Raw genomic sequence first — 56,490 nt, 5'->3', positions numbered from 1 at the left:
GTTGAATGTCGGGCTCAGAACCGGAGCGCGGCTTTCTGGCCCGGCCAGTCCATCGGCAGCTCGGCGGAAAGCAGAGTGCGCGCAGTCAAATCGCGCGGCTGGCGTCCCGCCAAAATCGCATCGACAATTTCCGGTGCAAGCCAGGACAGGCGGACCAGTCGCGTCATGCGCTTGCTGCACCGACCTGTGGCGGAGGCGAGTTGGCATATGCCGCGGGAATGTTCGGCAAGCATCTCATTTCTTGCTGCCATGGCCTCCCGCAGCAACGAGACCAGAGTATCATCGGCCTCGGTCGTCGCTCCCTCGGTGAGGATGAGCTTGATCTCGTTGCCTCGGCGCACCCGGGCAACCTGGACGGTGAGGCGAGGAAGTCGTTCTGCATCAATCGGTGTCCCGAGAAGGACGGCAAAGCCATCGGAAGACAAGCTGATCCCGATGTCGTCATCACCCAGGTCAACCCGCGCGACGAGCGCGGGCACTTTGGTGCGGCGATGGAACGTGCTGGTGCGGATCTGCTCTGCTGCGCGCTGACAGCGCGTGATGGCTGTCGCCAACTGGCTGGCATCGGAACTGCCGACCAGCTTGCGGACGGCCTGCTGGTCCTCGAGATAATCCGCCAGCGCCCCAATGACCCGCTTCTCGATGTCGAACGCCGACCGGCGCCATTGAGGCATGTCGTCGATGACTTTGTCGGGATGGGTCACGTAGTAGCGATATCGCTTGGCCTTCCTCACCGTGTGGCTGGGGCACATCTTCCGACCGTGACCATCGAAGATGATCCCCGACAGCAAGCTCGCCTCTCTGGCCTTGCGGCGCAGCTTCCGATCAACCGTGTTCTCGACGATGCGCTGCTGGACGCTCTCCCACAGGCCCGCGTCGATGATCGCCTCGTGTTCCCCGGGATACGCCGTGTCCTTGTGGACGATCTCGCCACGATAGACGCGGTTCTTCAGCAGGTGGAACAGCGAGCCTCGCGTAAACGGGATGCCGCCGCGTACCAATCCGTCCTTCCGGATGTGCCGCTTGGTGCGAATACCGCACAAACGCAGTTCGTCGAGCAAGTCACCACCTGAGCCCAGTGCAGCATAACGACTGAAGATGTGGCGGACCGTCGCCGCTTCCTCCTCATCGATCACCAACTTGCGTTCCTGCACCTGGTAGCCGAGCGGCACGGCACCGCCCATCCACATGCCCTTGGCCTTCGACGCTGCGATCTTGTCTCGAATGCGCTCGCCGGTAACCTCGCGCTCGAACTGAGCGAACGAGAGCAGCACGTTGAGCATCAACCGGCCCATGGATGTGGTAGTGTTGAACGACTGGGTAACTGAGACAAAGCTGGCCCCGGCCTTATCGAGCACGTCGACGATCCGCGAGAAGTCCGCAAGGCTGCGGGTGAGACGATCGATCTTGTAGAGAACAATTACCTGCACCTTGCCAGCTGCGACATCGGCCAGCAGGCGCTTGAGACCGGGACGCTCCAGGTTCCCGCCAGAGAACCCGCCGTCATCGTAGCGATCCTTCACCAGCTCCCAGCCCTCATGACGCTGGCTCATCACGTAGGCGGCACAGGCTTCTTGCCGCCAGACGCCCCGCCCCGATCACTTGCCACGGGCACCCTCCCCTCGAAGGCCGAAGAAGCGGGGACCGGACCAGTTGGTGCCGGTTACCTCGCGGGCGATGGCCGACAGCGATTGGTAGTAACGGTCCTCGAACACGAACCCGTCAGTCTGTGCTTCGACCGATACGGTCCTGCCATTCCAGCTGCGCACGAACCGGGTATCCGCGCGATCCAGATCCTGCTCCCGTCGCGATAGCCACCGCGTCGTCGGCTGCGTCGCGGCTCTCGGGGTCCGCCTCCCCGGCTTCGTCGATGACGAAATCCACTTCAGCAAGGCTGAACCCGGTCAGCTCGACATCGAACTCGAAATCCACCAGCGCCTGCAACTCTATCGCCAGGATTTCCTTGTCCCAACCGGCATTGAGAGCGAGCTTGTTGTCGGCCAACACGTACGCTCGCCGCTCGATTTCCGACAAGTGCGACAGGGCAATCGTTGGAACCGTTTTCCACCTCAGGAGCCTGGCCGCCTCGACCCGACCATGGCCGGCGATGATCTCACCGTCGTCCGACACCAGCACGGGGTTGGTGAACCCGAACCGCTCGATCGACGCGGCGATCTGTTTGACCTGCTTCCTGGAGTGAGTGCGTGCGTTTCGCGCATAGGGACGCAGCGAGGTGATCGCCCGTTGGATGATCTGTGTAGTGCCCATGACCTCTCCGAATCTTTCTTGACCGAAGTTGTATAAATGGATTGAACGCTTGCCAATGTCAATCCCGCGCGTATGATGGCGGCATTCTCGATTGAACGGAAATCCAATGAGCTTCGCCAGCAAGCTGCATGACCTGCGCGTCGCCAAGCGACTGTCGCTCCAGGATGTCGCCAACGCCGTAGGCATCTCCAAGGCTCACGTGTTCAACCTGGAGAAGGGGATTACGGCCAATCCCTCGATGGACCTCGTGGTAAAGCTGGCCGAACTCTTTCGCGTGCGCGTGGCCGATCTCGTCGGTGAAAATCCCGACGCTGAAGACCAGCCGGCCGAAGTGGTCGCCATGTTTCGGGATCTCAAAAGCCTGCGCGACGAGGACCGCGAGACCATCAGGATGATGATGGAGACACTCAAAAAGCGGCAGGAACAAGCCGGTTGACGCTTAGCCGGATTGAGCTTGATGGGATTGGCTCACCCTCTGCGCTTGCCGCGCGCATCCATGATCTCGACCCCGGACTACCTCTCGACTTCTCGATCGAGGCGCTTTGCCATCGGCTTGATATTCACGAAATCGCTGACCAGCCCGTTTCATCATTCGCAGCGATGCTCCTGATGCACCCCGACAAGGCCTGGGGCTCAATTATCGTTGCCGAGGGGACTTCGCTCCGACGCAGGCGGTTCTCGATCGGGCACGAGCTCGGCCACTTCCTGATGCCCAGTCATCGCCCTTGCCGGGGGGCCGCGTTCAATTGCTCGCAGACTGACTTGCGGCTCGACAACACACGCGAAGCCGACCGCGGAAGAAAGATGGAAGCCGAAGCCAACCGCTTTGCTGCCCAGCTCCTGATGCCGCCGAAGCGGATCCGCGCAAGTCTGCGGAGCCGCCAGCCCGACCTTGCCGAGATCGTCCGGCTGGCCGGGGAGTTCGATGTCAGCAAGGCGGCGATGGCGCGCAGCTACGTCGACGCGCATCGCGAAACCCTCGCGCTCATCATCGCTCACGAAGGCCGGATCAAGCAGGCGCATCGGCCCGATGATTTTCCCTGGATCGACCATCGGATTGGAGAGGTCCTGCCGCAAGATTCTATTACGGCCAGCCACACATTGCTGCCGGGCCAGATCACGCCGATGGAGGAATGCGACCCCGAGACCTGGCTTGGTTCAGGCGGGGCACGTAAGGTCGAAGTTCTGAGCGAGCAGCTGCTTGTACAGAAAGACGGCTGGGCCATGATTCTGCTTCACGCCGAACCAGTCGACCGGGACTAATAAGCAGCATTCCCTGCAGCTATGCCAGCCGCTGCAACGGGTCCCTGATCCATCATCGCCAATTCGCTGTTACCCGCATTTTGCTTCCCTGTTCCGGGGAATCAAATTCCCTGTTCCGCGCGCAGGGAAATTGGTTCGCGAAATGGCTGAACTCTGCGGTTCTGGAAGCAATCGTTGCCACGGGATCCCATCATTAAATTGCCAATTCCCTGTATTTTCCCTGTTGAACAGGGAATTCGGGGGAGAGAGCGTTCCGCACAGGACTGGCCTGCGCACCACTCACTTCCAAAATCACCTGTTCTCCGGGTAACGCGAAGGCCGATGTCGCTAACGCAGTTCATGGCGGTCAGCAATCGAGCGGCTTCGAGACTTGCGCTGCCAGTATCCGCGGGACACCGCCTTGTGCCAGAACCTGCACTTCTTCGGATGTATGCAGTTCGGCAATGCCCTTAACGCTGTGCCGCGCGGTTGATCTGATGACGATCTCCAGGCCGGAGCGTACATCAAGCCGGTCGAGGCCAATGATGTCCAACCTGTCATCCGCTCCGGGAGCGATGCTGCATGCCCGCGGAACGGTGATCGGCAGGACTCCCATCGCCACCAGGTTGCTGCGGTGGATGCGCTCGAAACTGTGGGCAATCACCACCCGAATTCCCAGCAGGGCGGTACCCTTGGCCGCCCAATCCCTGGCAGAGCCGCAGCCATAGGCTTCGCCCGCCCACACGATTACCGGCGTGCCCGCCGCAATGAAGGACATGGCGGCATCGAAGATGCTGCATTCCTTCCCGCTGGCATCGAGCGTCCGGCTGCCCTCCCCCGCGACCAGTGCGTTATCCAGCCGGGCGTTGTCGAATGTGCCCCGCAACATGACCTCATGGTTGCCGCGAAAGTCGCCATAACTGCCGAAGCCGGGCTGGCTCCAACCCTGTTCGCGGAGCCACCTGGCCGCCGGGCAATCGCGTGCCAGCCGGCCGATGGGAGAGATATGGTCGGTGGTCACGTTATCGCCCAGCACCAGCAAAGGTGCCGCATCGGCGATGACACCGAACCGGCAAGCATCGGCTTCGCTGAAGAAGGGCGGCGGACGCAGGATCAACGACTGCCGGTCCCACGGGTAGCGACTGCCGCCAGGCGCTGGGAGGTCCCGCCATTGGGGAGCTTCAAACAGGGCAGGAGCCTGAGGGGGGGCTTCCTCCAGCCGCGCCAGCAGTGCCTCGGCAGCGCCGTGTTGCGGCCACAGGTCCGCCAGCAGGGCGGGTTTGCCCGCCATGTCCGTGCCGATGGCTTGGGTTGCCAGATCCAGGGCCAGGCTGCCTGCCAGGGCCGCTGCCACCACCAACGGCGGCGAAGCCAGATAGTTGGCGCGCAGATCCGGATGGATGCGATTGGGAAAGTTGCGATTGCCCGACAGGACGGCAGCACCGACCATGCCGGGATTGGCCTCCAGCATGGTCCTGGCTGCGGGCAGCAGGTCGCCCGAATTGCCCACGCAGGTGGTGCAGCCAAATCCCACCAGCGCAAAGCCCAGCGCTGCCAGATCGTCGAGCAGCCCTGCCCGCTGTAGCAGGTCGGCCATGGCCCGCGATCCGGGAGCCAGGCTGGCCTTGACCCATGGCGGCAGGGACAGACCCAGTTCACGCGCGCGGCGGGCCACCAGCCCGGCCTGCACCATCAGCACCGGATTAGCAGTGTTGGTACAACTAGTGATCGCTGCGATGAAGACTGCGCCGTCGGCAGGGGCGCCCGATTGTGGCAGGCTGGCGGGGATCTGGCGCAAAGGCAGCACATCCTGCGGCCGCGCTGGCCCCGCCATCACCGGCTGCACCGCGCCCAGGTCGAACGACAGGACCTGATCATAGTGCCGCTGCGGCCCGCCCGCCCACAGCCCGGACTGACGGGCATAGGCTTCGTAGAGGGCGAGGTCCGCTTCGCTGCGACCGGCCGCGCGCAGGTAACGCAGCGTTTCGCCGTCCACCGCGAAAAGGCACGCCGTGGCACCGTATTCCGGGCTCATGTTGGCCATCGCCGCCCGGTCGGGGAGCGAGAGGCTGGCGGCCCCATCGCCGGTCATTTCGAGGATGTGCGCAACCACCCCCGCATTCCGCAGAAACGCGGTCAGGGCCAGCGCGGCATCGGTGGCGGTCACGCCGGGTGCCAGGCGGCCGTTCAAACGCACTTCGGTCACCTGCGGCAGGGACAACTGCGCCACCTGGCCCAGCGCGGCCATCTCAGCATCAAGGCCGCCCACGCCCCAGCCAAGGATGCCCAGCGCGTTGATCATCGTGGTGTGGCTGTCGGTACCAATCACGATTTCCGGCACCACCATCGGGTCCGGGCCATCCTGCCGCAGGGCGATGGACGCGAGCCGTTCAAGGTTGACCTGATGACAGATACCGTTGCCCGGTGGCACCACCCGGAACCGCTCGAACGCCTGCTCTGCCCACTTGAAGAAGGCGTACCGCTCCGTATTTCGGCGGAATTCGAGGTCCAGATTTCGATCGGCGGCATCGGCCGTTCCGCTGAAATCCACCTTCAGCGAGTGGTCGATCACCAGGTCTATCGGCACCAGCGCATCGACCGGGTGCGTGGCCCGGTCGCGCAGCGCTGCCAGATCCACCAGCGCCGCCACCCCGGCCGTATCCTGCATCAGGATGCGGGTGGGAAGGAAGGGCACCTCAAGCGCATCCCTGCGACCATCGAGCCAGGCGGCAAACTGCCCCGCGACAGAAGGCGGGGCACCATGGGCCAGCGCATTTTCCAGCAGCAAGCGCAGCGATCGCGGGAGCGAGGAAAGGCGCGCGGTAACGTCCGCATCAAGCTTGTCCCAGGCGGTTGGCAGCCGGTCCATCGCTGGTGGATCAGCGCCCCAAGCGGCGGCGCATCGCCGCAAGGCTCCCGCCCTGCTTGACCTTGCCGGGCAGTGGATGGCCCAGGATATCTTCGGCCAGTCGCGCGCATTCGATCAGCCGTTCCAGATCGACGCCGGTCTCGATGCCCATCTCATCGCACATCAGGACGAAGTCTTCGGTGCAGATATTGCCCGCCGCGCCCTGATGGGCAGCAAAGGGGCAGCCGCCCAGCCCCGCCACCGCCGCGTCAAAATGGCGCACGCCCATCTGCAGGCCGGCATAGGCGTTGGCCAGGCCCAGGCCGCGCGTATCGTGCAGGTGCAGCGACAGTTCGATGTCCGGATAGGCATCCTGCACCATGCCGACCACGCGCTGGATTCGGTCCGGCGTGGCCCAGGCCATGGTATCGCCCAGCCCCACCAGTTCCAGCTTCTCGCCCTCGGCCTCGGCAATCGCCAGCAGCTGCCCCACGATAGCCACCACCTTTTCCGCCGCCACATCGCCTTCGAAATTGCAGCCGAAGGCCGCCGTCACGAAGCCGGTACGCACCGGGATGGCATGATCGCGATACATGCGGATCAGGTCAGGCTGCGCGGCCAGTTGCTGGTCCGGGGTGCGGTTCTGGTTCTTCTTCAGGAACGCATCGGAGGCATAGAGCGTCAGCTTGCCCTGCAGGTCCAGCCGCTGGCTGGCGATGGCGCGCTGCAGGCCTTGCTGGTTCAGCCACAGGCCGGCGTAGGCGACACCCGGGGCGGGCGTGAACCCGGCCACAACATCCTCGGCATCGGCCATGCCGGGCACCAGCCGCGGGTTGACGAAGGACACTATCTGGATGTGCTGCAATCCGGTCTGCGACAAGGCGTCGATCAGCTCGATCTTGCGGGCCGTGGGCACGCCGGCGCCTTCGATCTGAAAGCCTTCGCGCGGGCCTTCTTCCTTGATAAAGACGCGTTGGGGAATCTGGCTCATCTTAGAGTCTTTCCTCGCTTGGCCCATTGACAGCAGACCATATCGTTCCGCTATGAAGAACATCGATCCGCAAGGCGGAAGGGATAATCAAGTGACGGGTTCCAAGGGCGGGGTCGCTGCGGTCGATCGCGCATTCGCCATCATCAGCGCATTTACCCATCGCAAGCCGGTGCTCTCGCTTGCCGAGATTTCGCGCAACACCGGGCTTTACAAGAGCACGATCCTGCGTTTGCTGGGGTCGCTGGAAAAGAGCCTGTTCGTGGTCCAGCGGGCCGACGGGCACTATCAGCTGGGTCCGGCCGTGCTGGACCTGTCCAGCATCTACCAGGATTCGTTCGACCTGCGCCAGTTCGTCCAGCCCACGCTGGAGCGGCTGGTGGAAACGACCGGCGAAGGGGCCAGCTTCTTCATTCGCGCCGGCGACGAGCAGATGTGCCTGTTCCGCGTGGACGGCAACCAGACGATCCGCGACTACACCATCCGGCTGGGCGACCGCCGCCCGATCGACAAGGGGGCATCCTCGCAGGCCTTCCGCCGGTTCGAAACCGTGCAGGGGCCTTATACGGTGGACGACCTGGTGTTCAGTTCGTTCGGCACGGTGACGCCGGAAATGGCGGCGCTGGCTGTGCCGGTGTTCGGCCAAGGGAATGACCTGGTCGGGGTGCTGACCCTGTCCGGCCCCACATCGCGCATGAACGAGGAGCGCGCCAAGACGCTGGGCCCGCAACTGGCGGACCAGGCGGTCACCCTGTCGCGGATGCTGGGGGCACAGTCGGGCCTGTTCCGCGATATCTGACGGAAGCCGGGCCCGCCGGGGCACTCCTGCCAGTAGTCGCACCATCAGATGGCACCTGCTTCGTGCAGGCGTGCAAGCTCCTGTTCGGCCACCCCCAGGTCGCCGAAGATTTCGGCATTGTGCTCGCCCAGCCGGGGCGGGGCGCAGGCAGCGTCGGGCTGGGTATCGGCAAAACGAAAGCCGCTGCGCGCGATGCGGATACCGCCCACCTCCTGCACCAGCGCGCGCTGGGCAACCTGCGGATGGTTGAGCGCCTGCGGCACGGTGAGGATCTGCCCGGCCGGCACGTTGGCGCGGTTGAGGTCATCTTCCCACTCCGCCGCCGTGCGGGTGCGGAAAACGGCGTTGAGGATGCCGTTCAGCTCGTCGCGGTGGCGCTTGCGCGCCTCGCGCTCGGCAAAGCGGGGATCGTCCAGCAGTTCTGCCAGGCCCATCACCCGGCACAGGGCGACGAACTGCTCCTGCTTGTTGGCCGCCACGTTGATCTGCCCGTCTGACGCGGTAAAGGCGCCGGAGGGGGCGGCCGTCATATTCTGGTTGCCGATCGGCCGCGCCTCGACGCCGGCGATAAGATAGTTCGACACGGCCCAGCCCATGGCAGAGATGGTTGCGTCCAGCATGGACACGTCGATGAATTCGCCGTGGCCGCTCTTCTCGCGCGCATAGAGGGCGCTGCTGATGGCGAAGGATGCCAGCAGGCCGCCCAGCGTATCGCACAGCGGGTAGCCCACCCGCAGCGGTGCAGAATCCGCATCACCGGTAACGCTCATCACGCCGGAATAGCCCTGGATGATCTGGTCATAGGCCGGATTGCCGCTGAGCGGCCCTTCCTGGCCAAAGCCCGAAACAGCGCAATAGACCAGCCGAGGATTATCCGCCTTCAGCGCCGCATAGCCCAGCCCGAGGCGATCCATCACGCCGGGCCGGAAATTCTCGATCAGCACGTCGGCACTGGCCACCAGCTTCAGGAACAGCGCCCGGCCCTCGGCATTCTTGAGGTCGATCGTCACCGACTTCTTGCCCGCGTTCTGGGCCAGGAACGATGTCCCCATCAACTGCTCGTTCAGGGCCGGATCGGCCCCCAGCCGCCGCGCAAGGTCACCCCCGTCGGGGCGTTCCACCTTGATCACCTCGGCACCCAGCAGCGCCATCTGGAAGGCCGCATAGGGGCCGGAGAGGATATTCGTCAGGTCCAGCACCCGCACACCCTGCAGGTGCCGCGCGGGCGGGAGCGATCCGCTCATACCGGTACGGTCTCCACGTTGTAGCGATAGAGCCAGTCATAGCGTTCGCGGATCGGGTCGCGGCTCCATTCGCTTTCCATGTAGGTTACGGCACCTTCCTCGGTGGCCAGGGCGGATTCGTGGAAGCGGGCGGTGTTTTCCTTGGCCCCGCGCACCATCTTGCTGGTCCGTTCGACGCGGGCCTCCTCGTACTTCTTGAGCGCGACGACCGGATCGGCATATTTGTCCAGGCAGCGGCCCAGCACCACGCCGTCCTCGATCGACATCACCGCACCCTGCGCCAGGAACGGCAACGTCGCGTGGCTGGCATCGCCCAGCAGGCTGGCGCGACCCTTGCTCCAGATCTGGCGGGGCTTGCGCTCCATGAACGCCCACTTCAGCACCTTGGGCGCGGCGCGGATCAGCGTCTGCACATCCTCGTGCCAGCCGGCAAAGTCCCGCAAGCATTCTTCGATCGAGCCTTCGGCATACCAGGATTCCACCTTCCAGTCGTCGCGCTCGATGGTGCCGATCATGTTCATCAGCTGGCCGCCGCGCAGCGGATAGTTGACCAGGTGCCCGCCGGGTCCGATCCAGGTCCAGCCGACCATCTCCCGGAACCGCTCGGGCAGGCGCTCCATCGGGATCACCGCCCGCCAGGCGATCATGCCGGTAAACTCGGTATGGTCGTCACCGAACAGTGCCTTGCGCACGATGGACTTGACCCCGTCGGCGCCGATCAGGATATCGCTTTCGATCCGTTCGCCATCCTTCAGGACCAACACGGCGCGCTCGTCATCGGCTTCGGCGCTCACCACTTCGCAGCCCAGCCGGATGGCATCGGGGTCCAGCGCCCTGACCGCGTCTACCAGCGTGGACAGCAGGTCCGGGCGATATACGGTAAGGTAGGGATAGCCGTACTTTTCGATGGCTTCCTTGCCCAGGTCGAACATTGGCCAAGAGCGGCCGGTGTTCCACAACCGGAACTCCTTGCGCTTGGGCTGGCACGACAGGGCCCGCAAAGTCTCATATACGCCCAGCGAATCCAGCGCCCGCGATCCATTGGGGCTGATCTGGACGCCCGCCCCCACCTCGCCCAGTTCGGGTGCCTGCTCGTAAATCCTGACCGGGAAGCCGCGTTGCAGCAGCGTCAGGGCTGCCGCCATGCCGCCGATACCCCCGCCTGCGATCGTGACCCGAGGCTTGTCGCCCATCGTATTTCTCCAAAGCAACGCCGGACACCCGTCGCGGCGACAGTGATTATTCGGCCAGGTCCGCGGAAGTGCGGTACCAGCCCAGTTTTTCGAGAAGTGCCCGGTCGGATACCTTCAGCAGCAGCGCACCACCGGCACCGGCCTGCAGCGCGAATTCACGCCAGGCAGGCATGGCAATCGTATCGCCGAAGGACCACGCCGTGCGGTCGTCCTCCACGATCAGCGCGCCATCGCCGCGCATCACGGCATAAACCGCGTTGGCGGTCTCTCTCGGCGGCGCGAACATGGCGCTGGCGGGCAGTTGCACCACGTCCAGCGCCAGGGTGGCCAGAGTGGCCGGGCCAAGCGTCACCTGCCGCACGCCCGCCGCATCCGGCGTGGCCGCAGCGAGGCGAGTGGCGATGTCATCTGCCCGGAAAGCAATCGGCGCTTCGGCCAGCGGCACCACATCGCTTTCGCGCCCATCGGGGTGCGGCTGGTAGAACATCGGTTCCAGCAGATGCACCAGCGGCACATCGAGGAAGTCCATCCAGTAGCAGTCATCACAGCCCTTGTTCTCGTGCGAATGCCACGCCCAGTTGGGCGTCAGCAGCACGTCGCCCGGGCGCATTTCCACTTCCTTGCCATCAACCACGGTAAAGGTGCCGGTGCCTTCAAGGATAAGTCGCAGCGCGTTGGGCGTGTGGCGATGGGCGCGGGCGAATTCGCCGGGACGAACCATCTGGTAGGCGGCCACGATCGTGCGGACCGTGGCATAGACGTTGCCTTCCACCGGGTTGAACATGGTCAGGTTGCGGCGCTCTGCCAGCGCGGTGTCGATCAGTTCGCCGGCCCGCGCCAGGATCGGCTTGACCGCCGCATAGTGCCAGATGTGCGGCAGGAAATTCTTGCGCGGTTCGCTCCACAGGGCAGGGAACCGGCGATGCCAGCCACCCTCCATGTTGAGCGACGCGAAGGACGCGTACAGTTCGTCCAGCGGGGCGGACTGGCTGCTCATCGGTCGGTCAGCTCCTGCTTCACGATCGGCGGGACATAAGCGTCGGCGAACACTTCCGTGGCGCCCCTGCTGCCCTGGATCACCCGCAGGTTCATTTCGCCCACCTGGTCGATCACGATGCGCACCAGGTCCCCGTCGACCACCGGGCCCACGCCTTCGGGCGTGCCGGTGGCGATGATATCGCCGGGGTAGAGGGTCATGACGGCAGAGGCCGTGGCCACCATGCCCGGGATATCCAGCACCAGATCGCGGGTATTGGCCGCCTGGCGCAGTTCGCCGTTGACCCACAGCTTCATCGAGAGCTGGTCCGGGCGGTCGATTTCATCCGCGGTCACGATCCATGGACCCACCGGGCAGAAGGTATCATAGGCCTTGCGGAAGACCCGCTCCTCGCGGCCACGGACCACCATGTCCATGAGGCAGGCATAGCCGAACACCGCCTCTCGCCAGTTCTCAGGGGCCAGGTCGCGGCATTGTTTGCCGATGATGATGCCCAGTTCGGCTTCGTGGTGGACTTCGCGGCCGGGCACCAGGGGCAGTTCGATGGCGTCTGCCGGACCGCTGACCGAAGACGGCGGCTTGAGGAAGAAGCCCTGGTTCTTCGCCCGGTAGCCGGCCCCCATTTCCTTGCCGTGAGCGTGGTAGTTGACCGGATAGGCGATGACCTTGCTGGGCCATGGCACCGGCGTTTCCAGGCGCACGCTGTCCAGTGGAACAGCCTGGCGGGTCTGTGCTGCCAGTTCCAGTTGCGGGCGCAATGCGGCAAAGTCGCGGATCAGCCGCAAGGATGCGGTATCGGGCCACTCGCCCGTGCCCGCCCCGGCAATGTCGCTGATGTCGATCAGACCGGCATCGACCACCAGGCCGATCCTGCCATTGTCGAAACGAGCAACCTTCATAGCGTCACCATATGTTCTTTCTAACAGACTAATGTTCTATTTTTAGAAAGTTCGGGAAAAGAATGGCCTGCCCGGCAATGCGGGCAGGCCAGTCGGGAAAGTCAGAAATCGTAGCGGAGACGGACGCCGTAGGTACGCGGCGGCGCAATATCCAGGCCATTGAAGTTGTTGATGAACGGTGCCTGCTGCGTGCCGGTGTAGACGGCGGCATTGGTGATGTTGCGCATGAACAGTTGCACCGAATATTCGTCGTCCGGCGAACGATAGGTCAGGTTCGCATTAAGCAGCAGGTAGCTGTCGGCCCGCGCGTTCTCGACGAATTCGGCTGACAGCCAGCGCGAGCTGGCGAAGGTCATATTGGGTGAGAATTCCAGCTCGCCGCCGTTGCCCAGGCTGAAGACGTGGCTGTAGCTGGCCGACCCGGACCAGTTCGGCGTACGGGGCAGCTGGAAGCCGTTGCAGTTGATCTGCCAGAACCCGATCTGGGCCGTGCCACCAGCAATCGGCGATACGGCGCAAGCCGTGCGCGCATCCGGGTTGGCGGCGCGATAGGACCGGTAGGTGAAATCCTTGTATTCGCTGTGGGCATATTCGGCAGCGAAGTTGAACGTATCGGAATCAGTCAGCTCGAACGCCAGTTCCACGCTGGCACCTGCCGTCTCGGCCTTACCGGCATTGAACAGCGAGGACACCTGCGCACCGCCGCGATCGAGCGAGGAGAAGCTCTCCTGGCGGTCGGTGAACCGATAGTAGAAGCCTTCGAGGTTCACCCGGATGGTGCCACCGGCGAAGTCGTTCTTCGATCCTACGGTGTAGGCGGTCACGTCTTCCGGGCGGTAGGGATCAAGGTCGGCGTTGGACTGGCCGCCCGATTTGAAGCCGGTGGCCACGGTTGCGTAAAGCAGGCTGTCCGGGCCCAGGTCATATTCCAGGCCCACCTTGTAGTTAAGCCGGTCCGCCGAATAGGTGCCCTCGATGTTGTTGCCCGACGCGGTCAGCAGCTCGCAGCTGCCGCCCGGACCGGTGCCGGCCGTCCGGCAGGCAAGCGAACCCAGGCGGGCATAACGGTAGGCGTCCACCGTCTTGGTTTCGTCGGTATAGCGCAGGCCCAGGGTAGCGCGCAGCGCATCGGTGACCGAATAGGTCATTTCACCAAAGGCGGCATAGGCCCGCGTGCCCAGTTCGCCGATGAAGGTGGTATCGCTGGCCAGGCCCAGCGACACTTCGTTGCGGCTGTTCTGGCTTTCGTTGAAATAGTAGCCGCCCAGCACCCACACCAGCGGGCCCGAGGAGTTGCCAAGGCGCACCTCCAGGGTCTTGCCGTCCGAAGTGGATGGCTTGCCGCTGTAGGGATCGATTGTCTTAAAGCTGAGCACAGGGAACGACTGCGAGGCATTGACCACCCGCTGGTAGGCCGGGATCACGGTCAGCGTGGCACCGCCCAGATCCCAGTCGAAATGGCCGGAAACGCCCCAGGCTTCCACGTCCTGGTGCAACAGGTCGATGTTGATCGGGTAGACCCCCGGCGGCGCGGTGAGGCGGGCAGCAAGGGTGTTGAACGACGGCGCGATCGAGGTCCACCGGTCGTCCGGGATGATCGGTGCCGGGGTCAGGCCGGGGCCGTTCGGCGCGATCGGCGCATAGATCACCTGGCTGTGGCCGCGGCCACCCAGATGCTGGTAATTGCCGGTGATGCGGGCGGTGAATTCCGGCGTCGGCTCCAGCAGCAGCTGTGCGCGGACAGACTGGTGCCGGTCGTCGTCGCCACCATCGCTGACATAGCCATCGCGCCACGAACCCTGGTAGGCAACGCGCATGGCGGCGATGCTGCCGATCGGCACATTGACCGCGCCTTCCAGCAGGTAGCCGTCATAGTTCTGGACCTGGGCCGTGGCATAGCCGGACGTTTCACCGATGCGCGGCTTTACCGGGATCAGGTTCATCACGCCGCCGGTGGCATTGCGGCCATAGAGGGTGCCCTGCGGCCCCTTGAGAACTTCCACGCGTTGCAGGTCGAAGAACGTGCCGCCCATCCACTGGGTGCGTGCAGCAAACACACCGTCAAAGCTCTGCGCCACCGCCGCATCGTTGTACGACGTGGTCGAGAAATCGCCGGCGCCGCGGATGAATACCTGCAGGGCAGTACCGCCCTGGCTTACCTGCACGCCCGGCAGAACGCGGTTGAGGTCGGTCATCTGCGTAACGCCCGCCTCGTTCAGGGTGTCGGCGGAAATCACGTCCAGCGAGATGGCCGTATCCTGGGCACTGGCTTCGCGGAACTGCGCGGTCACCAGGATGACGTCCGATTCGGCCTCCTCGCCGGCCGGCGAATCCTGCGCCAGGGCCGGTTGGACGAGCAGCGCCGCCAAACCGGCGGACAGCAGCAGACTGGTACGCAAAGCACTCATTTTATTCATCCTTCTCCCGGGGACGGCCGCCTAAGGCGCTATGACAGTCGTTCTGTTTAGCAGAATGCTATTCTTCTTTTCTTATTGCTGCGGATTTGCGGTTTGTCAATGACACTCAAATTCCCTACTTTTTCTACTATCTTACAGACAGTTAGGTATGGATGAGTGACCCTTCTGGACAATCGTCATGAATTTTTATAGAATGGCGGTCTGTCAGAAAGAACACAGGAGAGGAAAGTGACGCATTTCCCCGATGTCCCGGCCTTTACCGGCTTCAACAAGCCCTCACGGGTGGAGGCCGACGTGCAGGATCTGGACGTGCGCGGCACGATTCCGCCGGAGATCAACGGCACCTTCTACCGCGTGCAGCCCGAGCACCAGTTTCCGCCCAAGCTGGGTAATGACATAGCCTTCAACGGCGACGGCATGATTTCGATGTTCCGCTTCCATGACGGCAAGGTCGATTACCGCCAGCGCTGGGCCAAGACCGACAAGTGGAAGCTGGAGAACGCAGCCGGGCGCGCGCTGTTCGGGGCCTATCGCAACCCCCTGACCGATGACGAGGAAGTGAAGGGCAGGATTCGCGGCACGGCCAACACCAATGCCTATATCCACGGCGGCCGCCTCTATGCCCTGAAGGAGGATTCGCCCGCGCTGGTGATGGACCCCCATTCGCTGGAAACCCATGGCTATACCGACTTCGACGGCCGGATGACCGGCGAGACCTTCAGCGCCCACCCCAAGACGGACCCGGAAACGGGTAACCTGTGCAGCTTCGGCTATGCCTCCAGGGGCATACTGACGACCGACATGACCTATTACGAGATCAGCCCGGAAGGCGAACTGCTGTTCGAGATCTGGTGGCAGAACCCCTACTACGCGATGATGCACGATTTCGCGATTACCCGCGACTACGCGCTGTTCCCGGTGATGCCGATGACCAGCAACTGGGAGCGGCTGCAGGCGGTGAAGCCCCACTTCGGGTTCGACACATCGCTGCCCAGCTATCTGGCCGTGGTCCCCCGCAAGCCCGGCACGACTGCTGCCGACATCCGCTGGTTCAAGGGCCCCAGCTGCTTCGCCGGCCACGTGATGAACGCGTGGAACGAAGGCGCGAAGATCATCCTGGACCTGCCGGTAGCGGCCAACAACATGATGCCCTTCTTCCCCGACATCAACGACAAGCCGTTCGATCCGGTGGCCGGCAGCACTTTCCTTACACGCTGGACGGTCGACCTGAGCCAGAACGAGGAGGAATACCATTCCGAGCGCCTGAGCGACATGATCGGCGAGTTCCCCAAGTATGATGACCGCTTCACCGGCAAGAAATACCGCTACGGCTGGATGGTCGTCATCGATCCGGCGCAGCCAGTCGAGATGAAGGGCGGCAGCGCCGGAGGCTGGGTGATGAACACGCTGGGCTTCGTCGATGTGCAGACGGGAGAGGAACAGAAGTACTGGGTTGGCCCGGTATCCAGCATCCAGGAACCCTGCTTCGTCCCGCGGTCGCCCGATGCGCTCGAGGGAGACGGCTGGGTCGTGATGGTGGTCAACCGGCTGGAGGAGCGTGCCAGCGAACTGCTGCTGTTCGATGCGCTGGAGATCGCCAAGGGGCCGATCGCCACGATTTCCATTCCGGTGCGGCTGCGGTTCGGCCTGCACGGCAACTGGGCGGACGCGTCTGTCCTGCCGGCCTTGGAGGCCGCGGCCTAGCCTCTTGCGGCAAAAGTGCCTTCTTCCGGCCTCACCCGGGAGAAGGCACTCGATCTTGCAGGGCGTCAGTAACCGATCATCACGGCTTTGGGCTCGGTAAAGGCCAGCACGCCGGCCCGGCCGTTCTCGCGCCCCAGGCCGGACTGGCCGAAACCGCCGAACGGCAAGGCGAATTCCATGCCCGAGCCGTTGATCTTCACCGATCCCGCGCGCAGGTGCCGCGCCATGACCTGCGCCCGTTCAAGGCTCGTGGTCCAGCCATAGGCGGACAGGCCGTATTCGGTGTCGTTGGCACGCTGCATCAGCGCTTCCAGCGTTTCGTCACCGTAAAAGCGCATCACGCACAGCACCGGGCCAAAGATCTCCTCGCGCACGGCCCGCATCGCGGGATCGACCTGGTCGAGGATGGTCAGCGGGTGGAAGAACCCCGGCCCGGCGGGCACATCACCCCGGAAGGCGACGCGCGCACCTTCGGCCACCGCGCCAGCCACATAGGCGGACACCTTGTCGCGTTGAGGGGCAGAAATCAGCGGGCCGATCATCGCGCCCTGCTGTGAGCCCGGTCCCACCTTCAGGCCGGCGGCAAAGGCGCAGAGCTGTTCCATGAACCGGCCGTAGATCGCATCGTGCAGGAACAGCCGCGAGCCGGCGGCGCACACCTGGCCGCTGTTGGCGAAGATGCCCATGCCCACGCCCGGCACCGCGCGCGCCAGGTTTGCATCATCGAACACCACCACCGGTGACTTCCCGCCCAGTTCCAGCGAGATGCGGGTGATCCGCTGGGCTGCCTGGCGCATGATCCCCTGCCCGGTGGCGGTGGAGCCGGTGAACGAGATCTTGTCCACGCCCGGATGTGCAGCCAGTTCCGCCCCGGCGGCGATGCCCGTGCCGTCGACCAGGTTGATCGCGCCGGCAGGAAAGCCCGCCTCGTGCGCCAGTTCGACCAGCCGGATGCAGCTCATCGGCGCAAGCTCCGCCGGTTTGAGCACGGCAGTGCAGCCCGCCGCCAGCGCGGCGGACACCTTGTTGCAGGCAATCGCCAGCGGCGCATTCCACGGCACGATCAGTGCGGCCACGCCCACCGGCTCGTTGACGGTATAGGCGTGCCAGCGGCCCGGGACCGATGGGGTAACCTCCTCGCCGCCCAGCCGCCGCGCCCAGCCGGCGTTATAACGGATGGCGGAGGGGCCACCCTTGCCCGCCATGGCCAGCGCCATCGGATAGGGCACGCCGTTGTCCAGCGTCTCGATTGCGGCCAGCACGGGGGCCTCACGCTCGACCAGATCCGCCAGACGCAGCAGCAGCCCCTCGCGCGCGGCGGGGGCCATGTCGCGCCAGGCGGGCGAGCGGAAGCAGTCGCGCGCAGCCTGCACGGCCGCGCCCACATCATCCGCATCGCCTGCCGCGATCGCGCCGATCTGCTCCTCGCTGGCGGGGTCGATCACGGGTATACCCACCCCACGACCCGGGACACGCTCGCCGCCGATGATGTGGTCCCCGGCCTGCGCGATCCATGCGCGCGCCCGGCGAAAAGCCTCTGTGCTGTCGATGTCCATGCGCGCTCCCGTCAGACCTTCGCATCCTGGCGGATCATGTCCGCCCCCTTCTCGCCGATCATCACGGCGGCAGCATTGGTGTTGGCCCCCACCAGCCGCGGCATGATCGAGGCATCGATCACGCGCAGGCCGCCGACGCCGCGCACGCGCAGACGTGCATCGACCACCGCGTCATCGTCCGTGCCCATGGCGCAGGTGCCCACCGGGTGGTGGACCACACCGACCAGCTCTGCCCGCATGGCGTCCAACCCGGCATCGCTCGCCCTGGCAGGCCCGGGCACGCTTTCTTCCAGCACGTGGGCGGCGAGTGGCGCTTGCGCAAACAGGCGGCGCGACAGGGCCAGGCCATCCTTCAGCCGTTGCCAGTCATCCGCATCGGAAAGCATGTTGAGGTGGATTCTGGGCGCGGAAGCGGGGTTCGCGTCGCGCAGCCGCACGTGGCCCCGGCTGGCAGGCCGCAGCAGGCAGATCGAGGCGAAGAAACAATCTTCCACCGCCTTGCGCACGCCGGGGAACCAGATGTTGGCGTCTACGCGTGTGGGGCTGACCATGATCTGGATATCGGGCCGGTCCAGCCCGTCGCGGCTGCGCAGCAACAGGCAGCCCGAGGCGATCTGGTTGGCAAACGGTCCCTTACCGCGCAGCGCCCAGTTGAGGAATGACACGGCCGCCCGGTCAAACCGCAGTTCGCGGGCGAAGCTGTGATCCAGCCGCGCGCGGTACTGGTTGGCCACGCGCGGGTGTTCCTGCAGGTTGCGGCCAACGCCGGGCAGATGATGCGCCACGTTGATCCCGTGGGCAGCCAGTTCCGCCCCGTCGCCGATGCCCGACAGCAGCAGCAGGTGCGGCGAGCCATAGGTGCCGGCGCACAGGATCACCTCGCGTCGGGCGCGTACCGTTTGCGCCTGCCCGCCGCGCTGGAAGGCAACGCCCACTGCGCGACCACCCTCGACCAGCACCCGGCTGGCTTGCGCGCCGGTCCAGATGGCCAGGTTGGCGCGGGAATGGCGCACCGGATCCAGATAGGCCCGCGCACCACCGCAACGGCTGCCGTCGCGGAGGGCCACGTGGACATCGGCCAGCCCTTCGTTGTGCTCGCCATCATAGTCACCGACATAATCGACGCCCATCGCGGCGGCAGCTTCGCGCAATTCGCGGCCCATGAGGCGGGAGGAGTCCACCGGTCGCACCGCAATTGGCCCGCCGGCACCCCGCCGCTCGCTGGCACCCGCCCAGAAATTCTCCGACCGCTTGAAGTAGGGCAGTACGGAAGCGTAATCCCACCCGGTACAGCCCAGCGACGCCCATTCGTCGAAATCCAGCGGATGGCCGCGGAAGTGGACCGTACCGTTGATCGAGGACGATCCGCCCAGGACCCGACCCCGCGGGAGCGGAAAGACCCGCCCGCCCACATGTGGTTCCGGCTCGGACACAAAGGGCCAGGTGAGGCGCGGGTTGCGCAACGCCTGGAGGAAGCCCAGCGGCATGCGGAGATAGGGATGGTTGGCTTCCCCTCCGGCTTCCAGCAGCAGCACGGTTGCGCCGCTATCCTCGCTCAACCGGTTGGCGACCACCGCCCCCGCACTGCCCGCGCCGACGATGATATAGTCGAATTCAGCGTGGTTCATCGGTTGACCCGTCATTCCCTTGCGTGGTGCGCCTCAGGCAACCCAGGCGAAGGTGGTGGCTCCATGCGGGTCTGGTTCGGCAACCTGCAACAGGCCGGCCAGCAGTGGCCGCCACCCGTCCTGCGCGGGACTGCCCAGCCATTCCTGGCCAAGCCCGAGCCGCATCAGGGGCGCAGCCTGCCGCCCCGCCACGCGCGCGATGTCACGGGCCAACAGATATTCGGCATGGCCGGTGAACCCCAGGATCGGGCCATCGGCAGCAAGCAGCCGCTCGCGCAGCAGCAGGGCGGCGATTTCACCGCCGGTGGGGCGCGTGGGCGCGCCCTGGCGATGCAGGTGCCAGGCGATCCGTTCGGCCACCGGCAGGCGCGCATCGTACAAGGTGAGCGAAGGCATGGCTGGCACCGCGGTTGCCGTCGCCGCCCGAGCCTCGTCCAGCCCCACGCCCAGCAGTACGGGCGTGGCCACAGCGCCGGCCAGGACGCTGCGGCGCTTCATCGCGATCTCCCGGCGGCCAGCCATTGCGCGATCAGGTCCAGGTCCGCATCGCTCAGTTCGGCGCGCGAGAGGGGCGGCATGTTGACCAGCCCGTTGCGCACCACCAGCCTGACGTAGGCCGCCGGGAGGTTTGTCCGTTCGTGCAGTTGCGCGGGCGTTCCTGGTGGCAGGCGCTTTTGCAGCATGATGGTGCCCGTGTTGCGGCCCACGTGGCAAAAAGCGCATTCGCGACCATAGAGCCGCTCGCCCTCCTCGGCTGAATTCATGCCGAAGGTCACTGCCTCCACCTGCGTCGGCATCGCCGGGGCCGCTGCCTGCGCCACGGCAGGAGCCGCGCCCGTGCTGGCTGCTGCGGGTTCCTGCGTGCCGTAGCATGCGCCCAGAGCGATGACGGCAGCCGCAATCGCGATTGGGCCCAGGTTGCGCCGCTTCATCATGCCCGCCCCCCTATGCCGTTGCGCCCGGGTGCAATGATGTTTCCCGGGTCGAGCGCGGCCTTCACCTTGTTGTTCAGCTTCAGCAGCGCGTGATCGTTGAAATCATAGGTGGCGGCGATCGTGTCCATATAGTCGATGTGCCCGCGATATTCGGCAAAGCCTTCGCGCGCGGCTTCGGTCACCAGCCGGCGAAACAGCGTATCGGCACGCCCGGTGCTGGCCGGACTGTCGCGATCGTACAGGATCAGGCTGACGTTGTTGATGTGCCGCCGGCCGATTGTGAAGGTGGCGTAATAGTCCTGCCCCACCTCGCGGTAGATGTCCTTCACCCGCTTGGCATAGGCCAGCACCCTGGCCCCGTCCTGAGGCATGACCGGGGCAAAGCTGAGGTGCCCGCCGCGTCCGCCGAACCAGTTGACCGATTGCAGGCCCACGGTGCTGGGCACTCCCCGGGCTGATCCCTCATACGGCTGGCCCTTGTGCCAGGTCTTGAAATCGAGCGGCTTGCCCAGCCGCGCCTCGAACAGGTCACGCAACAGGCGCATGGAACCTTCCACCAGGAATTCCGGGCCGTAGAAGCTGATCTTGGCGTTCCACCAGCCCAGGCCGAAGCGTTCCATCATGGCGCGCTCGGCCTCTTCGGGCAGGGCGCCCTCGCCCGTGTACCATTCGGCGCGCTGGGTCAGCACCGAAGCGGCACGCACGGGGCTGCCGAACACGATGTTGTGCTGGATGATGTCGCGCCGGCGCAGGTCACACAGGATGTCGATGGCCCAGCCGGCATCGTCGAAGTTGGGAAAGGCGATCTCCACCGCCGCCGTCATCTCCGGTTCGGGTTGCAGCCACAGCCCGGCCTTGGTGACGATGCCCAGGTTGGATTGCATGAACATCTGGTCCCAGCCGGGGCCATAACCGTACTTGTAGTTGCGCCAGGTCACCCCCTGGCCCGTGGCCGCCATGCCGGTGCGGACTAGCTCGCCATCGGGCAGAACCACTTCCAGCCCGCAGATCGCCTCGCAGTTATCGCCCAGCGGGGTGTAGCCGATGCCCCGGTCCAGCGCGTTGCCCACCACGCTGCCCCAGCTGTTGCCGGGCACGGACATCCACAGCGGGATATTGTCCGCCCACAGGTGATCGAACAGGTCGAAGAAGCTGACGCCGGGTTCCAGCAGGCAGTTGGCCTGCTGCACGTCCACGTCCAGCACCCGGTTCATGCGGCTGAGGTCCAGGATCACATCGCCCCGCCGCACGGGCGCGGCCGAGCCATAGCCATAGTTCTTGCCCCGGCTGACCGGCCACAGCGCCACGCCAAACCGGTTGGCGATGCGCACCACCTCCTGCACTTCGGCAACTTCCGCCGGAGCCAGGATGGCCGAGGATTCGTGGTCCAACCCGTCCCCGAAGGCATAGGGATCGATATAGGTCCGGCGATCCTGGTCGGTATCGAGCACACCGCTCTCGCCCAAAGCAGAGCGGAATGCCGCCAGGGCGGCGCTGAAGGATCCGGCATCAACGCCGGTAGGCAATGGACTGGACGGCATCCTTTGTTCCTCGCTGGCGGCACGCGCGCCGGTTGTTCTGTTCAACAGACCTCTATTCTGTATTCTACGAACTCGGTAAGAATGAGTCAATTCCCGGCAGTACCGCCTTGACCAGCAGGCGCACGGCCAGTGCGGTTATCAAGCCGCTGACGATCAGGCGAAAGGCCCGTTCGGGAATATACCCCATCAGGCGCTTTCCAGCCCAGGTGCCGGCAAATCCGGCCATGGTGGAGACTGCCACGGCCGCGGCCAGCGGCCAGTAGGAAAAGCCGGTGAGGCCATAGCCCACGGCGCGGATCGCCTCCAGCGCCAGCAGACAGGCAGCAAAGGTCCCCACCAGCGCTCGACGATCGATCGCGGCGTTGAGCAGCACGGGTTGCAGGATCGATCCCATGCCCAGCACCGTGCCGCTGAGGGCGTGGGCCATGCCCACCCCGGCCATTCCGGCGCGCGAATGGACGTGCGGCAGCGGCAGGCGCCACCAGGTCAGCACCAGCATGAGGCTGCCGACGCCAAGCGCCATGACCCGTTCGGGAATGGCGTGGTAGACCACCAGCCCCAGCGCCACCCCGGCCAGCGAACCCAGCGTGAACGGCCCCACGATCGGCCAGGCGATCCCCTGGCGAAAGGCAATGCTGCGCGCCACCAGCGAGGAATAGGACAGCACCGGCTGCAGGGCCACGGCCACGGGCAGCGGATACAGCAAGGTCGTCGCACCGAACAGCACATAGCCGCCGCCCACCGAAACACTGGCGCTGATCGCCGCGGCTGAGAACGATGCCAGCGCAAGCAGCCCCAGCGTCAGCGGTTCGCTCACCGTCTATGCCTCGCGATAGCCGCTCCAGTATTTCGGCTTGAAGGTCAGGCCGATCAATGCGGTGGCGAAGGCCAGCACCATGACGAAGATGAAGGGCACGGTGTAGCCGCCGGTCCAGTCCACCGCCAGGCCGATCAGACCAATCCCGGCGGCTGCTCCCAGATGGAAGGTGGCGTTGAGGATGGCGATCAGCTGGGCAATGGGTCGCGTGCCATAGATGTGTCGGCCCAGGATCGGTGCCTGTACCACGATGCCGCCGTGCGACAGACCGCGCACCACGGTGAACAGCGCGAAGGTGGCCAGGCCCGACACGGGGAAGGCCAGCAGCACGGCAATGCCGCACAGCGCCCAGCACATTGCCACGCCCTTGGTGGAAAAGCGGTCGAACAGCCAGCCGAACACCAGCTTGCCCAACCCCGAAAGCACCAGCACGATGGTAAAGCCCAGTGCCGCCATGGTGCTGCCCAGGTCGGTCTGGTGTTCTATGAACAGCGGAATGTATTCGTTGATGCCATTGCTGATCACGCCGGAGAAGGCCGTGGCCAGCACCAGCATGATGAACGGCGTGGTGCGCACGATGTCCTTGAACTCCGGCCCCGGATCACTGCCCAACCGGGCAGGCGGAGCCTTGCCCCGGGCCGCCGCATTGGCATGGTCCAGTTCCTCGGCGCTGTAGCCATAGTCTTCCGGCCGTTCATGAACGGCAAAGATGACGAACAGCGACAGCGTCACCAGCACTACCAGTCCGGCAATACCGGAGGTGGCCTGCCAGCCGTAGTGTTCCAGGCCGTAATTGGTTGCCAGCGGCACCACTGCCCCGGCGGCAGCCCCGCCCATCATGGCAATGCCGGTCGCCCGCCCCAGGCTGGCCTCGAACCACCGCGCCAGGGTGAGCTGGATGCCCACCAGGCACACGATCGATGCCGCGCCGGAGATCACCGCCAGCGCGTAATACTCCCACAGCATGTTGACGAAGTAGAGCGCCAGCGTGCTCACGCCGACCGCCCAGACCGACGGCAGCAGAACCTTCTTCAGCCCGAAACGCACGAACAGGGCGCCAGCGAACAGGCCTGCAATGGCCGACACGGCTGACTTGATGACCATGAAGCTGGTGGTTTGCGCCACGGTCCAGTCCATCGTCTCCGAGATGTTGGAATACATCACCGGCATCATCATCGATACGCCGGCCAGGCCAATGCCCCACACCAGGAACCCGGTGATCACATTGGCCCAGGCGTACTGGCGCATTTTGGCCAACGAGGGGCGGATGTCTGCCATGTTCATTTCCTTCGCTGTCTCTTCCGCTTCAGGCGGAAGGTGATCCAACAGAATTCGTCATTGCGCCGGTGCCGGTGTCCCTGCGACCGGCTTCAGCAGGAACCGGGCCAGATGCCGTGGTTGCCGGGCGAGAGGATGCCTGCGGGGTCCAGCGCATCCTTGATCCGGGTGCAGGTGCGGCCATAGGCATGGTCGTTGGCGCTGAAGCGCTGGGCGACCTCGTCGGCCAGCGCAATGTGCGAGCGATAGGGCGCGCAGCCCCACTCCGCCGCCGCCGCATACATCTTCGCCACCGCCTCGCGCGCGGCAGCCACGCGATCGGCCCGGCTGGCATCGAACATGACCATGCACGCGCTCACCAGGCTGCGTTCCTGCACCAGGAAGCCGGTAGGGGCGATCAGGTCGTACCGGGCAGCGGTGTCCTGGGCCAGCTTGTCCACCCGCAGCGCCCATTCGCCATCCAACGGAACCACCGGGGAAAAGTCCATGTGCCCGAAGGTAGGGCCGAAAACCGCCTGCAACCGCTCAAGCAACAGGCGGTTGGGAATCCCGGCAGAGATGTAATCGCGTGGCTCAACCTCGTCAGGTCGCGCGTTGCCGGGATAGGTCCGCAAGTCCAGCTCGGCGTCCGCAATCTCTGCCAGCTCGCGCGCAAGGATGGCGCGGCGCGCCAGGTTCATCTCCTTGTCACCGTAGAGGCCGATACGCACGCTCCAGCGTCCCGGCCGCAGCACCTGCTTGAGGTTGGCGAGCGTGAACGGCGCCATGTCCGGCGAAACGTCGGCTCCGCCTTCGGGTGTGCCCACGATCATCGGGATCCCCTGCAGCACGCCCCGGCGCACCAGTCGCCGCAGCAGCGCGACCAGTGGTACGATATCGCCATCCCGGTGACAGGTGATGGTGCCGATCATGAAGGCTTCCGGGCGCGGCATCAGCCAAACGCCGGCCTGCGTCACCACGCCGAAATTCGATTGCATGAACAGGCTGTCCAGCGACGGTCCATAGCCGCGGCGATGGCACGACCACAGCGGGCTGCCCGGCATCCCGCCCTGCCCGGTACGCAGCACGTCGCCGTTGGCCAGCACCACCTCCAGTCCGCACAGGGCCGAGGCGTGATCACCCATCACGTTGTATCCGTAGCCGTGCTCCAGCCCATTGCCGATCATGCTGCCCCAGCCCAGGTCGGGCACCGACATCATCAGCGGCGCATCCTGCGCGCGCAGTTCCTCGTACAGGCCGGCGAAGGTCACCCCAGGCTCGATCCGCGCGAAGCCCTGCTCCGGATCGATCTCGATGATGCGGTCCAACCGCCGCAGGTTCAGCACCACGGAGCGATCCACCACCGGCGAGGATCCGCCATAGCCGAAATTGCGGCCCATCGACGAGGTCCACAGAGGCACGCCCAGTTCGCCCGCCAACAGCACGGCGGCGCGCACCTCTTCGGTGCTGGCCGGCTGGATCACCAGCCCGGGGCGATAGGCGGACGGGTCAGGCCCCGCATAAGGGTCGGAGAATTCCACCAGCGAAGCGGCATCGCGCAGCACAGCCTGCGGCCCCAGCAACTGCTCGAACCGCTCTGCGGCGCGAGCGATTGCAGCACCATCCGGACCGGGCGTTGCCTTGGGGCCTGTAGTCAGCTTCCTTCTCCCATCCAGCGCCGTGTCAGTGCACGGCGTTCTGTTTAATAGAACCTCGTTCTTTTATAGTGACGGGTCCTGCTCGTCAACCCGATCATGCCTGGTAGTCTGCCAGACAGAACATTGGTCTATTAACCTTGCCAAATTCGCGAATCATGAATACAACTGTGTTCACGCGTAATGGGAGGATGTCAAAATGGCTGCAAGAACCGGCGCACAGTACAAGGCTGGACTCGACGATGGACGCGAGGTCTGGCTGGGTGAGGGGCGGGTAGACGTCGCCTCCGATCCGGTCCTGAAGGGATCGATCAACGGCATGGCAGGCTACTTCGACTGGCAGCACCAGCATGCCGACGAATGCCTGATCGACGACCCGGAGAAGCCGGGCGAGAAGATGAGCGTCAGCCTGATGCTGCCCAAGAGTCGTGAGGACCTGGCGGTGCGCCACCGGGGGCTGGAGCGCCTGGCCCGCTATTCCAACGGCATGCTGGGCCGCACGCCCGACTACGTCAACGTGGTGCTGGCCGGTCATACCGCCCGCGCCGACATCTGGGCCGCCGGCAAGCCGGAAGGCTATGAACGCCTGCGAAAGTTCCATCGCGAGGTGATCGACGGTGACCTGGCGCTGACCCACACCATCGTCCATGCCAATATCGACAAGTCCGCGCCGCCGCTGGGCGGCATGAACAGCGAACTGACGCTGCGCGTGGTCGACCGCAACGAGAACGGCATCGTGGTCCGCGGCGGCAAGGTGCTCGCCACGCTTGGGCCACTCGCCGACGAGCTGTACGTCTATTCCTCCATGCCCATCCCGTCGGGCGGCGAAGAATATGCGCTGATCTTCTCGGTCCCCGTCAACACCAAGGGCGTGATCCAGATCTGCCGCGACCATTACGGCCGCGAAGCCAGCGTGGCCGACGCGCCGTTCTCATCCCGTTTCGACGAACAGGATTCGTTCGTCATTTTCGACGATGTGGAAGTGCCGTGGGAACGCGTGTTCTGCGACGGGGACCTGCGCGTGTACAACACGCTGAACCAGGGCGTTTCGCCCGGCAACACCCTGCAGCAGACCGCGATCCGCGCCATGGTGAAGCTGGAATTCGCCTATGACCTGTGCTCCAGCGTGGCCAAGGTCACCAACAGCCTGAACTACCCGGAAACGGCGCAGATGCTGGGCGAAATCCACTCCTACCTGTCACTGACGCGCTCGGCCATCGTGGCTGCAGAAGCCCAGGCACATGACTGGGGAGCGGGCGCCTTCTTCCCGCACCGCGACCTGTCGGTCCTGCGCTGCGTGATGCCGGAATGGATGAACCGGGTGAACCACATCATCCGCGTGATCGGCGGGCACAACCTGCTCTGCACCCCGTCCCTGGCCCTGTTCGAGGATCCGGAAATCGGCGACAAGCTGCGCAAGTACCTGCCGGGATCCAACGGCATGCCGGCGGAAGACCGCGCACGGATCATGCGCATGGCCTGGGACTTCGCCGGATCGGCGCTGGGCAGCCGCGTGGAACTGTACGAAATGTTCTACCTGACCAGCCAGTCGCGCGCCCGCATCGGCGATCACATGGTCGCCCAGCGCGACTATGAATGGAACCAGGTGCGCGAGTTCATGCAGAAGTCGGGCATCCTGCCCGCCTGATGCGATGAGCACGCTCACCGCCCCCGCCACCGCGGGCATGGCCACCGAGGGCTTCCGCCAGGCACTGCGCCGGTTCGCCAGTGGCGTGACCGTGGTGGCCAGCGTGGCCCCGGACGGCACGCCGCGCGGCATCGTGATGACGGCGGTGATGTCGCTCAGCTTCGATCCCCCGTCGATGCTGATCGCCATCAACCGCACCGCATCGCTGCTGCCCGCCGTGGAGCACAGCGGCCGGTTCAGCATCAACGTACTGGGCAGCGAGAGCAGGGACTGGTGCCAGGCCTTCGCCACCTCCGACGTGGCAGCACGCTTTGCCGCCGGGGACTGGGCGCTCGACGATGCCGGCGTGCCCGTGCTGCGCGACGCGCTGGCCAGCATCGTATGCGATGTTGACCAGGCGGAGCCCTTCGGCAGCCACATGGTGATCAGGGGACTCGTACGCGCCACCCATTTCAGGCAGGACGCGGACGGGCTGATCTATCTGGACGGACGCTATGCACGATCCCACACCTTCGACTGAGGACCAGGCATCCCCTCCCCTGGCCCCGGCCGGGTCAAGCAAGGCGCGCTTCATCGAGGCCGCTGCGCTGGAGTTTGTCGACGCCGGCTACGAGCGCTGCACGATCCGCGCCATCGCCGCGCGGGCGGGCACCAGCATTGCCTCGCTCAGCCGCAACTGGTCGGGCAAGCGGCACCTGTTCGAAGACGTGTTCGGCCTGCACTTTGCCGCGATCGAGGCGGCGCAGAACCGCAATCTCGACCTGCTGGAGCAGGCGGGCAGTCCCGGCCTGGATGAGCTGCTTTACGCCTTCTACCGCCCGGTGCTGGCCCCTTTCCCGGCAACGGGCGAGGCAAGCCCCGCCACGCCCAGCCACCAGGTCTACTGCAAGGCCCTGGCCGATCCCGCCGACGAGGCGAAGGCCATCGTGCGCCCGCTGGTGGCTCCGGTGCGGGCGCGGATGATCGGCTATGCCCGCCAGTTCCTGCCCCAGGGCAGCGAGCACGACCTGTACCTTGCCATGACCCTGGTGAACGGCGCCTACATCTATCCCCAGGTCCACGGGGCCAGGCTCGCGGCGGTCCTGGGCCTCGATGAAAAGTCGATCGACTGGGACAAGGCGGCCCGCGGTCTGGGCAGGATGGTGGCGGCAGGTATCCTGTCCTTCCGCCAAGACCGGCCATGATCGCTGCCGTCCGCCAGGCCGACCATGCCGGCAACCGCGCCCAGGCGGTGCGGGACACTGCCAGGATGCCGGTATTCGCACCCCGACAGCTTTGCCTGGGTGCCAGTGTTATCGCCATCGGCGCCTTCGATGGCGTGCATCGCGGACACCAGAAAGTCATCGGGTCCGCGGTGGCATCGGCACGGCAACGGGGCTGCCCGTCGCTGGTTTACACCTTCGATGTGCCGCCCAAGGCCTTCTTTTCCGGCGCACGGGTGATTACGCCGGTCGAGGAGAAGATCCGCAAGATTGCCGGACTTGGCGTCGCCTGCGCGGTGGTCGCGCCGTTCGACCGGGACTATGCCGCCCGCACCGCCGAGGATTTCATGGCCGAACTCGCCCTGCTGAACCCGCAGGAGATCTGGGTCGGCGCAGACTTCCGCTTCGGCGCGAAGAGTGCCGGAGACGTCACCCTGCTGGCCTCGCGCTTCGTGGTAAAAGTGGTTGATCCGGTCTGCTGCGGCAGGGGCGAAGTCATTTCCAGCTCCCGTATCCGCCGATTACTGCATGACGATCCAGCGGCAGCAAGACAGTTGTTGGCCCACAACTGATCCAGGTTCCGATAGCAATTCTCGAGCATCGCCTGGTGGCGTAACACCCTTCCCGCTCGACAATTTCTGCCGCATCAATCACTCTTCGGCCGATGAAACCGGATGTCCCCAAACAGCCGCCAGCCCGGCCCTTGCTGGCCTGGCTATCCGTCGCCCTGGCGGGCATCGCCGTGCCGGCCGTGGCCCTGCTGCTGCAGGTTGACGCACCAGCACCCGCGCCGCTGGCCCTGGTGGGTGGCCCGATCCTGGCGGTTGGCCTGATGGGTACGGCCATGATCGCAGCAGCCATCGGGGGACGGCTGTGGGCCGGTGCCCTGCTGGCCCTGCTGACCGGTGTGGGCCTCATTTATCTTGCCAAGGCGCTGGGCATGCCGCCGCTGCCGCATCCGTTTTCAACCGGGCTGGCGGTTATCGTCACGAGCTTCGGCTTTGCAGCCATGGGCAAGTTCCTGGCGCGAGTCTCGTCCGCAAGGGCCTGGATGACGGCGGCAGGATTGACCGCCGGCCAGGCCCTGGTGCTGCTCATCGCCGCAGCGGCTCCCGGCCTCTTTCCGGATTGGTTGCTGGCCCTGGTGCCGGCCCAATGGGCCAGCGTATCGATCCAGACCGCACTCACTGGAACCGGCACGCGTGCGGCCAGCTCGGCGCTCATCACGCTGTCCGGCAGCGCGGTCGTCCTGCTGCTGGCGGCCTGGTTGCGGCGGCGCCCGGGGTGGTGTGTGCCGGTGCTTCTCGCGGCATGGATCGCCCTTGCCGCGCTGGTCTGGACGCGGCCCGCGCCGCCGATGCCCCGCGCGGATCTGGCCATCGTTGCAGCGCCTGCCGGACCGGTCGCCCCGATCGCCGATGTCCCGCCCAATCCGGCAACGGCCAGTGCGATTGACCGGGTGCGGCGCCAGATCGATAAATGGTCCGCCGCAGCCGAAACCGACCCGGCCCAGCGCGCGCGCAACTTGTTGCTGATCGCGGCGGTGCCCGACCTTTACGACACCGAGCCGCTGCAATCGCACCTGCCCGTGCTTGTCGCTGCCGAACTGGAAGCGCGCCTGCCTGCCGGACAGCGGGCAGCCATCCTTGCCGCAATTGCCGCCGATCCGGCTGCCGGCAGTGTTGCGGCCCGCGAAACCCTGCCGGAACTGGGCTTGCCTGCCAATGTGGGCGATGAGGCTCCGGTGCGGAACCGGATGGCGCTCTATGCCGCCCGGTTAAACCGATAGCAGGGGGCCTAGCGCCCCACCGCCACGTATTCCAGCCCCTGCTTCTCCACGTCCTCGCGGCTGTAGAGGTTGCGCAAGTCCACCAGCAGCGGGCGGGCCAGCAGGCCCTTGGCGCGGCCCAGGTCAAGCGCGCGGAAGGCGTCCCATTCGGTTACGATCACCACGGCATCGGCCCCGTCCATGCACTGGTAGCTGTCATCGCAATAGTGAAGGCCGCTGATCACCGCCTTCGATGTTTCCATCCCTTCCGGGTCATAGCCGCGCACCGTGATGCCGGCGGCCTGCAACGCGGCCACGATGTCGATCGCCGGGCTGTCGCGCATGTCGTCGGTGTTGGCCTTGAAGGTCAGGCCCAGCAGGGCCACGGTCTTGCCGGCCACATCCCCGCCCAGGGCATTGATCACCTTCTGGCCCATGGCCTTCTTGCGATCGTCGTTCACCTTCACCACCGATTCGACGATCTGCAGCGGCGCGCCAAAGTCCTGCCCGGTCTTCAGCAGGGCCAGCGTATCCTTGGGGAAGCACGACCCGCCATAGCCCGGCCCCGGCTGCAGGAAGCGCCCACCGATGCGGCTGTCGGTGCCGATGCCGCGGGCCACGTCGACCACGTCGGCCCCCACCTTCTCGCACAGGTCGGCGATCTCGTTGATGAAGCTGATCTTGGTGGCCAGGAACGCGTTGGCGGCATACTTGGTCAGCTCGGCCGCGCGGCGGCTCATCACCAGCAAGGGCGAATCATTGCGGGTGAGCGGGCGATAGATTTCCTGCAGCACCTTTTCGGCGTGCTCGTCGTTCACTCCGATCACTACCCGGTCGGGGCGCTTGAAATCGTCGATCGCCGCGCCTTCGCGTAGGAATTCGGGGTTGGAGGCGACCGAGAACTTCAGGTCCGGGCACTTGCGGCGGATGATCGCTTCCACCTCGTCACCCGTGCCCACGGGAACGGTGGACTTGTCCACCACCACCGCGCCATCGCGCAGCAGGGGGGCCATCTCCTCGGCGGCGGCGTAGACATAGGACAGGTCGGCATGGCCATCGCCCCGGCGCGAGGGCGTGCCAACCGCGATGAAAACCGCGTCGGCTTCCGGCAGCACGGCCGCGATATCGAGCGTGAAATCGAGCCGCCCGGCGGCCACGTTGCTTTCCACAAGCTGGTCCAGACCCGGCTCGAAGATCGGGATGCGGCCGGCCAGCAGGGCATCGATCTTGCCCTTGTCCTTGTCCACGCAGGTAACTTGGTGGCCGAAATCCGCGAAGCAGGCCCCCGAAACCAGCCCTACATAGCCCGTGCCGATCATCACGATACGCATTCAGTTCGCCTTTCCTGGATGGACCTTGCGGCAGCCGCATAGGGCAAAGATATTACGGTTTTTCCTAGTCCATCTCGCAAGTGCGAAGCAACCGGTTCGCGCCTGCAAAATCGGTGCGGGGAAGATCAGCCGCGACCGCGATAGGGGGCCACGCCCTGGTCGGGCAGCCACAGGCCTTCAGGCGGCACACCGCTCTGCCAGAACACGTCGATCGGGATGCCGCCGCGCGGATACCAGTAGCCGCCGATACGCAGCCAGCGCGGGGCCATTTCAGAAAACAGCCGCTGGCCGATGCCCACGGTCACGTCCTCGTGAAAGCCGTTGTGGTTGCGAAAGGCCCCCAGGAACAGCTTCAGGCTCTTGCTTTCCACGATCGTCTCGCCGGGCGCGTAGTCAATCACCAGGTGGGCAAAATCGGGCGCGCCGGTGACCGGGCACAGGCTGGTGAATTCGGGCGCGGCAAAGCGCACCAGGTACAGCGCACCGGGGCGCGGGTTGGGCACATAGTCCAGCACCGCCGCTTCCGGCGAAGCGGGCAGTGCGCTCTGCTGCCCCAGGTGCAGCACGTTGGGGGGCGTATCGCTCATGGCCCGCCTGATGCCGCCTTGGCCTGCCTGTGGCAAGCTTGCGTTGCCCCGCACGGTCCTTCGGCCTATCGTCCGCGCCATGGAAAACCTTGTCTCAACGCAGTGGCTGGCCGACAACCTTGGCTCGCCCGATCTCGTCGTCCTCGATGCCTCCGCCCACCTGCCCGATGCCGGGCGCGATGCGGCGGCAGAGTTTGCGGCAGCGCATATCCCCGGCGCGCGCTACCTGGGCCTGGGCACGTTCTTCGATCCCGATTCGCCGGTGCCAGCCGCGCTCCCCACCCCCAAGCAGTTCGCGCAGAAGATGGGCGCGCTCGGCGTGCCGCAGGGCGCGCGCGTGGTGGTGTATGACGACAGCTATGTGAAAACCGCCGCCCGCGCCTGGTTCATCCTGCGCCAGAACGGGGTGCAGGTGGCGATCCTCGATGGCGGCCTGGGCAAGTGGAAGGCGGAAGGCCGCGCGCTGGAAAGCGGCGAGACGCCGGTTGCCGCGGTGCCCTTCAGCGCCGGGCCGGGCACGGGCACGGTGCGTTTCAAGGCAGACATGGTGGCCAACCTCACCAGCAAGGCCGAGCAGGTGGTCGATGCCCGCGGGGCCAGGCGCTTCACCGGCGAGGAGGGCGATTTCCGCCCCAACGTGGCTGACGGGCACATTCCCGGATCGAAGAACGTGGTGTTCGACCAGGTGATGAACGCCGATGGCACCTACAAGTCACCGGACGAGATCCGCGCCGCCTTTGCCGCGCAGGGGGTGGACCTTGGCCAGCCGGTAGTCACCACCTGCGGCGGCGGGGTGACGGCGGCGGTGCTGCTGTTCGCGCTGGAACTGGCGGGCAAGTACGATGTGGCCCTGTATGACGGGAGCTGGAGCGAATGGGGCACCGATCCTGACCTGCCGAAGGAAACGGGCCCGGCCCGGTGAGCAAGGCGCGGTGAAGAACGACAAGCCGGTTGCCCCCGCCACGCAGGTGGTGGAGGCAGGCCGCCGCCCGGAATGGACCGGGGCGGTGGTCAACCCGCCGGTGTGGCGCGCCAGCACGCACCTGTATGCGGATAGCGCCGACCTCGCCACAGGCCGCGCCAACGCCGATGGCCAGTTCTACTATGGCCGCCGCGGCGCTCCCACCCAATGGGCGCTGGCCGATGCGCTGACCGCGCTGGAGCCGGGCGCGGCGGGCACCGTGCTCTATCCCAGCGGGGTGGCCGCCATCGCCGGGGCACTGCTGGCGGTGCTGAAGGCGGGCGACGTGCTGCTCGTCACCGACAACGCCTATGAACCCAGCCGGGCGCTGGCGAGGACCGTGCTGGATCCGCTGGGGATCGAGACCCGCTTCTTCGATCCGCTGGACCTCGGCACCTTTCCGGACCGGTTCTGTCCCCGCACCAGGGCCGTGCTGCTGGAAAGCCCCGGCAGCCTGACGATGGAGGTGTGCGACATCCCCGCCCTGGCCGCAATCGCGCGCGAGAAAGGCGCGGTCAGCCTGCTGGACAACACCTGGGCCAGCCCGCTGGGCTTTGCGGCCCTTGCCCACGGCTGCGACATTTCGCTGATGAGCCTGACCAAGCACGTGGGCGGCCATTCGGACCTGATGATGGGCAGCGCCAGCGCCGGCGAGCACTGGCACCAACTGCTGCGGCTGAAGGCGCAGGCGATGGGCAACGTCGTCTCACCCGATGATGCAGCGCTGGCCCTGCGCGGCCTGCGCACGATGGCGGTGCGGCTGGAGCGCAGCACCGCCAGCGCCCTTACCCTCGCCCGCTGGCTGCGGGAACGGCCCGAGGTGGCCCACGTTCTGTGCCCGATGCTCGAAGGCTCCCCAGGACATGACCTGTGGCAGCGCGACTTTACCGGCGGCTGCGGGCTGTTCAGCTTCATCCTGAAGGGTCGCGACGCCGCTGCCCGGTCGCGCTTCATCGACGGGCTGGCCCTGTTCGGCATCGGCTATTCCTGGGGCGGGTTCGAAAGCCTGGTGGTGCCGGTGGACCCGGCCCGCGTGCGGACCGAAACGCCCTGGCCGCCTGCCGGGTGGGACAGCGCCGACCGGCTGGGCCTGCGCCTCTCCATCGGTCTTGAAGACCCCGCCGACCTGATCGCCGATCTTGAGCGCGCCTTTGCCGCGATGGATGCCGGATGACCCGTCCCGCTGCCGGCCCCAGTGACATCGCCGAGGCGGATGCCCTGCGCGATGCCGTGTCCAGCCGCAGCAACACCGTCGCCGATGTGATCAACCAGCTTGATGCCTGGGGCTTCACCGTCAACGACACCCGCTTCTCCTTGTGGAGCGTGCTGGTGGTGCTGCTGGTGCTGCTGGGCATGTTCGCGTTTGCCCGGCTGGGTTCGAAGCTGGCCGCGCGCAGCTTCGGGCATGTCACCAGGCTCGATCCCGGCCAGCGGCTGCTGGGCGAAAAGCTGGTCACCATCGCCGTCTGGGCGCTGGCCATCATGGTCGGGATCGACCTGCTGGGCATCGACCTGACCGCGCTGGCGGTGTTCTCGGGCGCGTTCGGCCTCGCCATCGGGTTCGGGCTGCAGAAGACCTTCGGCAACCTGATCGCCGGGATCATCCTGCTGATGGACCGATCGATCAAGCCGGGGGACGTGATCTCGGTGGCCGATACGGCCGGCAACGAAAGCTATGGCCAGATCCGCAAGATCGGCCTGCGCGCCATCTCGGTGGTGACGCGCGACAAGATGGAATACCTGATTCCCAACGAAAACCTGATGATCAACCAGGTTGAGAACTGGTCCTATTCCAGCCGCGAAGTGCGGGTGAAGGCACCGGTGCAGGTCAGCTATGCCTGCGATATCGTGAAGGTGGAGGAACTGCTGCTGCGCGCCACCGACGAGGTGCCCCGCGTGCTGGCCAGCCCCGCCCCCAGGGTGCTGCTGATGGGCTTTGGCGAAAGTGCGGTGAACTTCGAGATTCGCTTCTGGATCAGCGATCCGGAAGAGGGGATGAGCAACATCCGCTCCGACGTGCTCAAGCGGGTGTGGCACCTGTTCAAGGAGCATGGCATCGAAATCCCCTTCCCCCAGCGCGACTTCCACCTGAAAGACAGCGAGGCGCTGGACCGGCTGGCCGACGCGCTGAAAGCGGGAACCCCAAACCGCAGCGGCACCAGCTAAAGCTGACCTAGCCCGCCCCCAACCCATTCTCGCTGGCGATTTTTGCGGCCAGCGCGCATCTGCCCCCGCATGGCAAAAGGCACCATCTATCTCGTGGGCGCAGGGCCCGGCTCGGCCGACCTGCTGACCCTGCGCGCCGCGCGGCTGATCTCGCGCGCGGCCCTGATCGTGCACGATGGCCTGGTGGACCCGGAAATCTTCGCCCTCGCCCGCCCCGATGCAAAGCTGGTGTCGGTCGCCAAGAGCCGCGCGCGCCATTCGCTGCCGCAGGACCAGATCAACGCCCTACTGGTGGACGAGGCGCTGAAGGGCCACGACGTGGTGCGCCTGAAGGGCGGCGATCCGTTCATCTTCGGCCGTGGTGGTGAGGAGATGGAGTTTGCCCACGCCCGTGGCATTGCCGTGGAAGTGGTCCCCGGCATCTCGTCCGCCAACGGTGCCGCTGCCGCCGCGCAAATCCCGCTGACCCACCGCGACCATGCCAGCATCGTTTCGTTCGTGGCCGGCCAGTGCAAGGGCCTGGCCGAGCAGAACTGGGCCGGCCTGGCGGGCGTTGGCCGCACCCTCGTCATCTACATGGGCGTGTCCACCGCGCCGCAGATCGCCGAAAAGCTGATGGCCGACGGCCTTGCGCCGGACATGCCGGTGGCTGTGATCGAGAACGCCGCACGCGCCCAGATGCGGGTGCTACGCGGGTCACTGGCCGCCCTGCCTGACCTGGTGGCGGCGGAAAAGGTTGTCAGCCCCGCACTCATCATCATCGGCGAAGTCACCGCCGCAACTGTCGCGCTAGGTGCGACCCAAGCATTCGAACTGGAGGGCAAGTGAAGATCCTGACCGGAAACGACCTGAAGTCCGGCGCCGTCACCTGGTGGGACGGGCAGGGCTGGTCTTTGAACGTGGATGACGCGGTGGACGTGGGCGATGATGCCGATACGATCCTGGCCGTGGAGGAGGCCGCCCGCCGGGTGAACGCCTCCTACGCTATTGACGCCACGCGCGATGCCGGGGGCCACGTGCGCCCCGCCCACATCAAGGATCGCGTCCGCGCCCTGGGCCCCACCGTGCGCCCGGACCTGACGCTGAAGCCGGCCGATCCTGCCGCACTCAACTGGGTGATCTGACATGTACCGTTATGACCAGTACGACCAGGCGATGGTCGATGCCCGCGTGGCCGAATTCCGCGACCAGGCGCAGCGCCGGATCGATGGCAAGATTACCGAGGACCAGTTCAAGCCGCTCCGGCTGATGAACGGCTTGTACCTGCAACTGCATGCCTACATGCTGCGCGTTGCGGTGCCCTATGGCACCCTCAGCAGCGCGCAGATGCACATGCTGGGCGACATCGCCGACAAGTACGATCGCGGCTATGGCCACTTCACCACCCGCCAGAACATCCAGTACAACTGGATCAAGCTGGAGGATGCGGGCGACATCCTGGCCGATCTCGCCAGTGTGGAAATGCACGCCATCCAGACCAGCGGCAACTGCATCCGCAACATCAGCTCCGATCACTTCGCCGGTGCTGCTGCCGACGAGCTGGTAGACCCGCGCCCCTATGCCGAGCTGCTGCGCCAGTGGTCCAGCTTCCACCCGGAATTCAGCTACCTGCCGCGCAAGTTCAAGATTGCCGTGATCGCATCGAAGCGTGACCGGGCGGCCATGCGGTTGCACGATATCGGCATCGAGATCGTCAAGAACGCCGCCGGGGAAATCGGCTGCGCCTTCTACGTCGGTGGCGGCATGGGCCGCACCCCGATGGTGGCCCCGCTGATCCGCGACTTCGTGCCGCTGGACCAGCTGATCACCTATTCGGAAGCGTGCCTGCGCGTCTACAACCGCTATGGCCGGCGCGACAACAAGTACAAGGCGCGCATCAAGATCCTGGTCCACGAGCTGGGCAAGGACGAATATACCCGCCAGGTGGAGGAGGAATTCGCCCACCTGCTGTCCCAGAACATCGAGCCGCCGCTGGCCGAGCTGGAGCGCATCAAGACCTATTTCGCGGACCCCGCCTTCAAGGCGGACCTGCCCACCCAGGCCGATCGCTCCAACCCCGCTTTCGCCGCGTGGATGGACCGCAACACCCACCTGCACAAGGTGCCGGGCTATGTCTCCGTCACCATCAGCCTGAAGCCGGTGGCCGGCATTCCGGGCGACGCTTCGGCCGACCAGATCCGCCTGATGGCGGCGCTGGCGAAGGACTACAGCTTCGACGAATGCCGGGTGACCCATGCGCAGAACATCGTCCTGCCGCATGTGGAGATCGGCCGCCTTTATGACCTGTGGCAGCAGCTTGACGCGGCGGGCCTGTCCACGCCGAACCTTGACCGGATCGACGATATCATCGCCTGCCCGGGCCTGGACTATTGCAGCCTGGCCAATGCCCGCTCCATCCCGGTGGCGCAGAAGATTTCCGAGCGCTTCAACGCCAACGGCAAGGCCGATACCATCGGCGAGCTGAAGCTGAAGATCTCCGGCTGCATCAACGCCTGCGGGCACCACCACGCGGGCCACATCGGCATTCTGGGCGTCGACAAGAAGGGCACCGAAAACTACCAGCTGCTGCTGGGCGGGTCCGAGGCCGAGGACACCTCGCTGGGCAAGATCACCGGCCCGGGCTTCGATGAAGCCGGCATCGTGGACGCGGTGGAAAAGGCCGCCGATGTCTACCTGGCGCAGCGCACCGACGGGGAGCGTTTCCTCGATACCTATCGCCGGATCGGCATGGAGCCGTTCAAGGAGGCTATCTATGGTTGATGCAATCGGCACTGGCGCGGACACCGTGCAGCTGCGTTTCCGCGATGATGCCCAGGTCGACCACCCGGCGGTTACTGTGGACGCCTTCCTCGACCAGTCGAACGCCGTCGCCGTGCGGATCGAGCCGGGCGACGATGCCCGCGACCTGCTGGCCCACCTGGACCGGATCGCGCTGGTGGAGGTGAACTTCCCGGTTTACGGCGACGGGCGCGGCTTCTCGGCCGCCCGCATCCTGCGCGAGGCCGGATATACCGGCGAACTGCGCGCCGTGGGCGACGTGCTGGTGGACCGGATCGAGGCCATGCGCCGCTGCGGGTTCGATGCCTTTGCCCCCAACCAGCCGCTGGACCTGGCGGATGTGGAGGCCGCCTTCAACCGCTTCCCGCAGGTCTACCAGGCCACCACCGACGGGCGCACCCCGATCTGGGCCCTGCGTCATGGCTGATGCGGCCGCCGCCCGCCTGCGTGATGTGATCGACACCGCACCTGCCTTCACGCAGGCCGATGCCGATCGCCTGAATGCGCGGTTCGCGGGCGTGGACGTGCGGGTGATGCTGGCCGAGCTGTTTGCCGAAGGCTCGCTGGGCCGCGTGGCCGTGGTTTCCAGCTTCGGCACCGAAAGCGCCGTGCTGCTGCACCTGGTGGCCAGCGCCGATCCATCCGTGCCGGTGATCTTCGTCGATACGCTGAAGATGTTCCAGGAAACGCTGGACTATCGCGACACGCTGACCAGCCTGCTGGGCCTGAGCAACTCCAGCGTGGTCCAGCCGGACGCCGCCGTGCTTGCTGCCAAGGACGAGAACGGGCTGCGCTGGTCCTGGGATCCCGATGGCTGCTGCGAGATCCGCAAGGTGGAGCCGCTGGCCCGGGCCAAGCGGGGGCTGGATGCGTGGATTTCCGGGCGCAAGGCCTTCCAGTCGGTCACCCGCGAGAACCTGCCGCGGTTCGAGATCGAGGACGGCCGCCTGAAGATCAACCCGCTGGGTGACTGGACCAAGGACGACCTCGAAGCCTATTTCGCCGAGCATGACCTGCCCCGCCACCCGCTGGAGGCGCAGGGCTACCTGTCGGTCGGCTGCGCGCCGTGCACCAGCGTGGTGAAGCCGGGTGAAGACCCGCGCGCGGGCCGCTGGCGCGGCTGGGACAAGACCGAGTGCGGCATCCATACGCCGGTGTCCACGCCGGTGGGCACGCCTGCCAGCGGCGACGAGCTGCCGCCGGGGTACGAGCCGGTTTTCTGATCTGCCTCTGCGCCCGGGCGGGAATCCAACACCCGCAGCCACGGCAAGACGATCATCAAAAACGGGAAACCGCGCGGCCGGTGCGGCGCCGGGTGGCGCTCTCGCACGGGGCTGCCGGGCATGCGCGAACGGACCGGGCGTGCCTGGCGGGGCGCATCGGTCACCGTTCCTGTGGGCGGGAGTGGCCCGTGGCTGGCGGGGGAACTCGCTTTGCGGCCCGCCTGTCACGGCGCGGCTGATCGTGCCGCGCCAGTGCCGGGTGCGTGGCCAGCCTTCGGAGAGCCTGCCTGCTGCGGGTGGGCCTGTCTTCTTGCGAGAGGCGCCCGGTGGGCCAGGTTGCAAAGGGGCAGGCGCCCGGATCATCCACCCGCCGCTTCCGGTTGTGGGCTGCACGTGGCTTGGGAAACCCCCTGCCTTGCGCCGCCGCACCGGCCGCGTTGTTCTGGTGAGCAAAGGCCAGAGAGGGTCGACATCCCCGCTGGTCCGGTGGCGCGCATATAACCTAAATGGTTATAATTGTCAATAGCGTTTACCCGAAGGCCCTATTGTGAACGCTCAATGACAGATTTCACACTGAATCTACCAGTATGTTGCATAGGACGCAACACCTCTTGCAGTTATCGCGTTTGTGCAGAATCGCGCCCGCCGCCATAAGGATCAGGCCTTTCAGGCATCCTCTCCCAAAACTTTCAAGGCCCGGCCGAGCAATCGACCGGGCCTTCTTTTATGCATATTCCGCAGCGCCCCTCCCCTCAGGGGACGGGGTATCGTGGTGGCGTCTGGAAGTGCGAATTGTGACCGCAGACCGGAATGTCCGATGTGAGGGTGGGAAACGGACGTTGCGGCGCGGCGCGTTGTGCGGCAACCTTGCCTGATGTGGCGTCATCTAAAACCATTGCTAGCAGGATTGCTCATCTGGCCAGCTGCCTGTTCTGACAGAGCGCTCACTGCGCCAGATTACACAGTGGCCTGCGAGCTAGCGCAGAAGCATATCGCAGACTTCCAGTCACAGTCCCCTCGCCCAATTGCCGTATGGAGCCAACCGGGAGCTGACGCGCCATCGCGACAGGAGATCGAAACGTTGCTCGAGGAAAGCCCTCAACTGGCAAGGGATGCAAGCGTCGAGCTGGCACTTGCAGCAGCGGATGTGAGGGATATCAACGTCGTCGAAAACTGCCCTGATCTGAGGGCTTGGCTGGACAGCGAAGGGATCATACACGACGATCGCAGCCTTGAGGCGATTACCCGCTTAGAGGATTGGCCCGTGGCAATGATCTCCATCAGTTTGCCAGCCCTAGCAGACAATGGCGCAACAGCGCTGCTTTATAGTTACGAGGGATATGGGCCACTTGCAGGCGGCCTCTCCTCGATGATCTACAAAAGGGACGCGCAAGGCGGTTGGGTGCTTCATAGAACCGACCATCTCACCATCAGCTAATGCCACGTCCGCAATGGGGTCGTTAGCCGACAGGCAGCTTTTGTACGCTTCGCAATGAAAGGGGGGACGGTGAAGGCCTACGCCTTCTCCAGTAACCCATAGGCCAGCAGCGTCTCCAGCGTATCACGCAAGTCCGCCGCATCCGCCACCGCAAAGTCGCTCATGGCCATGCTGCCTTCAGCCAGCCTTGCCGCCAGTTGCGGGGCCAGGTCTGCCGCCAGCGGGATCGAGCAAGATGCCAGCGCCAGTTGCGGCCCTTCCTCGCTCTCCTCGATGGCGTAGATCACGCTCTCGCGCACCACCAGCCGGTCAGTCTCGCCCACGCCGGCGATCAGCGCGTTGAGCGCGCCACGCAGGCGTGGACCCTGGTTCATCACGAAGTTGCTGCCGAAGGCCGCCAGCGTGGCATCGAAGCTGGCCTTGTCGGCAATCTCGTGGATCAGGCGGCGGAAGGTCTCGGCATTGGCGGCGCGCTGGGCGGGATCGAAATAGAGCGAGGGCGGCAGCGACTGGCGCAGTTCGGGGATGCGCAAGCTCGCCTCGGCTACGGCTTCCAGCATGAATTCCGCCCAGGTCTGCACCAGGATGCCCACGGTGATGTGCAGGCTCGCCTCGTCGCCCTCGGTCTCGGCCCGGTGGGCCAGGCCGCGCGGGACATAGAGGCACTCGCCCGGCTCCATGATGAAGGTGTCCCGCAGCTCGCCCGTCTCGTCCTCGTTCTTGCGGAAGCCCTCGCCCTTGTAGGGCAGGCCATCGCGCTGGCCATAGATCTCCCACTTCTTGCGGCCCGAGACCTGCAGCACGAACACGTCGTGATCGTCATAATGGATGCCGAAGCCGCTGTTGCCCGGCGGCGTCAGGTAGATGTTGGTCTGGATGCGCGCGCCGAACTCCCGCTCCAGCGCCAGGCAGAAGGTGTAGAGCCGCGCATCGGCAAAGTGCAGCTGGGGCAGCACGATGGTGGCCCCGTTGCGGAAGGTATCCAGCACCGCGCCGCGATCGATGATGCCGGTGGCATAGGTGTATTCGCTGGCCGGCACCGGCGCGCCGCTTTGCGACATGGTCAGCGCCGATGGCGGCAGTTCGCTGTCCGAGATGATCTCGTCCACCCGGTCAATGCTCAGCAGCGCCGCCACCTTGTCGGGCGCCGGGGTCGAGCGGAAGTAGGTCTGCTCGTAATAGCGGCTGAAGAACTCCTCGCGGCCCAGCGGCGCGATCATGTAGTCCAGCGGGCTGGTGCCAGCCTGCCTGATGTTAAGCGCAGTCATGCAGAATAGTCCCGAATATGCCCGGCAAGGCTGCCGGCGGCCCTAGCGGCCCGTGCCCCGTCCGCGCCCGTGGCCTGACCGGTCGTTGCTGTCGCCATCCGTCAGGCCCGAATAGCCCTGGCCGGAACGGTCGGTGGAATCGCTGTCGGTATAGCCGTTGCTGGTTCCGCGCCCGCGGCCCACGGCATCACGGTTGGAACCAGTGTCGCTGTCGGTCAGGCCGGAGGATGTGGTCTTTCCGCCGCCGCACCGGCGGCCCCGGCCGACCCCGTCGGCGTTCTTGCCCGTATCGCTGTCGGTGCACGAAGTGCTCCCCCGGCCATGACCCGCCCGGTCATTGCTGTCGCCATCGGTAGAGCCGGAATAACCGTAATTGGCCCGGTCGTTGCTGTCGCTGTCAGTCCGCCCGCTCTGCGCCTGGGCGCTGCCGCCGATCAGGGTGCCGGCGGCCGCGCCGGTGACCAGGGCCACGAACGAACGGCGCGATACGCGGTTGGCCTTCTTCGACATTGCTGCTTCCCCCCCCTGGGTGATGCTGAACCCTTGCAGCCTTGCCCGCAAGGGCCCGCAGATCAGCGGACTGGCGGATCAGCGGCCGGTGCCGCGCCCGCGCCCGTAGCCGCCACGATCGGCATCGTCCGAATCCGAAATGCCCGAGCGGCCGAAGCCGGCGCGGTCGTTCGAATCGCTGTCGGTATAGCCGGTGCCCGAACCGCGTCCGCGACCGGGAGCATCGCTGTTGGAGCCGGAATCGCTGTCGGTCAGGCCCGAACCGCCGCTGCGCCCGCCACCGCCGCCGCGGCCATAGCTGGCCCGGTCATTGCTGTCGGAATCGGTCACGCCGGTACGGCCATAGCCGCCGCGGTCACCCGAATCGCTGTCCGAATAGCCGGTGCGGCCATAGCCGGCGCGGTCGTTAGAATCGCTGTCGGTGCGGCCGGTCTGCTGCGCCTTGGCGGGGCCGGCGATCATCGCACTGGCGGCAGCGCCGGTTACCAGTCCCACGAAAGAACGGCGCGAAACACGGTTTGCTTTCTTCATCGAAACTCCCCTCTCAGATCCGCCGCAACCTTGGTGCAGACCCCCAAATCAATCGATCCGTCGCAAATCTATACCCATTTGTCGATCCACGCGAATGAAAAAAGCTGTCAGACTTCCAGACTTTGCGAAGCATTCGCAGTAACTTAGAGTGTCATACCCAGCCGTTGGCCTGATACCACGCGGCGGTTTGCGCCAGCCCCTCCAAGGTGGGGATTGCCGGGGTCCACAGGTGCTCCGGCACGGCCAGCGCGGGCGAGGAAACCCAGTCCGGATGGAGCATGTAGCTGGCCCGGTCGGGCGTCAGTTTCGCCTTGTCGCCGCGCGCCAGCCGGTCCAGCCGCGCCGCACCGCGCAGCACGGGGGCGGGCAGGCCAGGGGCCCACACGCGGCGACCCATCGCGCTGCCGATAGCTCGGGCCAGATCAGGATGCGCCCAGCCGCCAGGGCGGCCATCATCCGGCTCGAACAGCCGTTCGCTCCAGTCCGGCCCGCCACCATGCGCCGCCGCCAGCAGCAGCCGCGCCAGGTCTGCCGCATGGATCACCGAGGCGGCACCGGCTGGCGGCACCGGCAGCACGCCCAGCTTGGCGGCGCGGAACATCTCGAACATGTCCCGGTCGCGCGGGCCATAGATCGCGGGCGGACGTACGATCGTCCAGTCCAGCCCGCTTTGCCGCACCACCTCCTCCGCCCCGGCCTTGGACCAGCCATAGGCGGACAGGCCCGGCTCGCGCGCGGCCAGGCTGGAGACGTGGATGAACCGGCGCACGCCTGCCGCCCTGGCCGCTTCCACCACGGCTTGCGTGCCCGCGATATTGGCGGCGGCAAATGCCTCACGCGTGGGCACGTTGACTGCGCCGGCAATGTGCAGCACCGCGTCCGCGCCTTCGGCCAGCATGGCCAGCGCAGCCGGATCGGCCAGCGTGCCTTCGATCCACAGCGGCTGCGGCACCCCGCTGCCGAAATGCGCGCCGCCCATGCGGCGTGTGAGCGCCTGCGGCCTGAGGCCCTGCCCCAGAGCCTGTTCCAGCACGTGGCTGCCCAGGAACCCCGTGCCCCCCGTTATGGCGAGCACGGGAGACGACACTGGCGGCTTGCTCACAGCAGAACCAACTGGTCGCGGTGGACCACGGCCGAGCGCGGGGCATAGCCCAGGATCGCCTGATGCTCCGATGTCGGGCGGCCCTGCAACTGGTGGCAGGCGGGCGCATCGTATTCGGCCAGCCCCTTGCCCAGCAGCGCGCCATCCTTGCGGCGGATGGCCACCAGATCGCCGCGCGCGAAGTCACCCTCCACGGCGGTGATCCCGGCAGCCAGCAGGCTGCCGCCCCGCGCCAGGGCCTGCTCCGCCCCGTCGTCGATCACCAGCGAGCCTTTCAGGCGCAGCCGCCCACCCAGCCACGCCTTCATCGCCCCGGCTTTGCGCACCGGCAGGAACAGCGTGCCCACGCCCCGATCGATCACGCGGGCGAGCGGGGCGTCCACCAGCCCGCTGCCGATGGTGAGGGCAATGCCGGCCAGGCCAGCCATCTCGGCGGCCTGCAGCTTGGACGTCATCCCGCCCGAGCCCATGCCGCTGGCCGAGCCGCCATCGGCCATGGCGTAAACTTCGGGCGTGATCCCCTGCACCGTCTCGATGCGGATCGCCCCGGGATCCCTGGGGTTGCGATCGTACAGCCCGTCCACATCGGACAGCAGGATCACCGCGCTGGCCCCGGCAGCCTGAGCTACCCTCGCGGCCAGCCGGTCGTTGTCGCCAAAGCGGATTTCCTGCGTGGCGACCGAATCGTTCTCGTTGATGATCGGCACCGCGCCAGCATCCAGCAGGCGGCCCAGCGTGGCGGTGGCGTTGAGGTAGGTGGGGCGGTTTTCCAGGTCCTCCAGCGTCAGCAGGATCTGCGCGGCAGCCAGGTCATGCGCGCCCAGCAGGTCCGCCCACAGGCCGGCCAGCGCGATCTGCCCCACGGCAGCAGCGGCCTGTGCGTCGGCCAGGCTGGCGCGGCCCCCGCCCTTCATGCCCAGCCGGCGCGAGCCGAGCGCAATCGCGCCCGAGCTGACCACGATCACCTGCTGCCCGCGCGCCCGCGCGGCGGCCAGTTCCGCCACCAGCCCCTGCAGCCATGCGCGGCGCGGCTGGCCCTGCTTGTCGACCAGCAGGGACGAGCCGACCTTGACCACCAGGCGGGGGGCAAGCGCGGGATCGGCCAGGTCGGCAAGGCGGGCGATGGTCATGTTGCGCCGCTTAGCGGGAACGCGTGGCCCGCGCAAATCGGCTGGCGGATGTCAGCCCAGCGGATCCCACGGCTTCTCCGGCGCTTCTTCCGCGCCTGCCTCGGCAGGAATCTCGTGCGGGTTTTCTGTCGCGGTGCGGGCGGGCAGGTATTCCAGCACGGCATCCATAAGCGCCTCGATCCCCTGCCCCGTCGCGCCGGAGATGGGGAACACGCGGTCCGCCCCCGCTGCCAGCAGCTCCGCCGCGAAGGCATCGGCCAGTTCGGCATCGGCCAGGTCGATCTTGTTCAGCGCCACCAGCCGCGCCTTGTTCTCCAGCCCGGCACCATAGGCCTCCAGCTCACCCTCGACGATGCGCATGGCCTCCACCGGATCGCCGGTGATGTCGATCAGGTGGATCAGCACGCGGCAGCGTTCAATATGGCCCAGGAACCGGTCTCCGATCCCCGCGCCATCGGCTGCACCCTCGATCAGGCCGGGAATGTCGGCCAGCACGAATTCGCGGCCCTTGTGCTGCACCACGCCCAGCTTGGGCACCAGCGTGGTGAAGGCATAGTCGCCCACCTTGGCGCGCGCATTGGAAACCGCGTTGATGAAGGTGCTCTTGCCCGCATTGGGAAGGCCCACCAGGCCCGCATCGGCCAGCAGCTTCAGCCGCAGCCATACCCACAGCTCCTCACCCGGAATGCCCTGCTGGTGCTGGCGCGGGGCGCGGTTGGTGCTGGTCTTGTAGCTGGCATTGCCGCGACCGCCCATGCCGCCTTCCAGCAGGACCACGCGCTGGCCCTCCTCGATCAGGTCGGCCAGGACGGTTTCCTGGTCCTCGGCCAGGACCTGGGTGCCCAGCGGCACCTCGATCACCAGGTCGGGCGCGCTTGCGCCGGTGCGGTTCTTGCCCATGCCGTGGTCGCCGCGCCTCGCCTTGAAGTGCTGGGTGTAGCGGAAATCGATCAGGGTGTTGAGGCCGGGCACGGCCACGAACACGATATCGCCGCCCTTGCCGCCATTGCCGCCATCGGGGCCGCCATATTCGATGTACTTCTCGCGCCGGAAGCTGACCGCACCGGGCCCGCCCCCGCCGGACTTTACATAGATTTTGGCCTGATCGAGAAAATGCATAGCAAAACGCCTAGAGTATAAGGGCCCCAAGCGAAAGCGTGGTGAAAAACCCGAGCACGGACCCGCAGGGTCCGCAAGGCCGAACGGCCGCCCGCAGCGAAGGCCAGCTATGCTGGCCGGGAGCGAGGATCGCACGCCCGGATAGGCGTGCTCAGAAACCTGGTGGAGCCGAGGGGGATCGAACCCCTGACCTCGTCATTGCGAACGACGCGCTCTCCCATCTGAGCTACGGCCCCGTTCCAGATTTCCGCGCAAGGGTGGCCCCATGCGAAGGCGCGCCTCTTAGCGAATGGGCCTGCCGCTTGGAAGGCCTAAAATCGCCTGCCGCCCGGCCGCAACCTCAGCGGCGAAGGAACCTCAGCGGCGGCGCGGCGTCGGCCCGGCGGGCAGCGGTTGCACCACCGGCGTGGTGATGCCCGCATCTGTCGCGGGGATGATCGGCACGGCAACCCCGGTCAGCGGATCGAGCACCTCGCCGGCAGGCAGACCGAGCACCCCGTCCTCCTGCGCGATCAGGCTGGTGGCGATCCCCAGCGCAGGCACCTGCTGGGTACCCCACACGGCGACATAGCCGGGCTGCGAGGCACCGTATTGCGCGCCATACTGCTGATCCCACGCGGCGGACTGGACCTGGTAGGCCTCGTAATCGGAGAAGAACCGTTCGAACGCACCTTCGAACTGCGGCAGATAGGCCGCCGCCAGGGCATTGGCATCGCTGGGCGCGGCATCCAGCATATAGGCCGAAAGCACCCGCGCCACGCCGCAGAAATCGGCCCGGGCGGGCGGCTGGGCGAAGTAGTTGTAGACCGATGTCATGCGCGCCTCGCGCGCACGCACGGCGGCGGCATTGCTGCTGTGCTGGCGGCGGGTGCGCCGGTCCAGCTCGCTGTTGGCAGCGGCCAGCGGGCGCCGGAAAGTGGTCAGAAAGGCCGAATAGCCTTCGATGATGCGGCCGTCCTCCGGCCCGTTGCAGTTGAGTGCGGCGACGTTCCAGCCGCTGCGGAAGTTCCACAGTGTTTCCACCGTATCGAGGTTGGCGTTCACTGTCATCCGCACGCCGTTGGCGTCCTTGCCCGGGATCTCCATCACATAGGGTGCGCCGCCCGGCGGGATCGGGCGATAGGGGATCGGTTCCGGCGTCACCTCAACCACCGGCGGCGGCGGGGGCGGCGGCGGCGGGGGCGGCGGCGCGGGTGTGGCGCAGGCGGCCAGCAGGGCCGAGCCCGTGGCTGCGGCGACGAGCGAAGCGCGCTCCTTTCGCGTATGGAAGACCATCGTTTACTGCCTCTCTCGTCCCGCGGCGCGCTGTTGCGGCAACCGCCCCGTTTGCATGAACCGCCTGCCTAGCGTGCTGGCAGGGCAATGAAAATGCCCGGGATGCATTTGCTGCACCCCGGGCACGATAAAGCGAATCGCTGCTGCGATGAGGCGAGTGGGTTACTCGCGATTGCCCAGGAAGCTGAGCAGGAACTGGAACATGTTGATGAAGTCCAGATACAGCGTCAGCGCGCCCAGGATCACCGCCTTGCCGGCGAAATCGGTGCCGCGCAGGTAGGCGTATTCGGCCTTCAGGCGCTGCGTGTCATAAGCGGTCAGACCGGCGAAGATCAGCACGCCCAGCGCGCTGATGGCCCACATCAGGCCGGGCGACTGCAGCCAGATGTTGAGCAGGCTGGCCACGATCAGGCCCACCACGCCCATGATCAGGAAGCTGCCGAAGCCGCTGAGGTTCTTCTTCGTGGTATAGCCATAGAGGCTGAGGCCCGCGAAGGCCGCCGCCGTGGCGAAGAAGGTCACCGCGATCGATTCCCCGGTGTAGACCAGGAACACCGTCGACAGCGACAGGCCCATCAGGGTGGCGAAACCCCAGTACATCGCCTGCAGCGTGGTCTTGCTGAAGCGCTGCGCGCCAAAGCTCATCGCGAAGACGATCGCCAGGGGCGAAAGGATGATCAGCCAGCGCAGCGCGCCGCCGGTCATCACCTGGGCTGCCATGCCGGAACCGGCAAACAGCATGGCGACGATACCGGTCAGCAGGATGCCGCTGGTCATGTAGTTGTAAATCGAGAGCATGTGCTTGCGCAGACCTGCGTCAAACACCGCCGCGTCGCCCTGTCCGGCGACCCCGGGCGCTCCGCCGAATCCCAGGCCGGTGGGCCGGGGTTCGTTCCAGTTAGCCATATAATACTCCATTCCGGCGCCGAGCGACGACAAGCCGGTAAGGGGAATATCGGAGCTTTATGCTCCACATTCAAGCAAAACCGGACTTGCGTCACCAGACTAACCGCTGGCTCCCGGTAGCAGTTCCTAGTCGCGCGCCTCGCGGGCCATCTCGGCGCTGCGGTCGCGCGCGGCGCGCAAGGTGTCGATCACCACGCGGCCCAGCGCCTCGCCGTTGTCGAGCACATCCAGCCCGGCGCGGGTAACGCCGCCCTTGCTGGCCACCATGTCGGCCAGCTTGCCCGGATCGTGCGGGGATGCGGCGGCAAGCGCGGAGGCACCCTCCACCATGGCCAGCGCCAGGCGGCGGGCCTGTTCTTCCGGCAGGCCCAGCCGCGTCGCGGCCGCGCCCAGCGCATCGATGAAGCGATAGACGAAAGCGGGGCCACTGCCGGCCAGGGCGGTGACCAGGTCGAACTTGTCCTCCCCGATCCATTCAGGCGTGCCCAGCGGCTGCATCAGGCCCACCACGGCCGCGGCCAGCGCCTCGTCGGTGCTGTCGGTCGCCAGCGCGATCGGGGCCTTGCCCAGCGCCACGGCCAGGTTGGGCATCACCCGCACCCGCGCGCGGGCTGCGGGGAAATGGCGTTGCAGCACGGCCAGCTCGATCCCTGCTAGCAGCGAGAGGACCGTGGTCCCCTCCCCCACCAGCGCGGCGATGCCGGGGGCGGCTTCGGCCAGGTTCTGCGGCTTGATGCCCAGCAGCACGGCATCGAACGTGCCATCCTCGGGCAGCGCGGGCAGGACCGGCATGCCGCCGGGGCCTTCGGTGCGCAAGGGATCGACGATGGTCAGGCGAGACGGGTTGAGGCCGTCGGCCAGCCAGCCTTCGACCATGGCCCCGGCCATGTTGCCGCAGCCGACGATGAGTATGGATTCGAGCATGAGCCGGACCTAGCCGCACTTTGCGGAACGGGGAAGCGGGCTGCGGCGAACTGCTGTGGACGGCAGGACTTCCGCGAGAGACTTCAGGCCTCGCCCGCAGCATCCACCAGCGCCGCATCCAGCGCCGCGCGCGCGGTCTTGTCGCCCCACAGCACGAACTGGAAGGCGGGATAGAACCGGTCGCATTCGGAAATCGCGTTGTCCACCAGCGCCTGGGCCATCGACAGGCTCAGCAGCCCGTCATCGCCCAGCATCGCGGCATGGCGATAGACCAGCACCCCGCCCTGGCTCCACAGGTCGAAATGGCCCAGCCACAACTGCTCGTTGGCCAGGGCCAGCAGCTCGCGCGCGGGATCCAGCTTGGCATCGGGCACGCGCACGTCGGGCAGGCACAGCAGTTGCAGCACCCGGTCCTCCGCGCGCCACACGCCGCGCACCTGGTAGGTGGTCCAACTGCCGGGAATCTCGGTGGTCACCTCGTCATCGCGGATGAATTCCACCGGCCAGCCATGGGCCTCGAACAGCGCGGCCAGCATGTCTACCGGTGCGGCATCGTCGGCCCGGTCATTATCGGATTGCGCGGTTCTCATGGGGCAGACCATGCGTTGCCGCGTGCCCCGGTGGCAATCGGCGCGGCTGTGGATGCAGGGGAGAACTGGCACAAGCCTGTTGGCAAGCTGTGCAGAAATAGCGGGGGAATCCTGTGACCAGGCTGGGGAAAACCTGCGGAAAACCGCCGTTTTCCCCCTGCCCGCACGGGCCGCCGGGTCAGTTCAGCGGCACCACTTCCTCACCCGCGCTGCTGGTGAAGCGGAAGGAATCGATGCCCTTTTCCTCAAGGTCGGTGACCATCTCATTGGCCTCGCGCACATTGGGGAAAGGCCCGATCAGCAGCCGGTTGGTCTGCCCCCAGCGCGCGCGATAGGGCTCGCGCCCGTTGAGCAGCGCGCCGCCGGTGCGGACCATGCGCCGCCAGTCAAACCGGAAGGCCTCCACGTTCTGCCCCGTGCCGACCTGCACCCAGATGCGGCTGGGATGGCGCGGCGGCGGGGGCGGCGGCGGGGGAGCAGGCGGTGGCGGCGGGCGCTCGCGGCGCACCTCGATCGCGGTGATATCGACGGCACCGGCGCGCGCGGCGGCAACCGGCACCACGCCGGCACGGGTGAATTCGGCAAAGGCCTCGGCAATGCTCTGCGGCGTTTCCTGCACCACCGGAGCAGGCGGCGGCGGCGCGCTGGCGACCACCACCGGAGCGGGCGGCGGAGAAGGCGGCGGCGCGCTGGCCACGACGACCGGCGCAGGCGGCGGTGGAGGTGGTGGCGGCGGCGGAGGCGGCGGCGGGGCAGGAGGCGGCGGAGGAGGAGGCGGCGGCGGTGGTGGCGGCGGCGGCAGTGGCGCGGGTGGCGACGAAGCCATCGCAATCGCCGGCAGTTCCCCTTCCGCACCGTTGCTGGCGGAACCAAGCGGGCGGCCCCCGGGAATCAGGCGGCTGTCCGAGCGGCCGGAAGGCGTGGTCGGCGTTTCGGCGCGGCGGGTCAGTTGCGGTTGTTCGCGGCCCACCTCCGCCATCGCCGGGAACTGGCCCAGGTTGCCTGCCGCCGCCTGCTGCGCCGGGGTCAGCGAACGCATCGTGCGCAGATAGGGAGCCATGCGCAGGGCCAGGCGCTGGGGCAGCATGGCCTCGGCAATCGCCACGCCTTCCTCTTCGCGGCCCAGCACGGCCAGGGCAAAGGCGCGCGTGCGATAGGCGGCCACGTCGCGCCGCTGGAGCAGCGGCAGCAGGGTTGCCTCGCTGGCCGCCTGGTCGCCCGCGATGGCAAAGCTGAGGGCCAGGCGACGCACGACCTCGTCGGTTTCCTGCTGCGAGAGCGCCACGCCATAGCGTTCCTGCGCCTCGGCATTGCGACCCACCAGGTCAAAGGCCAGCCCCTGTTCGGCGGCATAGGGGTCCAGCGGCTCGCCCGTCGCAGCGGCTTCCGCAAACAGGTCCAGCGCGGCTTCGGGCTGCTGGCGCTTGAGGGCAACCAGCGCGCGCACCGCCAGCACGGCTCCGTCACGCGGGGCGATGGCGGCGGCGCGCTCGGCAAAGCCGTTGGCCCCGTCCACGTCGTTCAGTTCCACCGAGGCGCGGGCGGCCTGCAACAGGTCGGGCAGCGAGGTGGGGGCGCGGGCGAGGCGGCGCATGGCTTCGGCCAGTTGCCCTGCCGCCGGATTGGGCAGCGGCTGCACCACTTCCTGCGCCGCCACTTCGGCGGACACGATTGGTGTGATCACGAGCGGCGCGCCCGCAAAGAGCAGCGCCGGCACCGTGCCGACTGCCCCCAGCCTGGCAAACCCGTCCTTCATCAGATCCATTCCAAGGGCCCTTGCGCCGCAGTTTCGCCGCAGCGCAAGGGCTATGCGATCACTGGTTGTTCTGGCGGCCCAGGAAGCGCGGGATGCGCATGGCCGAGCCGCTGTCGTCATCGTCATCATCGCCCGGCTCGTCGGCCGAGGACGCCGACCCGCGCGACAGGTTGGCCATGCGTTCGAACAACGTGCTGCCCGCAGGAGAAGCCGGGGCGGCGGGTGCGGGAGCAGCCGGGGCCGGTTCGGCCGCCGCGCTCTCGCCACCACCGAAGAAGCGCCGGCGGCGGCTCATGCCATCGTCCTGCGGTTCGGCCATGCGACCGGCGTCGAGCAGCAGCTCGTCATTACCGGCATCGGCCGGAGGCGCGGTGTCGCCCAGTTCCTCGGTCAGGTCGAACAGGCCGTCGTCATCCGCGGACTCATCCGGTGCGGAGGGCGCGAGCGGGGCGAAGCGGCTGTCGTCCACCGCCGGTTCCACAGCCGGCTCAGGTGCAGCCAGGTCCAGCTCGTCACGGGTGTCCTCGGCGGGCGGGAAGGCCAGTGCCGCCGCTGCGGGAGCCGCGCTACCACCCAGCGAGAACGAGCGGTTGAAGGCATCGTCCTCGGCCTTGTCGGCCGCCTCGTCGGCCAGCTCATCCGCCGGAGGCAGCGGCAGGGCGGGCTTCTTGGGGCCACGCCCCAGGCCCAGGCCCATGGCCTGCGGGGCGGAACGGGCGCCCTCCCCGGTGCTCTCTATACCGGTGGCGACCACCGAGACGCGGATGCGGCCATCCAGTTCCGGGTTGAAGGCCGAGCCCCAGATGATGTTGGCTTCCGGGTCCACCAGCTCGCGGATGTGGTTGGCGGCTTCGTCAACCTCCAGCAGCTTCATGTCCTCGCCGCCGATGATCGAGATGATCACGCCCTTGGCGCCCTGCATGCTCACGCCGTCGAGCAGCGGGTTGGCGATGGCGCGTTCAGCCGCTTCCAGCGCACGGTTGGGGCCTTCGCCCTCGCCCGTGCCCATCATGGCCTTGCCCATCTCGTTCATCACGCTGCGAACGTCGGCAAAGTCGAGGTTGATCAGGCCCGGCATCACCATCAGGTCGGTGATCGAGCGGACGCCCTGCTGCAGCACCTCGTCGGCCAGCATGAAGGCTTCCTTGAAGGTCGTCTCGGCCTTGGCCACCAGGAACAGGTTCTGGTTGGGGATGACGATCAGCGTGTCGACATGCTTCTGCAGCTCGTCGATGCCGGCCTCGGCGCTGCGCATCCGGCGCGTGCCTTCGAACAGGAACGGCTTGGTCACCACGCCCACGGTGAGGATGCCCTTGCGCCGCGCGATCTCCGCGATCACGGGTGCCGCACCGGTGCCGGTGCCGCCACCCATGCCCGCGGCGATGAAGACCATGTTCACGCCATCCAGCGCGCGCTCGATCTCTTCCACCGTTTCCTCGGCGGCGGCGCGGCCCACTTCGGGGCGCGAACCGGCACCCAGGCCCTGGGTGATATCCGGGCCCAGCTGGATGCGGTGTTCGGCCACGGCGTTGTTGAGCGCCTGGGCATCGGTGTTGGCGACGATGAAATCGACCCCTTCGATCTCCGCCTCGATCATGTTGGCGATGGCGTTGCCGCCCGCACCACCCACGCCGATCACCGTGATCCGGGGGCGCAGTTCTTCCACCGAAGGGGGTCCGATATTGATGCTCATGTCACTGCACTCCCGGGTGCCGATTGTGTGTTGGTAATCTTACGCTTGTGCCACAAAGCGAATCGCGGCGTTATCAGGTAATGCGCTATATCCACAGCCATGCGCGGCGTGCGATGAATGACCGCTAACCATCAGAAATAGGCCCGCATCGCCTGCCACACCTGGCGCACAAGCCCCAGGCTGTCCATCCGCGTGGTATCGGTGAAGCGGCTGCCCACCGCGCGGATGTCGATCGGGTCTTCGGCGGCATAGAGCGCCAGGCCCGCCAGGGTGGCGAAACCGGGCACGGCGTGCGCCTCGGGCAGGCCGCGCAGGGCCGGCGGGCGGCCGATCCGCACCGGCGTGCCCAGCACGCTCTGGGCATAGTCTGCCAGTCCCGTCATCTCGGCCCCGCCGCCGGTCAGCACCACCTGCCGCGCGCCGGCCTTGCCGGTGACGAAGCCCATGGCATCCAGCGCCCGGCCGATATCCCGCATCAGGGTGTCGAGTTCCCCGGTAATCACCGCGATCAGGCTGGCGCGGGCAATGCGCCCGTTGGCATCGGCCCCGCGCGCCACCACGCTGCTGCCGGCATCGTCCGGGCCGGTCACGCTCACCATCTCGCGGTGATCGTGCGGGCTGGCAATGGCCGAGCCGTTGACACACTTCAGCCGTTCGGCCTGGAAGCGGCGGATGCCGAAGGCGCTGGCCACGGCATCGGTAATATCGCCCGATCCGCGCGGGATGCTGGTCAGACCCACCAGCATTCCCCCGGCATAGACCGAGACATTGGTGACCGCCGCGCCCAGTTCCACCAGCGCCACGCCCAGGTCACGCTCCTCCTGCGTCAGGCAGGCGTAGCCGGCGGCGAGCGGGGTGGCGACCACGCCTTCCACCTCAAGGTGGGCGTTCTGCACCGCTTCGGTGACGTTGCGCACCGGGGCGCTGTCGGCCAGCATAACGTGGATATCCACGCCGAGGCGATCGGCATGCAGGCCCGTTGGGTTGGCCACGCCATCGGCCCCGTCGAGGAAATAACAGGCCGGCAGCGCGTGCAGCACGGTGCGCCCGTCGGGCTCCAGCCCGTCCCTCGCGGCCACCAGCAGGTGCTCGATGTCCTCTTCCTCGATCCGGCGGCCGCCGATGTCGATTTCCACCGGATTGATCGTGCTGGCAAGGCCAGCGCCCGAACAGCCGATCCACACCGAATTGACCGTGGTGCCGGCCAGCTTCTCGGCCCGCTCCACCGCATCGCGCACGGCATAGGTGGCGGCGGCCATATCGGTCACATAGCCGCGCTTGATCCCCTGGCTGGCGCGGTGGCCGCTGCCCAGCACGTGCATCTCGCCATCCTCCGCCTGCCCGGCGATCATCGCCGAGATGCGGAACGAGCCGATGTTGACCACGGCTATGACATTCGTGAAGCGCGGCTGGGCGGCCATCAGGTGTCTCCTGCGGAGGGGATTTCGGTCTGCTCGTCCTCGCCGTGGCCCGGCGCGCGCAGGTACATGCGCGGCGCGTTGCGCAGGTCGAAGGCCACGGCTTCGCCGCCGATCAGGCGGTGCATGCCATCGGCGCGGGCAAAGCTTATCAGCGCGGCGGCCGAGCGTTCGGCCCCTTCGGGCAGGGCCAGCGTCTGCCCGGTGGTGAAGGTCAGGTCCCAGCGGCGGTTGCCCACCCAGCGCGCGGCGCGCACTTGCGGACGCAGCGCGGGGGCAGCTTCCAGCAGGTGCGCCAGGTCGGCCACCTTGCTCTGCGCGCCCTCGCCCTCGATCACCAGCATGTCGCCCACCTGCGAGGCGGGGATCGGGTCAAGCTCGCGGCCCGTCTCGTCAATCAGCACCAGCCGGTCGGGGCGGCGCAGCACGGCGTGCGGCTGGCGTTCCACGATGTCGATCACCAGCATGTCGGGCAACTGGCGCGAGACGCGGGCATCCTTCACCCAGCTTATCCGCAGCAGTTCCTGGCGCAGCGCCTCCACGTCGACCAGCATCATCGACAGGTCCTGCCGGTCCAGCGCCCGCTCGTAGACCCGCGCCGGATCGAGCCGGTCGGTCCCGCGCACCGAGACGTTCTCCACCCGGTAGCCGGCATTGGCGGTGGCGCGCGCCACCTGCTGTTGGCCCAGCGCCCACAGGCCGGTGAGGCGCAGGACCACCACCAGCACGGTAAGCCCGGCAGCCACGATCAGCACGGTGAAGAAGCGGTGCCACTGCTCCTCGGTAAAGGGCAGCGCATTCATGGCCCGGTCGACCAGGCCGGAGCCCGCCGCGCGCGCCTTGCGCACCTGCCCCGCCCGCCCCTGGACGCGCGCCTGCTGGCGCACCCCGCTGGCGTTACGGGTGATGCGCTGGGCCATCAGCCTATGTCCTTCCCGAAGTGCTCGAGCGCGTCGGCCACGATCATCTCCACCAGCTCGCCATAGGAAATGCCGCAGGCGCGGGCCTGTTCGGGCACCAGGCTGAGCGCGGTCATACCCGGCTGGGTGTTGGTTTCCAGCAGGAACAGGCCGTCTTCCCCACGCTCGTCATCCCAGCGGAAATCGCTGCGCGACACGCCGCGGCAGCCCAGGCGGCGGTGCGCGGCGAGGGCATATTGCTGGCACAGCTTCGTGATC

The 56,490-nt window shown here is 66.5% G+C and carries 53 protein-coding genes, 1 tRNA gene and 1 pseudogene (1 of these 55 only partly in view); 18 read left to right on the top strand and 37 right to left on the bottom strand.

All coding sequences use genetic code 11. The annotated features are described in order from the left end of the window. Nucleotides 1-14 precede the first annotated feature (14 nt). From GRI99_RS14525 to GRI99_RS14515, 4 genes and pseudogenes are all read right to left on the bottom strand, one after another. On the bottom strand, nt 15-1,184 hold the full coding sequence (locus GRI99_RS14525) for a recombinase family protein (protein WP_272917417.1): 1,170 nt from the start codon (nt 1,182-1,184) through the stop codon (nt 15-17). 12 nt (nt 1,185-1,196) lie between these two features. Then, a pseudogene (locus GRI99_RS18895) lies at nt 1,197-1,565 on the bottom strand (recombinase family protein); the annotation flags it as partial. 33 nt (nt 1,566-1,598) lie between these two features. Beyond that, entirely contained in the window at nt 1,599-1,769 is a 171-nt protein-coding gene (locus GRI99_RS18775; RefSeq protein WP_337192931.1) for a DUF2924 domain-containing protein, read from the bottom strand. Next, nucleotides 1,723-2,391: a ParB/Srx family N-terminal domain-containing protein gene (locus GRI99_RS14515; protein ID WP_237438365.1), complete on the bottom strand. Its 669-nt coding sequence runs from the start codon at nt 2,389-2,391 to the stop codon at nt 1,723-1,725. The genes GRI99_RS18775 and GRI99_RS14515 overlap by 47 nt, the downstream gene beginning before the upstream one ends. Here GRI99_RS14515 and GRI99_RS14510 point away from each other — a divergent pair. Further along, nucleotides 2,375-2,704, top strand: coding sequence for a helix-turn-helix domain-containing protein (locus tag GRI99_RS14510; RefSeq protein WP_160772782.1), 330 nt, complete (start codon nt 2,375-2,377; stop codon nt 2,702-2,704). The two genes, GRI99_RS14515 and GRI99_RS14510, sit on opposite strands and share 17 nt — an antisense overlap. Further along, nucleotides 2,701-3,531 (top strand): ImmA/IrrE family metallo-endopeptidase, encoded by an 831-nt coding sequence (locus tag GRI99_RS14505; RefSeq protein WP_160772781.1) that lies wholly within the window; start codon nt 2,701-2,703, stop codon nt 3,529-3,531. Before GRI99_RS14510 ends, GRI99_RS14505 begins: the two co-directional genes overlap by 4 nt. A 346-nt stretch (nt 3,532-3,877) precedes the next feature. On the opposite strand, the gene GRI99_RS14500 is transcribed toward GRI99_RS14505, so the two are convergent. Then, nucleotides 3,878-6,379 (bottom strand): aconitate hydratase, encoded by a 2,502-nt coding sequence (locus GRI99_RS14500; protein WP_160772780.1) that lies wholly within the window; start codon nt 6,377-6,379, stop codon nt 3,878-3,880. A 10-nt stretch (nt 6,380-6,389) separates the two neighbouring features. Then, nucleotides 6,390-7,349, bottom strand: a complete 960-nt coding sequence (locus tag GRI99_RS14495; RefSeq protein ID WP_160772779.1) for a hydroxymethylglutaryl-CoA lyase — start codon at nt 7,347-7,349, stop codon at nt 6,390-6,392. Between the two features lie 91 nt (nt 7,350-7,440). Between GRI99_RS14495 and GRI99_RS14490 the strand changes: the two genes are divergently transcribed. Next, the gene (locus tag GRI99_RS14490) at nt 7,441-8,145 is read left to right on the top strand and encodes a helix-turn-helix domain-containing protein (protein ID WP_160772778.1); all 705 of its coding nucleotides are present in this window, start codon (nt 7,441-7,443) and stop codon (nt 8,143-8,145) included. A 44-nt stretch (nt 8,146-8,189) separates the two neighbouring features. On the opposite strand, the gene GRI99_RS14485 is transcribed toward GRI99_RS14490, so the two are convergent. From GRI99_RS14485 to GRI99_RS14465, 5 genes are all read right to left on the bottom strand, one after another. Further along, the gene (locus tag GRI99_RS14485; protein WP_160772777.1) at nt 8,190-9,389 is read right to left on the bottom strand and encodes a CaiB/BaiF CoA transferase family protein; all 1,200 of its coding nucleotides are present in this window, start codon (nt 9,387-9,389) and stop codon (nt 8,190-8,192) included. Continuing rightward, complete coding sequence (locus GRI99_RS14480) at nt 9,386-10,582, bottom strand: FAD-dependent monooxygenase (RefSeq protein ID WP_160772776.1); 1,197 nt, start codon at nt 10,580-10,582, stop codon at nt 9,386-9,388. Before GRI99_RS14480 ends, GRI99_RS14485 begins: the two co-directional genes overlap by 4 nt. Nucleotides 10,583-10,628: 46 nt before the next feature. Then, the gene (locus tag GRI99_RS14475) at nt 10,629-11,579 is read right to left on the bottom strand and encodes a cupin domain-containing protein (protein ID WP_160772775.1); all 951 of its coding nucleotides are present in this window, start codon (nt 11,577-11,579) and stop codon (nt 10,629-10,631) included. Beyond that, the gene (locus GRI99_RS14470; RefSeq protein ID WP_160772774.1) at nt 11,576-12,478 is read right to left on the bottom strand and encodes a fumarylacetoacetate hydrolase family protein; all 903 of its coding nucleotides are present in this window, start codon (nt 12,476-12,478) and stop codon (nt 11,576-11,578) included. The genes GRI99_RS14475 and GRI99_RS14470 overlap by 4 nt, the downstream gene beginning before the upstream one ends. Nucleotides 12,479-12,579: 101 nt before the next feature. Further along, nucleotides 12,580-14,886, bottom strand: coding sequence for a TonB-dependent receptor (locus tag GRI99_RS14465; protein WP_160772773.1), 2,307 nt, complete (start codon nt 14,884-14,886; stop codon nt 12,580-12,582). Between the two features lie 237 nt (nt 14,887-15,123). On the opposite strand from GRI99_RS14465, the gene GRI99_RS14460 reads away from it, so the two are divergent. Beyond that, the gene (locus GRI99_RS14460) at nt 15,124-16,599 is read left to right on the top strand and encodes a lignostilbene-alpha,beta-dioxygenase (protein WP_160772772.1); all 1,476 of its coding nucleotides are present in this window, start codon (nt 15,124-15,126) and stop codon (nt 16,597-16,599) included. A 65-nt stretch (nt 16,600-16,664) separates the two neighbouring features. On the opposite strand, the gene GRI99_RS14455 is transcribed toward GRI99_RS14460, so the two are convergent. The 8 genes from GRI99_RS14455 to GRI99_RS14420 all read right to left on the bottom strand — a co-directional run bounded on the left by GRI99_RS14455 (nt 16,665) and on the right by GRI99_RS14420 (nt 25,916). Continuing rightward, nucleotides 16,665-18,155, bottom strand: coding sequence for an aldehyde dehydrogenase family protein (locus GRI99_RS14455; protein WP_160772771.1), 1,491 nt, complete (start codon nt 18,153-18,155; stop codon nt 16,665-16,667). Between the two features lie 11 nt (nt 18,156-18,166). After that, nucleotides 18,167-19,783: a GMC family oxidoreductase gene (locus GRI99_RS14450; protein ID WP_160772770.1), complete on the bottom strand. Its 1,617-nt coding sequence runs from the start codon at nt 19,781-19,783 to the stop codon at nt 18,167-18,169. A 33-nt stretch (nt 19,784-19,816) separates the two neighbouring features. After that, entirely contained in the window at nt 19,817-20,281 is a 465-nt protein-coding gene (locus GRI99_RS14445) for a hypothetical protein (protein WP_160772769.1), read from the bottom strand. Continuing rightward, nucleotides 20,278-20,718, bottom strand: coding sequence for a c-type cytochrome (locus GRI99_RS14440; RefSeq protein ID WP_160772768.1), 441 nt, complete (start codon nt 20,716-20,718; stop codon nt 20,278-20,280). The genes GRI99_RS14445 and GRI99_RS14440 overlap by 4 nt, the downstream gene beginning before the upstream one ends. Further along, the gene (locus GRI99_RS14435) at nt 20,715-22,259 is read right to left on the bottom strand and encodes an FAD-binding oxidoreductase (protein WP_160772767.1); all 1,545 of its coding nucleotides are present in this window, start codon (nt 22,257-22,259) and stop codon (nt 20,715-20,717) included. Before GRI99_RS14435 ends, GRI99_RS14440 begins: the two co-directional genes overlap by 4 nt. Before the next feature lie 64 nt (nt 22,260-22,323). Beyond that, entirely contained in the window at nt 22,324-23,076 is a 753-nt protein-coding gene (locus GRI99_RS14430; RefSeq protein WP_160772766.1) for a TSUP family transporter, read from the bottom strand. A gap of 3 nt (nt 23,077-23,079) precedes the next feature. Further along, the gene (locus tag GRI99_RS14425; protein ID WP_160772765.1) at nt 23,080-24,354 is read right to left on the bottom strand and encodes an MFS transporter; all 1,275 of its coding nucleotides are present in this window, start codon (nt 24,352-24,354) and stop codon (nt 23,080-23,082) included. 92 nt (nt 24,355-24,446) lie between these two features. Beyond that, entirely contained in the window at nt 24,447-25,916 is a 1,470-nt protein-coding gene (locus GRI99_RS14420; protein ID WP_160772764.1) for an FAD-binding oxidoreductase, read from the bottom strand. Between the two features lie 271 nt (nt 25,917-26,187). On the opposite strand from GRI99_RS14420, the gene GRI99_RS14415 reads away from it, so the two are divergent. From GRI99_RS14415 to GRI99_RS14395, 5 genes are all read left to right on the top strand, one after another. Then, nucleotides 26,188-27,636 (top strand): 4-hydroxyphenylacetate 3-hydroxylase family protein, encoded by a 1,449-nt coding sequence (locus GRI99_RS14415; protein ID WP_160772763.1) that lies wholly within the window; start codon nt 26,188-26,190, stop codon nt 27,634-27,636. A 4-nt stretch (nt 27,637-27,640) separates the two neighbouring features. Then, a complete protein-coding gene (locus tag GRI99_RS14410; protein ID WP_160772762.1) occupies nt 27,641-28,156 on the top strand; it encodes a flavin reductase family protein in 516 nt (171 codons plus the stop codon). Beyond that, nucleotides 28,131-28,820, top strand: a complete 690-nt coding sequence (locus GRI99_RS14405) for a TetR/AcrR family transcriptional regulator (RefSeq protein ID WP_160772761.1) — start codon at nt 28,131-28,133, stop codon at nt 28,818-28,820. The genes GRI99_RS14410 and GRI99_RS14405 overlap by 26 nt, the downstream gene beginning before the upstream one ends. Beyond that, entirely contained in the window at nt 28,817-29,410 is a 594-nt protein-coding gene (locus GRI99_RS14400) for an FAD synthetase family protein (RefSeq protein ID WP_202393115.1), read from the top strand. Before GRI99_RS14405 ends, GRI99_RS14400 begins: the two co-directional genes overlap by 4 nt. A 92-nt stretch (nt 29,411-29,502) precedes the next feature. After that, nucleotides 29,503-30,627: a hypothetical protein gene (locus GRI99_RS14395; RefSeq protein ID WP_237438363.1), complete on the top strand. Its 1,125-nt coding sequence runs from the start codon at nt 29,503-29,505 to the stop codon at nt 30,625-30,627. 8 nt (nt 30,628-30,635) lie between these two features. Here GRI99_RS14395 and GRI99_RS14390 read toward each other — a convergent pair whose 3' ends face one another. Both GRI99_RS14390 and queF read right to left on the bottom strand, forming a co-directional pair. Beyond that, on the bottom strand, nt 30,636-31,937 hold the full coding sequence (locus GRI99_RS14390) for a UDP-glucose dehydrogenase family protein (RefSeq protein ID WP_160772760.1): 1,302 nt from the start codon (nt 31,935-31,937) through the stop codon (nt 30,636-30,638). A 125-nt stretch (nt 31,938-32,062) separates the two neighbouring features. Next, a complete protein-coding gene (gene queF / locus GRI99_RS14385) occupies nt 32,063-32,524 on the bottom strand; it encodes a preQ(1) synthase (protein ID WP_160772759.1) in 462 nt (153 codons plus the stop codon). A 79-nt stretch (nt 32,525-32,603) separates the two neighbouring features. Here queF and GRI99_RS14380 point away from each other — a divergent pair, with 79 nt between their 5' ends. The 9 genes from GRI99_RS14380 to GRI99_RS14340 all read left to right on the top strand — a co-directional run bounded on the left by GRI99_RS14380 (nt 32,604) and on the right by GRI99_RS14340 (nt 41,090). Further along, nucleotides 32,604-33,446, top strand: a complete 843-nt coding sequence (locus GRI99_RS14380; RefSeq protein ID WP_160772758.1) for a sulfurtransferase — start codon at nt 32,604-32,606, stop codon at nt 33,444-33,446. Nucleotides 33,447-33,456: 10 nt separating this feature from the next. Continuing rightward, nucleotides 33,457-34,659 (top strand): cystathionine beta-lyase, encoded by a 1,203-nt coding sequence (metC, locus tag GRI99_RS14375; RefSeq protein WP_337192930.1) that lies wholly within the window; start codon nt 33,457-33,459, stop codon nt 34,657-34,659. After that, entirely contained in the window at nt 34,656-35,651 is a 996-nt protein-coding gene (locus tag GRI99_RS14370; RefSeq protein ID WP_160772756.1) for a mechanosensitive ion channel family protein, read from the top strand. Before metC ends, GRI99_RS14370 begins: the two co-directional genes overlap by 4 nt. A 69-nt stretch (nt 35,652-35,720) precedes the next feature. Then, on the top strand, nt 35,721-36,479 hold the full coding sequence (gene cobA / locus GRI99_RS14365) for a uroporphyrinogen-III C-methyltransferase (protein ID WP_160772755.1): 759 nt from the start codon (nt 35,721-35,723) through the stop codon (nt 36,477-36,479). Then, nucleotides 36,476-36,775, top strand: coding sequence for a DUF2849 domain-containing protein (locus GRI99_RS14360; RefSeq protein WP_160772754.1), 300 nt, complete (start codon nt 36,476-36,478; stop codon nt 36,773-36,775). Before cobA ends, GRI99_RS14360 begins: the two co-directional genes overlap by 4 nt. Nucleotide 36,776: 1 nt before the next feature. Beyond that, the gene (locus tag GRI99_RS14355) at nt 36,777-38,411 is read left to right on the top strand and encodes a nitrite/sulfite reductase (RefSeq protein ID WP_160772753.1); all 1,635 of its coding nucleotides are present in this window, start codon (nt 36,777-36,779) and stop codon (nt 38,409-38,411) included. Further along, entirely contained in the window at nt 38,404-38,856 is a 453-nt protein-coding gene (locus GRI99_RS14350; RefSeq protein ID WP_160772752.1) for a DUF934 domain-containing protein, read from the top strand. Before GRI99_RS14355 ends, GRI99_RS14350 begins: the two co-directional genes overlap by 8 nt. Then, complete coding sequence (locus GRI99_RS14345; protein ID WP_160772751.1) at nt 38,849-39,652, top strand: phosphoadenylyl-sulfate reductase; 804 nt, start codon at nt 38,849-38,851, stop codon at nt 39,650-39,652. The genes GRI99_RS14350 and GRI99_RS14345 overlap by 8 nt, the downstream gene beginning before the upstream one ends. A gap of 1,081 nt (nt 39,653-40,733) precedes the next feature. Then, nucleotides 40,734-41,090, top strand: a complete 357-nt coding sequence (locus tag GRI99_RS14340; protein ID WP_160772750.1) for a hypothetical protein — start codon at nt 40,734-40,736, stop codon at nt 41,088-41,090. 77 nt (nt 41,091-41,167) lie between these two features. On the opposite strand, the gene GRI99_RS14335 is transcribed toward GRI99_RS14340, so the two are convergent. The 16 genes from GRI99_RS14335 to GRI99_RS14260 form a co-directional block, all read right to left on the bottom strand. After that, the gene (locus GRI99_RS14335; protein ID WP_160772749.1) at nt 41,168-42,358 is read right to left on the bottom strand and encodes a cupin domain-containing protein; all 1,191 of its coding nucleotides are present in this window, start codon (nt 42,356-42,358) and stop codon (nt 41,168-41,170) included. A 42-nt stretch (nt 42,359-42,400) separates the two neighbouring features. Further along, nucleotides 42,401-42,868, bottom strand: coding sequence for a hypothetical protein (locus GRI99_RS14330; protein WP_160772748.1), 468 nt, complete (start codon nt 42,866-42,868; stop codon nt 42,401-42,403). 78 nt (nt 42,869-42,946) lie between these two features. Then, nucleotides 42,947-43,399, bottom strand: coding sequence for a hypothetical protein (locus GRI99_RS14325; protein ID WP_160772747.1), 453 nt, complete (start codon nt 43,397-43,399; stop codon nt 42,947-42,949). Nucleotides 43,400-43,550: 151 nt separating this feature from the next. Continuing rightward, a complete protein-coding gene (locus GRI99_RS14320) occupies nt 43,551-44,486 on the bottom strand; it encodes an NAD-dependent epimerase/dehydratase family protein (protein WP_337192929.1) in 936 nt (311 codons plus the stop codon). A gap of 11 nt (nt 44,487-44,497) precedes the next feature. Beyond that, nucleotides 44,498-45,631 (bottom strand): glutamate 5-kinase, encoded by a 1,134-nt coding sequence (gene proB / locus GRI99_RS14315; protein WP_160772746.1) that lies wholly within the window; start codon nt 45,629-45,631, stop codon nt 44,498-44,500. A 51-nt stretch (nt 45,632-45,682) separates the two neighbouring features. Beyond that, nucleotides 45,683-46,750: a GTPase ObgE gene (gene obgE, locus GRI99_RS14310; protein ID WP_160772745.1), complete on the bottom strand. Its 1,068-nt coding sequence runs from the start codon at nt 46,748-46,750 to the stop codon at nt 45,683-45,685. Between the two features lie 160 nt (nt 46,751-46,910). Next, nucleotides 46,911-46,986, bottom strand: a tRNA-Ala gene (locus GRI99_RS14305). Nucleotides 46,987-47,107: 121 nt separating this feature from the next. Continuing rightward, nucleotides 47,108-48,025, bottom strand: coding sequence for a hypothetical protein (locus GRI99_RS14300; RefSeq protein WP_160772744.1), 918 nt, complete (start codon nt 48,023-48,025; stop codon nt 47,108-47,110). Between the two features lie 162 nt (nt 48,026-48,187). Beyond that, complete coding sequence (locus GRI99_RS14295; RefSeq protein ID WP_160772743.1) at nt 48,188-48,931, bottom strand: Bax inhibitor-1/YccA family protein; 744 nt, start codon at nt 48,929-48,931, stop codon at nt 48,188-48,190. A gap of 126 nt (nt 48,932-49,057) precedes the next feature. Further along, complete coding sequence (locus tag GRI99_RS14290; protein WP_160772742.1) at nt 49,058-49,855, bottom strand: pyrroline-5-carboxylate reductase family protein; 798 nt, start codon at nt 49,853-49,855, stop codon at nt 49,058-49,060. A gap of 83 nt (nt 49,856-49,938) precedes the next feature. Further along, complete coding sequence (locus GRI99_RS14285) at nt 49,939-50,445, bottom strand: type III secretion system chaperone family protein (RefSeq protein WP_160772741.1); 507 nt, start codon at nt 50,443-50,445, stop codon at nt 49,939-49,941. 178 nt (nt 50,446-50,623) lie between these two features. Beyond that, nucleotides 50,624-52,210 (bottom strand): tetratricopeptide repeat protein, encoded by a 1,587-nt coding sequence (locus tag GRI99_RS18520; RefSeq protein ID WP_202393114.1) that lies wholly within the window; start codon nt 52,208-52,210, stop codon nt 50,624-50,626. A 49-nt stretch (nt 52,211-52,259) separates the two neighbouring features. Next, nucleotides 52,260-53,894 (bottom strand): cell division protein FtsZ, encoded by a 1,635-nt coding sequence (ftsZ, locus tag GRI99_RS14275; RefSeq protein WP_160772740.1) that lies wholly within the window; start codon nt 53,892-53,894, stop codon nt 52,260-52,262. 131 nt (nt 53,895-54,025) lie between these two features. Further along, complete coding sequence (gene ftsA, locus GRI99_RS14270; protein WP_160772739.1) at nt 54,026-55,315, bottom strand: cell division protein FtsA; 1,290 nt, start codon at nt 55,313-55,315, stop codon at nt 54,026-54,028. Further along, nucleotides 55,315-56,232 (bottom strand): cell division protein FtsQ/DivIB, encoded by a 918-nt coding sequence (locus tag GRI99_RS14265; protein WP_160772738.1) that lies wholly within the window; start codon nt 56,230-56,232, stop codon nt 55,315-55,317. The genes ftsA and GRI99_RS14265 overlap by 1 nt, the downstream gene beginning before the upstream one ends. After that, nucleotides 56,232-56,490: the 3' end of a D-alanine--D-alanine ligase gene (locus tag GRI99_RS14260; RefSeq protein ID WP_160772737.1), read on the bottom strand. It continues 731 nt past the right edge of the window; only the last 259 of its 990 coding nucleotides appear in the window; its start codon lies beyond the right edge, outside the window — the gene reads right to left on this strand; it ends in the stop codon at nt 56,232-56,234. The genes GRI99_RS14265 and GRI99_RS14260 overlap by 1 nt, the downstream gene beginning before the upstream one ends.

This window comes from Alteraurantiacibacter buctensis, assembly GCF_009827655.1.
GTDB classification, from domain to species: domain Bacteria; phylum Pseudomonadota; class Alphaproteobacteria; order Sphingomonadales; family Sphingomonadaceae; genus Alteraurantiacibacter; species Alteraurantiacibacter buctensis.
This window is presented reverse-complemented; position numbering and strand designations above follow the sequence as displayed.

Coding starts and splice junctions, on each gene's coding strand:
- GRI99_RS14395 (WP_237438363.1), top strand. CDS start 29,503: ATGAAACCGGATGTCCCCAAACAGCCGCCAGCCCGGCCCTTGCTGGCC.
- GRI99_RS14400 (WP_202393115.1), top strand. CDS start 28,817: ATGATCGCTGCCGTCCGCCAGGCCGACCATGCCGGCAACCGCGCCCAG.
- GRI99_RS14500 (WP_160772780.1), bottom strand. CDS start 6,379: ATGGACCGGCTGCCAACCGCCTGGGACAAGCTTGATGCGGACGTTACC.
- GRI99_RS14445 (WP_160772769.1), bottom strand. CDS start 20,281: ATGAAGCGCCGCAGCGTCCTGGCCGGCGCTGTGGCCACGCCCGTACTG.
- GRI99_RS14290 (WP_160772742.1), bottom strand. CDS start 49,855: ATGCTCGAATCCATACTCATCGTCGGCTGCGGCAACATGGCCGGGGCC.
- GRI99_RS14480 (WP_160772776.1), bottom strand. CDS start 10,582: ATGGGCGACAAGCCTCGGGTCACGATCGCAGGCGGGGGTATCGGCGGC.
- GRI99_RS14510 (WP_160772782.1), top strand. CDS start 2,375: ATGAGCTTCGCCAGCAAGCTGCATGACCTGCGCGTCGCCAAGCGACTG.
- GRI99_RS14440 (WP_160772768.1), bottom strand. CDS start 20,718: ATGATGAAGCGGCGCAACCTGGGCCCAATCGCGATTGCGGCTGCCGTC.
- GRI99_RS14410 (WP_160772762.1), top strand. CDS start 27,641: ATGAGCACGCTCACCGCCCCCGCCACCGCGGGCATGGCCACCGAGGGC.
- GRI99_RS14300 (WP_160772744.1), bottom strand. CDS start 48,025: ATGGTCTTCCATACGCGAAAGGAGCGCGCTTCGCTCGTCGCCGCAGCC.
- cobA (WP_160772755.1), top strand. CDS start 35,721: ATGGCAAAAGGCACCATCTATCTCGTGGGCGCAGGGCCCGGCTCGGCC.
- GRI99_RS14285 (WP_160772741.1), bottom strand. CDS start 50,445: ATGAGAACCGCGCAATCCGATAATGACCGGGCCGACGATGCCGCACCG.
- GRI99_RS14380 (WP_160772758.1), top strand. CDS start 32,604: ATGGAAAACCTTGTCTCAACGCAGTGGCTGGCCGACAACCTTGGCTCG.
- GRI99_RS14495 (WP_160772779.1), bottom strand. CDS start 7,349: ATGAGCCAGATTCCCCAACGCGTCTTTATCAAGGAAGAAGGCCCGCGC.
- GRI99_RS14345 (WP_160772751.1), top strand. CDS start 38,849: ATGGCTGATGCGGCCGCCGCCCGCCTGCGTGATGTGATCGACACCGCA.
- GRI99_RS14355 (WP_160772753.1), top strand. CDS start 36,777: ATGTACCGTTATGACCAGTACGACCAGGCGATGGTCGATGCCCGCGTG.
- GRI99_RS14390 (WP_160772760.1), bottom strand. CDS start 31,937: ATGCGTATCGTGATGATCGGCACGGGCTATGTAGGGCTGGTTTCGGGG.
- GRI99_RS14525 (WP_272917417.1), bottom strand. CDS start 1,184: ATGGGCGGTGCCGTGCCGCTCGGCTACCAGGTGCAGGAACGCAAGTTG.
- GRI99_RS14350 (WP_160772752.1), top strand. CDS start 38,404: ATGGTTGATGCAATCGGCACTGGCGCGGACACCGTGCAGCTGCGTTTC.
- GRI99_RS14425 (WP_160772765.1), bottom strand. CDS start 24,354: ATGGCAGACATCCGCCCCTCGTTGGCCAAAATGCGCCAGTACGCCTGG.
- GRI99_RS14465 (WP_160772773.1), bottom strand. CDS start 14,886: ATGAGTGCTTTGCGTACCAGTCTGCTGCTGTCCGCCGGTTTGGCGGCG.
- GRI99_RS14265 (WP_160772738.1), bottom strand. CDS start 56,232: ATGGCCCAGCGCATCACCCGTAACGCCAGCGGGGTGCGCCAGCAGGCG.
- ftsA (WP_160772739.1), bottom strand. CDS start 55,315: ATGGCCGCCCAGCCGCGCTTCACGAATGTCATAGCCGTGGTCAACATC.
- GRI99_RS14470 (WP_160772774.1), bottom strand. CDS start 12,478: ATGAAGGTTGCTCGTTTCGACAATGGCAGGATCGGCCTGGTGGTCGAT.
- GRI99_RS14435 (WP_160772767.1), bottom strand. CDS start 22,259: ATGCCGTCCAGTCCATTGCCTACCGGCGTTGATGCCGGATCCTTCAGC.
- GRI99_RS14335 (WP_160772749.1), bottom strand. CDS start 42,358: ATGACTGCGCTTAACATCAGGCAGGCTGGCACCAGCCCGCTGGACTAC.
- GRI99_RS14295 (WP_160772743.1), bottom strand. CDS start 48,931: ATGGCTAACTGGAACGAACCCCGGCCCACCGGCCTGGGATTCGGCGGA.
- obgE (WP_160772745.1), bottom strand. CDS start 46,750: ATGCATTTTCTCGATCAGGCCAAAATCTATGTAAAGTCCGGCGGGGGC.
- GRI99_RS18520 (WP_202393114.1), bottom strand. CDS start 52,210: ATGGATCTGATGAAGGACGGGTTTGCCAGGCTGGGGGCAGTCGGCACG.
- ftsZ (WP_160772740.1), bottom strand. CDS start 53,894: ATGAGCATCAATATCGGACCCCCTTCGGTGGAAGAACTGCGCCCCCGG.
- GRI99_RS14405 (WP_160772761.1), top strand. CDS start 28,131: ATGCACGATCCCACACCTTCGACTGAGGACCAGGCATCCCCTCCCCTG.
- GRI99_RS14415 (WP_160772763.1), top strand. CDS start 26,188: ATGGCTGCAAGAACCGGCGCACAGTACAAGGCTGGACTCGACGATGGA.
- GRI99_RS14475 (WP_160772775.1), bottom strand. CDS start 11,579: ATGAGCAGCCAGTCCGCCCCGCTGGACGAACTGTACGCGTCCTTCGCG.
- GRI99_RS14485 (WP_160772777.1), bottom strand. CDS start 9,389: ATGAGCGGATCGCTCCCGCCCGCGCGGCACCTGCAGGGTGTGCGGGTG.
- queF (WP_160772759.1), bottom strand. CDS start 32,524: ATGAGCGATACGCCCCCCAACGTGCTGCACCTGGGGCAGCAGAGCGCA.
- GRI99_RS14325 (WP_160772747.1), bottom strand. CDS start 43,399: ATGAAGAAAGCAAACCGTGTTTCGCGCCGTTCTTTCGTGGGACTGGTA.
- proB (WP_160772746.1), bottom strand. CDS start 45,631: ATGACCATCGCCCGCCTTGCCGACCTGGCCGATCCCGCGCTTGCCCCC.
- GRI99_RS14370 (WP_160772756.1), top strand. CDS start 34,656: ATGACCCGTCCCGCTGCCGGCCCCAGTGACATCGCCGAGGCGGATGCC.
- GRI99_RS14455 (WP_160772771.1), bottom strand. CDS start 18,155: ATGGACATCGACAGCACAGAGGCTTTTCGCCGGGCGCGCGCATGGATC.
- GRI99_RS14450 (WP_160772770.1), bottom strand. CDS start 19,783: ATGAACCACGCTGAATTCGACTATATCATCGTCGGCGCGGGCAGTGCG.
- GRI99_RS14330 (WP_160772748.1), bottom strand. CDS start 42,868: ATGTCGAAGAAGGCCAACCGCGTATCGCGCCGTTCGTTCGTGGCCCTG.